Here is a 43,027-nt window from a genome sequence, read left to right on the forward strand (position 1 = left end):
TTATATAAGCGATTTGAAAAAATGGCCTTCATGCCCATGATACACACCCTCTCTTTTTTTGTGACGGTCATTGTTAGTGCTTTAATTATACCATGTGGAATATATGTTTGTCACTTCAAAAATATTCAAAAATATTCAAAACAAGCAATTCATCACCCACCTAGTGCTGACGCACTTGAGGAAGGTGTCTTCTCGCCTTAATGCGATAAATGGAGATCCACACGTGCGATTATGCCTTTATGTATATTTAATAACAATAAAAGCAGACCGCTTTGATCTGCTTTTTTAGTTAGCTCTGAAACTTTATTGGATTGCTCATAATCTATTGTTTTCGTTAGGCTTTTTCACCAATATCTTTACGGTGGAAAAAATCATCCGTGTGATCAAAGTGCGTTAAATAGCGATATACCGACGCGCGTGCTTCTTTTACCGTTGGCTTAACCGACCCAACAAGTAAGACACGTCCACCGTTTGAGACAAAGGTATCGCCGACTTGTTTTGTGCCGGCATGAATCACGTAACAATCCTCATCTTCTGGAAGTTCTGGTAGAGTAACACCTTTATTATATGCGCCCGGATAACCTTTGGCCGCCACAACCGTGCCAATCGCATAGGCATCTTTAAACGTTAACTGTGGATCGTGACCTTCACTTACTGCTTCAATCACATCAATGAGATCATTTTCTAATAGCGGCAAGACCACTTGTGTTTCAGGGTCACCAAAGCGTGCGTTAAATTCAATGACTTTAATCCCAGCCTCTGTTTCAATCAGACCCGCATATAATAAACCCGTATACGCTCGCCCTTCTTTCACCATCGCTTTAGCAACAGGTTTAAGTACGTGTTCAATCGTAAAGTCAACCTGACTGTCTGCTAAGTCAGCGAGTGGGCTATACGCCCCCATACCGCCGGTATTTGGCCCTTCATCATGGTCAAATGCCCGTTTATGGTCACGGGCTGGAATCATTGGATAGACGTTTTCACCTTCAACAAACGCGAACAGTGAAAATTCTTCTCCGTCTAAAAATTCTTCAATCACGACGCGAGCACCAGAATCACCAAAGCTATGATTGAGAAGCATATCCTCTACCGCATCAATTGCTTCTTCTTCTGTCATTGCGACAACGACACCTTTACCAGCCGCTAAGCCATCTGCTTTAATGACAATTGGTGCACCTTTTGCCTTAATATAATTAATTGCTTGTTTGGCATCCGTAAACGTTTCATATTCCGCTGTTGGAACCTGATACTTTTTCATTAAGCCCTTGGTGAAATCTTTACTACCTTCAATGATGGCAGCTTCTTTCGTCGGACCAAAAATCTTTAAGCCTGCTTCTCTATAAGCATTCACAATCCCTTTGGTTAAAGGGACTTCTGGACCAACGATGGTCCAATCAATCTGCTTTTCTTTCGCAAAATCAATTAACTGATCAAAATCTGTTTCATTAATATCTACACACGTTGCTTCAAGACTAATCCCAGCATTTCCTGGCGCGACAAACACCCCAGCGACGCGAGATGATTTATTCAGTGTTTTTACTAACATATGTTCACGACCACCGCTACCAATCACAAGTACATTCATTTCAGCATGTCCCACTTTCTCTTAGTGTTTAAAGTGACGCATCTTCGTCATAACCATAGCTAAACCATGCTTATTACACATATCAATTGAATCTTGGTCACGTTTTGAACCACCTGGTTGAATAATCGCGGTGATGCCACTCAAGGCCGCATTTTCAACGGTATCCGGCATTGGGAAGAATGCATCAGAAGCAAGGGTTGCGCCTTTTGCTTTCTCACCCGCTTGTTCAATCGCGATTTTCGCCGCCCCGACACGGTTCATTTGACCCGCACCGACACCAACCGTTTTATCCGCTGTCGCAAGGACAATCGCGTTTGATTTCACATGTTTTACCACTTTCCAACCGAACAATAGCGCTTTTAGTTCTTCTTCTGTTGGCTTGCGGTCGGTCACAACTTCTAAGTCATCCACTGTTACCTGACCAGCATCACGGTCTTGGACGAGTAAGCCACCTAAGACACTGACGACTTTCTTTTGATCGGTCGTATCTTTCGTGAAGTCCGTTTCCAGTAGACGTAAATTAGGTTTTTCTTTTAAAATCGTTAACGCCTCATCACTAAAGCTTGGTGCGATCACAATTTCTAAGAAAATCGTCTTTAACTGTTCAGCTGTGGCTTTGTTGACTTCACGGTTTAACGCAACAATCCCACCAAAGATAGAAATCGGATCTGCTTCGTAAGCTTTATTAAACGCCGCTTCGATGGTGTCACCAATTCCAACACCACAAGGGTTCATATGTTTTAATGCAACCGCGACTGGCTTTTCATCAAATTCTAACGCAATTTCAAGCGCCGCATTTGCATCTTGAATATTATTATAGGAAAGTTCCTTACCATTTAACTGTGTGCAGTGCGCAATAGAAGCGCCTTGGTAGTTGGCTTTTTCATAAAACGCTGCTTCTTGATGTGGATTCTCACCGTAACGCAGAGATTGTTTTAATTCATAGCTTAGTGATAATGTTTCAGTATCTTTTTCACCCGTCAATGTCACAAAGTACTCCGCAATTAAACTATCATAATGCGCCGTATGGCGGAATACTTTTGCTGCGAGTTGTTTGCGCATCTGTTTGTCACTACCTGCTTGTAATGATGTAAGCACCGCATCATAATCAGCTGGGTCAACAACGACCGTCACATCACGAAAATTTTTCGCCGCCGAACGCAACATGGTCGGGCCACCAATATCAATGTTTTCAATCGCCACTTCTTCTGTGACGTCTGGCTTACTAACCGTTTCTTTAAACGGATATAAATTGACGACAACAACATCAATCAAACCAATCTCACGCTCATGTAATTGGGACATATGGTGCTCATCATCACGACGAGCAAGTAGACCTGCATGGATCACCGGATGAAGTGACTTGACCCGACCATCTAAAATTTCATCTGAACCGGTAATTTCTGAGACTTGTTTTGCTTCAAGACCACCGTCATGTAAAGCTTTAAGTGTTCCCCCTGTTGATACAAGCTCATAGCCGAGTTCAATCAAACCTTCGGCAAATGGGACAAGTCCCGTTTTATCAGATACACTGAGTAATGCTCGTTTTTTCACTTAAAATTCCCCCTTGGTTATTGTTGAAGTAACGATTGAATCGTCGCTGGATAAAGTTGATGCTCAACTACCTGAATCGCGCGTTGTAAATCACCACGCGCGTATGTGTCTGATACTTTTACAGCTTCTTGAGCGATAATACGACCTGTATCCATTCCCTCATCGACATAATGAATCGTCACACCTGTTATTTTAACACCAGCATCAAAGGCTTGACCAATCGCATCTAAGCCTTTAAAACTCGGCAAGAGCGAAGGATGTATATTGATGATTTTCCCTTCATAGGCGTGAAGGAGCGTTGGACCAACAAGGCGCATATAGCCGGCTAAAATAATAAAATCAGCCTCAGCTTCTTGTAAAGCTTCCACAATTTCTATTTCAAACACACGCTTATTTGGATATGACTTAGGGTCAAAAACAAATGTTTTCAACCCTTTTCGTTTCGCTTTATCAATGACCGCACTTGTTGGAACATCACTCACGACAAGCGTAATGGCTGCGTCAAGTGTGCCCGCTTCAATTGCTAGTTGAATCGCGTCAAAGTTTGACCCGGTACCTGAGGCGAATACAGCTAAGTGCTTAGTTTTCTTCAACAAGTCTCACTCCTTCACCTTCGGTGACGGTACCAATATGAAAAGCTTCTGATGTTTGTTCATTTAAAATATCTAATGCTAAAAACTTCTCTTCTTCTGCGACAACAACCGCCATACCAATGCCCATATTAAAGACACCAAGCATATCTTCAAATGAAAAGTCTGCTTGTTTTTGTAGGTAATTAAAAATCGGTAACACGTCCCAGCTACCCTTTAAGATATCCACGCCTAATCCTTCTGGCAACATCCGTGGTAAATTCTCATTAAAACCGCCACCCGTCACGTGGCTGAGACCTTTAATCGTTATATGATTTTTTAATTGTTGAATCAGTTTCACATAAATACGGGTCGGTTCAAGGAGCGCTTCACCTAAGGTCATACCAAGTTCGTCAACATAGTCAGTTAAACCAAGTTTTTGTTCCTCAATAACTTTTCTTACAAGGGAAAAGCCATTAGAATGCACACCACTTGATTTAATCCCAAGGACAACATCGCCTTGTTCGATCGTTTCACCTGTAATCAGGTCAGGCTTATTGCCGATACCAACGGTAAAGCCAGCTAAATCATACTCACCCTCTTGATACATCCCGGGCATTTCAGCAGTCTCACCACCAATAAGAGCGGCGCCACTCATCACGCAACCTTCCGCAATACCTTTGACGATTTGTTCGATTTTTTTAGGTTCATTCTTCCCACAAGCAATATAGTCTAAGAAAAAGAGTGGGTCAGCACCTTGACTAACAACATCGTTAACACACATCGCCACTAAGTCAATGCCAACGGTATCGTGTTTATTTAACTGAAACGCTAACTTCAACTTCGTTCCAACTCCGTCTGTACCAGAAACTAAGACCGGTTCTTCGTAAGACATCGATGATAAATCAAATAGTCCTGCAAAGGCACCCACACCACCGATGACTTCTTGTCGGTTTGTACGCTTAATATGTTTTTTCATTAACTCTACTGCCTCATATCCGGCATGAACATCGACACCGGCCGATTTATAAATATCGCTCATTAAAAATCCTCCTCCATTATTCTTTACATACTGGATTGATTGATTCTGGATAGATTTCTGTTGGGTATTTTCCGGTAAAACATGCATGGCAAATCCCTTGTTCTATCGTATCTTCTATCACGATAGATTTTTCTAATCCTTCGACAGATAAGAAGGCAAGTGAATCGGCACCAATTTCTTCACACATCTCTTCAATTGAGTAATTTGCCGCAATTAATTCGCCTTTTGTCGAAGTATCAATCCCGTAATAGCATGGATTAACAATCGGTGGTGAAGCAATGCGCACGTGGACCTCGGCTGCTCCCGCTTCTTTTAGCAAATTAACAATCCGGCGTGAGGTTGTTCCACGCACAATCGAGTCATCAATCATCACAACACGTTTGCCTTCGACAATCCCACGTACTGGTGAGAGTTTCATCTTCACCCCTTGTTCGCGTAGTTCTTGCGACGGCTGAATAAACGTCCGACCGACATAACGATTTTTAACTAACCCAATTTCATACGGAATGCCGGATTTTTCTGAGTAACCAATCGCGGCACTAATACTTGAATCTGGTACACCGGTGACAATATCAGCTTCAACCGGTGCTTCTTTCGCAAGTTGTTTTCCCATTACTTTCCGAGAAGCATGAACATTTAAACCATTCACATTACTATCCGGGCGTGAGAAGTAGACATATTCCATCGAACAAAGCGTCCGTTTCATTGGTGAACTAAACGTCGTTGAGCGTATTCCTGATTCATCGATTACAAGAAGTTCTCCAGGTTTTACTTCACGTTCATATTCTGCTCCAATGAGATCAAACGCACACGTTTCACTCGCAACAACATAGCTATCACCAAGTCGACCGAGTGATAGCGGCCGAAGGCCGCGCGGGTCTAAAGCAACAAACATTTGATCTTCTGTCAAAATCGTAAACGCATAAGCGCCCTTGATCATACCAAGTGCTTGTTTAATCGCCTCTTCAAGTGGTAAGTGACCACTGCGTTTGATAAGGTGGGCGACGACTTCTGTATCAGACGTTGTTTGCAGGATACTGCCTTGTGCTTCTAAGTTTGACTTTAGCGCAAAGGCATTGACTAAGTTTCCATTATGACAAAGTGCAAGACTCGATGTTTGTGAGCGGAAAACGAGCGGCTGCACATTCTCATAGCCGCCCCCACCTTGTGTCGTATAACGAACGTGTCCAATCGCACTGCGTCCGGGTAAATTTTTAATTTGTCCTTCACTAAAGACCTCATTGATTAAACCGATGCCTTTATGAAGATGAAGAGCCTCTCCATTACTCGTCACAATACCAGCACCTTCTTGGCCACGGTGCTGGAGAGCATGGAGACCATAATAGGTCATTTCAGCTGCTTTATCATGGCCAAAGATACCAAAGACACCACATTCTTCATTTAAGCCTTTGATTTCAGCAAGCATGGGATAGCTCCTTTCCATAAATCTTCTAATAGTTGCACCGATTCTTCAATCACTGTTTCACCACTAACATTAATGACAAGTTTTTTGTCATCTGTCACGGTTCCGACAACTTCGGCCTCCGGAATAAGTGCGGTCACACGGTCAACATTTTCACCCTTTACAGAAATCACGTAGCGTGACTGCGTTTCACTAAAGAGGAGTGATGTTGCGTCACCCTCTAAGTCAACCGTTGCCCCAAGCGTTGCTTGGTTAAATAACGTTTCACTTAAAGCGACAGAGAAACCACCTTCAGAGATATCGTGTGCCGATTGAATAAGACCTTGTTCAATCGCCTCAAGTAAAGCGTCACCACGCTTACGTTCAACTTCTAAATCAACTTCAGGTGACTGAGCGAAATACTTGCCTTCTAACACATTTTGAAGTTCACTACCACCAAATTCTGGTTTTGTTTCACCTATGACTAGAATCACGTCATCCGCTTGTTTCATGTGTTGGGTCGTAATATATTTCGTTGAGCGGATTAATCCAACCATGCCGACGATAGGCGTTGGGAAAATCGCTTGATTATTTGTTTCATTATAAAGCGAGACATTCCCGCTAATTACTGGCGTATCAAGAGCAAGGCAGGCCGCACTCATACCATCAACCGCTTGTTCCATCTGCCAAAAGTTTTCTGGTTTATCTGGGTTACCAAAGTTTAAACCATCCGTGATCGCAAGTGGTTTCGCACCTGTTGCGTAAATATTACGAGCCGCTTCACTGACAGCAATCTTACCACCGACAAACGGATCTAAGTAAAGGTAGCGCGAGTTACAATCCGTTGTCATCGCAATCGCCTTATCATAGTCGCGAATTCTAACAACCGCCGCATCAGACCCAGGACTTACGACCGTGTTCGCTTGAACCATTGAATCATATTGATCATAAACATATTCTTTACTTGCAATTGTTGGTTGTTGTAAGAGTTGTTTCAACATTCCAGTATAATCATCAACAACGGGGGCGTAAGGAGCCATTTGTTGAAATTCTTCGTAATAAGTTGGTACTTTTGATGGCTTATAATAAACTGGCGCATCTTCTGCGAGTGAGTCAACTGGAATATCACAAACGACTTCCCCTTTATGCAGGAGCCGGAATTGTTTATCCTCCGTCACATGACCAACATTCACCGCTTCTAAACTGTATTTTTTAAAGATATCAACAATTTCTTGTTCACGCCCTTTTTCAACGACAAGTAGCATGCGTTCTTGAGATTCTGACAGCATCATTTCGTAAGCCGACATGTTCTGTTCACGCTGTGGAATAAGGTCTAAATTCATTTCCATCCCCATACCTGCTTTACTCGCCATTTCAGATGCGGATGAGGTTAAACCAGCTGCCCCCATATCTTGCATCCCAACCAGGGCGTCACAATGAATCGCTTCAAGGCACGCTTCAATGAGGAGTTTCTCCATGAATGGGTCTCCTACTTGCACGTTTGAGCGTTTGCTTTCTGAGTCTTCAGTCAAGTCTTCTGAGGCGAAGGTTGCCCCGTGAATCCCATCACGCCCAGTTTTTGAACCAACGTATAACACGGTATTACCTAAACCTTTAGCAATCCCTTGTTGAATATCTTTTTTATCAATTAAACCAACTGCCATCGCATTGACGAGTGGGTTCCCTTCATAGGAATCATCAAACTGCACTTCACCGCCAACTGTCGGGACACCAACGCAATTACCGTAACCGCTAATGCCATGGACGACTTCATCAAAGAGGTATTTAACGCGTGGATTATTCAATGAACCAAAACGCAATGAATTTAGAGAGGCAATGGGTCTTGCGCCCATAGAAAAAATGTCGCGGATAATCCCGCCAACACCAGTCGCTGCTCCTTGATAAGGTTCAACCGCTGAAGGATGGTTATGACTTTCGATTTTAAAGGCAATCCCTTGATCATCGCCAATATCAACAATCCCAGCCCCTTCTCCAGGTCCCTGGATGACTTGTGGACCTTCGGTTGGAAATTTTTTTAAAAGTGGTTTAGATGTTTTATAACTACAGTGCTCGGACCACATCACAGAAAAAATACCGGTCTCGGTGAAGTTTGGGCGACGCCCTAAAATCTGTTTAATTGACTGATATTCTTCATCAGTTAAGCCCATTTCACGATAATGATATCCTGTTTCAATTATTTCTGGACTTACTTCACGCGTTTGTTGCATATTGGTCCCTCCAATTTTTAAGCATTGATGTAAACATCTTTAAACCGTCATCACTTCCAAGTAAACGTTCTGCGGCTCTTTCTGGGTGCGGCATCATACCTAATACATTGCCTTGTTTATTAACAATCCCGGCGATATCACGAACTGAACCATTCGGATTATTTTTATACGTAAACACAATCTGCTTATGCTCAACTAATTCAGCTAATGTCTGATCATCACAGTAGTAGTTACCTTCTCCGTGAGCGACGGGAACAGAGATAACCTCATTTTTTTCATAGTCAGTTGTAAACAGTGTCTCATTATTGTTGACAACTAATTCTTCAAAGTGACAGATGAATTTAAGGTTCTGGTTACGAATCAATGCGCCTGGTAATAGACCTGATTCGAGTAAAATTTGAAACCCATTACACACCCCTAAAATCGGCGTACCTTTTTTTGCCTCACGGCGCAGTGAGGTGACGATGTCTGATGTTGAAGCAATCGCCCCACAGCGTAAGTAGTCACCATAAGAGAAACCACCGGGAATTAGAATCGCATCATAGCCTTCTAGGGCAGCATCTTGATACCAAACAAGTTCGGCCTCAGCACCGAGGGCATCCTTGGCCGCATGATACATATCACGGTCACAATTAGATCCTGGAAAAACAATCACCGCAAACTTCACTGGGCTACCCCCTCCTCAATCTCATAAGTAAAGTTTTCAATGACTGGGTTGGCAAGAAGCTTCTCACACATGACATTCACCTGTGCTTCGACGTCTTCATGATCGATAAACATTTCAATCAGTTTTCCTACTCGAACATCATGTACCCCGTCATAACCAAGTGTACTAAGTGAGTTTTCAATGGCTTTTCCTTGTGGGTCAAGAACCCCTTCTTTTAACGTTACGTGAATACTTACTTTTGTCATGATAATTCCTCCAACCGTGATAGTATGATTTGGTACACATCGAGTAAATTTCCTGTCCCTTGTCTAAAGACATCTTTATCTAAATGTTGCTTTGTGTAGCTATCTTCTAATCGACACGTATCAGGTGAGATTTCATCACTTAGAATTATCTCACCCGCGCTGTTTCTGCCAAATTCAATTTTAAAATCAATTAGGTCTAAATTTATTTGATGAAAGAAACGTTTCAGTGCGTTATTAATCTTTAGAGTTAGCTCATAAATCTGGTTAAGTTCTTCTTTAGATACATCGGTCAATAAAAAGACATGTTGGTCATTAATGAGCGGATCATTCAAGGCATCATTTTTATAAAACCATTCTACTAAAGCCGGTTCGAAGACCGCGTCTTCTTTAATTCCTAATCGATTGTTTAAGCTATACGACGAGCGATTTCTCACAACCACTTCAATCGGTATGATCGATGTTTTATAGACACGTTGGTCGGTATCGTTTAACGTTTCAATAAAATGATGAGGAATTGCTTCGGTCGTTAAGTAACGAAAGACGTGGGCAGTAATGAGATTATTGAACCGTCCTTTCCCCGTGAACTGAGCTTTTTTCTTACCATTAAAGGCAGTTGCATCATCTTTATAACTAAGAATAAGTTCGTCTTCTTTATCTGTTTGATATACTTTCTTAGCCTTACCTTCATAAAGTAGTTCAAGCATGTCATCATCCCTTTTCTATTAAAATTAGGCTAAGCCAATACGCTCAAAAATACCGTCAACGTTCTTTAAATGATACGTATAATCAAAACAATCATCAATTTCTGCTTGGGTGAGAAGCGAGGTAATCGCGTCAACGTCTTCAATCAATGATTTAAACGAAATCCCGTTCTCCCATGCTTTCATCGCATTTGGCTGGACAATATCGTAAGCCTCTTCACGACTCATCCCTTTATCAATCAACGATAAGAGGACGCGTTGTGAGAAAATGACGCCGTAAGTGCGGTCAATATTACGTTTCATGTTGTCTTCAAATACGGTTAAGTTTTTCACAATATTGCTGAAGCGATTTAACATATAATTAAGCGTAATCGTCGCGTCAGGAATAATGACCCGCTCTGCGGATGAATGCGAGATATCACGTTCATGCCAAAGACTCACATTTTCATAAGCTGTCACCATATAGCCACGCATGAGACGGCTCATCCCCGTCATATTTTCCGACCCGATTGGGTTACGTTTATGGGGCATCGCTGATGATCCTTTTTGACCTTTATTAAAGAACTCTTCCACTTCTCGTGTTTCGGTCTTTTGTAGCCCGCGAATTTCTGTTGCGAACTTTTCAATCGAGGTCGCAATTAAAGATAACGTCCCGATATACTGCGCATGGCGATCGCGCTGCAATGTTTGTGTTGAGACAGGAGCAGGGGTGAGACCAAGTTTTTCACAGACATAGTGTTCAACTTTTGGATCAATGTTGGCATAGGTACCAACAGCACCTGAAAGCTTACCTGTTTCAATGACTGCACACGCATCATCAAAGCGTTTTAAGTTACGTTTCATTTCTTCATACCATAAGGCCATTTTTAAACCAAACGTCGTTGGTTCAGCATGTACACCGTGTGTGCGTCCCATCATCACGGTATGCTTATGTTCAATCGCCTTATTTTTTAAAATCTCGATAAAGTTGACTAGATCCTCGCGAATAATTTCATTCGCCTGTTTCATTAAATATGACAGGGCTGTATCTACCACATCAGTTGAGGTTAAACCGTAGTGAACCCACTTTTTCTCTTCGCCGACCGTTTCTGACACCGCACGTGTGAAGGCAACAACGTCATGACGTGTTTCTTGTTCAATTTCAAGAATACGGTCAATATCAAAGCTTGCTTTCTCGCGTAATTTTTTCACATCTTCTGTAGGAATGATACCGAGCTCACTCCATGCTTCACAAGCTAATAGTTCCACTTCCAACCATGCTTGATAACGGTTTTCATCTGTCCAAATCCGACCCATCTCTTCGCGTGTATAACGTTCTATCATTCATTTTTCCTCCTGGCATGTCGCTTATTTTTATCTACTGTTTTTTTCTCTACCAAGATCTATTCGTCTCTCTATTTCTTATTCTCTATAGTAAAAGCTTGTCCCCGTGACGTTCAATTGAGCGTCAATTATCTCTCATTCTCTATTATTATCTGTGCAGCACCTTTATTTTTTGATTAAGGGCTTCTCTTGATTCAGCCACGATTGTTAAGTGACCGACTTTCCGCTTTGGTTTGATGTCACTTTTTCCGTACATATGAATATGCACATCCGTTAAGCGTTCTGGATGATTAAAGTATTGCTTTAAATTATCACCGAGTAAATTAATCATCTGACTGGCCCCATGGAAATAGATAGGTAAAAGTGGCAAACCAACAATCGCCCGAATATGTTGTTCAAATTGACTGACGTTACAGGCTTCAATCGTATAGTGACCAGAGTTATGCGGGCGAGGGGCAAGTTCGTTCACATAAATCTCTTCACCCTTAACGAAAAGTTCTAGGGTGAAAGTTCCGACAACGCCAATCGTTTCGGCGATCTCTCTAGCTGCTTGTTTAGCCTTATCGATCACTGTATCAGATACACTTGCTGGTACGGTTGTGGTATGCAAAATATGATCGCGGTGCACATTTTCACCTACTGGGAAGTAGCACATCTCTTTGTCCATTCCTCTAGTAAACACAACTGAAATCTCACAATCAAAGTTGACAAACGCTTCATAAATTAGTCGCTCGCCCCGCTCAAGCAGATCTCGCACGCCAGGTAAGTCAGCTGATGTTTTTAGTTTGACTTGGCCCTTACCGTCATAACCGCCGCGGCATGTTTTCACAACCGCAGGTAAGCCGATTGTTTGAATCGCTTCATCTAATTCAGCTTCAGACGTAATAATTTTAAACGGACTGACCGGTTGATGACTATCAAGCATCGCTTGTTTTTCTTTTTCACGGTCTTGAGTGATCTCTAGTGATTTCGCACCTTGAGGTAGGACGCCTTCAGCTTCTAGATAGCGTGCGGCTGCTAAATCAACATTTTCAAATTCGTAAGTCACAACGTCCGTCTTCTCGCGTAATTGTTTTATTGCTTCTAAGTCATCATATTTAGCCACAATCTGTTCATCTGCAAGTTGAGCGGCCGGACAATCAGGTGTTGGGTCAAGTACAATCAAATGATACCCCATATGCCTTAAAACTGTAGCCATCATGCGACCGAGTTGTCCCCCGCCGATGATACCGATTGTTTTCCCGTACAGTAAACTATTGGCCGGCAAGTTCATCCCTCATTTCTTTTACCTTCTCTTTCATTTCAAGACGATATGTTGCTAATGTTTCAGCGAGTGTGTCATCTGTTGTCGAAAGAATCTGTGCTGCTAACAGACCAGCATTTTTACTTCCTGCTTTACCTATGGCAACTGTCGCAACAGGAACACCGCCCGGCATCTGGACAATTGAAAGCAGTGAATCAAGACCGTTTAATGCTTTTGATTCAACCGGTACACCTATGACTGGTAAGGTTGTGGAGGCCGCGATCATACCTGGTAAATGAGCGGCGCCACCCGCACCTGCAATAATGACCTTTAAGCCTCTTTCACGCGCTTCTTTTGCATAAGTCGCCATATCTTCAGGCGTGCGATGAGCAGAAATGACATCTTTTTCATAAGAAATCTGACATGTCTCTAACACGTCACAAGCATGTTTCATTGTGTCCCAATCAGAAATACTTCCCATAATTACACCAACTTGTGCCATTTTATCCCTCGTTTCTAATAATTATTCATTAAAAAAGCACATACTCACCTTCACGTCATGGATTAGATGAGAGAAGATGAACATGCGCTTAATCATCGCCGATTAACACAAACAATCACAAACAACGTTTAACTATTGTTAAACATGATTTGTTTTGATTCACCTGCTCTCATAGTCCATTATTTACGGTAATGGGTAGAAACTTTTGAGCCTTATTCTCAAATTATATGAGGCGAGTTTATATCATTTTTATAGTTTTTTCTGCATCATTATCATAACAATTACAAGGGGGTTAGTCAATAAAAATCGAACAATAAATTACATTAACAATTTATTGTTCGTCTTTAATCAAGATTGCATCAAATGTAATATCACTTGAGACAACTTTATTCACTTTTGAGCCATTTTCTAACACTTCTTCAAATACCGGTTTTTCCACTCGACGTACTGGCATATAGCCTGCCTGTTTGATGCGGTCTAAGCAATCATCAAGCGATTCATTCGTCTGTTTTATGAAGCGTTCTTTCTTTCGTTTCTTCTGAGACGTGGATGCCTTCTGATTCGTTGATGACGTGCATGATCGTTTCTTCTTGTTCGACACTGCGTTTAATCTTTCCTTTCTTCACTTTCTTCACCCAGAACCCGCCATTGATTTGTTTCGGTTCGTAAGAAATAATGAAAGCTTTTGGATCAATTTCTTTGATTGTATGATACAAATGACTTTCATATTTACGTGGAGTGAGAATTTGCATTGAGAGACGGTCACCTTCCATACCGTAAGCATACCAACTGGTAACACCATAGCCGTTTTCTCTTAACCGTTCGGTAAAGTTAAGTTCCGGGTCACTTGAAATGACATTAACCGTTGTGTAACCAAGTGCCAAGCGTTCTTCGATTTTTGAACCAATAATGACACCAATACCGTAACCAATCCCATAGGCAATTAAGTTTTCAATTCGGTCTAAGTTATCCAGTACTAACCCTAAACCAACGGTATAAAGCATAATCTCTAATGTTCCGATGGCAGCGGCAATATATTTTTGACCCTTTAACGTTAAGATCACTCGAATCGTGGACAAAGAAACGTACACGATATTAACTGATAAAATAATCAGTATAATTCCAATTGCACTATCTAACATAGTTTAAAACCTCCCAATACATATTGTATAATAGACACGCTGTTTTTTCCAATGAACGCCTTTAATTATTTTTCATACACTAATGGTGGAGATGATGGGGATGAAGGCTTCGTTAGTTGAACTACCATTCTTACAAAGTTAGAGGAAGGTGGCTTTTCGCTCTAAGATGATAAATTTCTTTAAGAGAAATCATCGCTTATATCCGTACCGAAAAAGACTCAGAGTATGTAGTAAAAAAGCACCGGCTATAGTCTTTATAGCCGGTGCTTTAGTGTGTCTGTTTATACAACTTCATAAATAGATTTAATGTTAATTTAACTTAAGAAGGCTAGGAATAACACAAAGATAACTGATAAGACCCACATTAGACCTGGAATTTCTTTGCCACGACCGCGTGCTAACATCGTAATTGGATAAAATGTAAATCCAACCGCAATACCTGTCGCAATACTATAAGCTAGTGGCATCATAATAATCGTTAAGAAAGCTGGCACAGCTACTTCGATGTGATCCCATTCAATTTCTTTTAAGCTTGAAACCATCATCACACCAACAATAATTAAAGCAGGTGCCGTTACCGCACTTGTCACCACACCTAACAGTGGAGAGAAAAATAGCGCTAAACCGAAGAAGAGAGCCGTAAAGACAGCCGTAAGACCTGAGCGTCCACCCGCGCCAACACCGGCCGCTGATTCAACGTATGATGTCGTTGTCGATGTTCCTAAAACGGCGCCAGTTACGGTTGCGACAGAGTCTGAAAGTAGCGCTTTACTCGCGTTTGGTAATTCATTCCCTTTCATTAAACCAGCTTTTTCTGCAACGGCTACAAGCGTTCCAGCAGTATCAAAGAAGTCAACAAACAAGAAGGTTAAAATAACACCGAGCATTTGCAAAGTGAAAATATCACCAAAGTTGGTGAATGCTTGACCAAATGTTGGCGCAATCGACGGTACAGAACCAAATACTGCACTTGGTAAGTCAATCAATCCAAAGACAATACCAGTAACTGCCGTAATGACCATACCGTAGAACACACCACCGCCAACTTTAAGTGAAATTAAGACGACAGTCACAACAAGACCAAAGATGGCAAGTGCGGTGTTACCGTTTGAAAAATCACCTAACGCTACAAGTGTTGCAGGATCGTCCACAATAATACCGGCATTTTGGAACCCTAAAAAGGCGATAAATAAACCAATACCACTACCCACGGCGAGTTTTAAATTTTTTGGAATCGCATTGATGATTGCCTCTCGCACACCTGTCAAAGTCAATACGATAAAGATTAAACCAGATACTAATACACCACTTAACGCTGTTTGCCAAGGAATACCGTAATCACCTACAACAGTAAAAGCAAAAAACGCATTTAGTCCCATACCAGGCGCGAGTGCGATAGGGTATTTCGCGTAAAGACCCATCACGAGTGTACCGATGACGGCTGCAAGTGCTGTTGCTACATAAATTGCATCTTTATCCATCCCTGATGCTGATAACACGTCTGGGTTAACGAATAAAATATATGCCATCGCAAGGAAGGTGGTTAAACCTGCCATAAACTCTGTTTTGACATTTGTACCTAACGCTTTTAAATTAAAATACTTTTCTAACATAATCCTCTTCCCTTCTTTGTTTCGTCGGCATAAAAAAACACACCAAAGATCATTAATCTTGAGTGTGTAGTGTTTAGTCAGAAGTTTTTCATAAACATATAAATAAATAATAGCATCAAACGATGATTATTCACTTCTGCGTAGACAGACCATTTACGGTGGTCAGTAGAGACTCATGAGCCATATCCTCAAGATTATACGACGAAATATTTAGTTTTATTTTGATTACATCGTTTATCATACATGGTTCGGTTTTAATCGTCAATAGCAAAAAACGAATATTATTAAAAAATATCAATCTATTATTCGGATACAACATTTATTTAACAGAATATTTCAATAAAAAAAGGTGAATGTTAGTGTTTTCCAATTCATTCAGCAAATATACTCTAGTTGTGATAGCTTGACAGACGTTCCACAATTAAACAAACAACCGCAAGTCCCTAGTATCAGGAATTACGGTTGTTTTTAATTATTATTTACAGTGTTTTAATTATCTTTTAAAGCCAAGACAGGCAAGCATACACATCTAAAAACATTTTATCTCTTATTCATTTGATTTTAACGCTTCAATCATATCCACATGTTTGAGTTTCCGGTGCATCATCAACATCACCATCGTTGAGAAGACCATGGTAAGAATCGCCGCATACAGATAACTCGTCCATGATAAACTCGGATTAAACATCATATTATCCATCGAAGCAGTATCTAATACAAAGATGTGTAACAGACGGCCGAATAAGCCCCCGGCAACAATCCCCATCAGTGTCAAAATAATATTCTCTCGGTAAATATACATCGTCACTTCATTATCATAAAACCCGAGTACTTTAATTGTTGATAATTCCCTGATTCGTTCTGACACATTAATATTGGTTAAATTGTATAGCACAATAAAGGCTAAGCCAGCTGCTGAGACAATTAAGACAACCACGACAATATTGAGACTTTCCATCGAATCTTCAAATAAATTAAGCATCGACTGATTATAACTAGTTGTAATGACATAGTCCGAGTCACTTAAAGCATCGCTCAGTTCAGCTTCAAAGTCTTCACTGTAGGGATACTTCAACAGTTCGGCATTATATTCTAGCACGGTTGATTGCATGGATTCGTAGATATCTGGACTTAGATAGAGGTAATGGCCCGCATAGTTTTCGACTACCCCTCCAACCGTAACGGTAAGCGCATCATCATCCGCTGTTGTAAGAGTTAGGTCATCTCCTTTTTCCACTTCAAATAAGGTCGCTAATTTTTCAGTAATGATCGCCCCGTCTTTTTCTAAATCAAACGTTTCAGCACTTGTTCTATTTTTAAGTTGAACGAACTGATCGAGTTCTGCTGGGTTTTCAGGGACAAACATCGTCACATCCTGTGGTGTGACCCCAGACTTATTAGCATCAAGTGTTTCTTGATAAACCATTAACGATGCTTCAATCGTCTCATTATCCGCGATAATGTCTCGATACACTTCTTTTTCAGTTGATGACGCCGCACTATCAAGTGCCACAACCGCTTCATAATTCATCACTCGACCAAATTGCAAGTCGACAATCCCTTCAACTGCTCCTTTTAGGCCAAATCCAGTAATAATAAGAGCGGCACAACCACTGATTCCAATCACAGTCATTAACATCCGCTGTTTATAACGGAACAGATTTCTAGCGGTCACTTTCTGCATAAAGTTCATTCGACGCCATAACGGTGTGATCCGTTCGACTAGAATACGTTTTCCAACCTTTGGTGCTTTGGGTCGCATCAGAATAGCAGGTGTTGTTTTTAGGTCTTTACGCAACACATACCAAGCAGTCACTAAACTAGAGAATAACGCGACAGCAAGCGAAATCAAAGTAAATGACCAATAAAAATCTAACGCAAGTGGTGGTAAGTTATACAGAATTTGATAGGCATTAAAAATCACTTTTGGTAATAACGTGTATCCTAAGGCTAACCCGAGAATTGCCCCAAATAAAGTTGCAGATAAAGCATAAAGATAGTATTTCTTTTGAATATCACGGTCGGTGTATCCCAGTGCTTTCAATGTTCCCATTTCTATCCGTTGCTCTTCAATCATCCGTGTCACTGTCGTAAGTGTGACAAGTGCAGCGATTAAGAAAAAGACAACCGGGAAAATCGTTGCCAAGTCACTCATCCGTTCAGCATTATCCTCAAACTCCACGAGTTGACCGTTATCATGACGAACGGTTAAGTAATATGTTGGCGCCTCCAGTGTATCAAGCTCTTCAAGGGCGTCATCAAGTTCTTGTTCTGCTTCTTCGATGTCACGTTCAGCGTCTTGTCTTTCTTCATTAAACGTTTGAAGTCCTTCCTCATAGTCCGCTTGTCCTTGAGCGAGGTCTACTCTTGCTTCTTCTAATTCACTTAGACCTTGGTCATACTCAGCCCATCCCTCATCAAGCTGACGCCGACCATCGGCAAGTTCTTGTTCCGTTTCCGTGCGCTGATTATTTAAGTCGGTGCGCGCATCTTCAAGGGCTTCTTTTCCTGCCTCAATCTCTTGAAGACTGCCTTCTAATTCTTGTTGCTGCGTTTCTAGCTCAGCGCGTTGCGTATTAATCTCATTGATATTCGTTCGAAGCTCAGAAATACCGGATGTTAAGCTAGCATCGGTTGAGGCGATAACCGTCTTAATCTCTTCTTGTGTCACCGTACCGTTAAAGTAACCTTGTAATAACGAGGATAGTGACGTTTCATTAAATGTCACTTCAGCTGTCTCATCAATCCAGTCTTGTTTCATCCCATCTGTCAACTGATCCGTTGGTGTTTGAAATAATGCCGTGAGCTGTTGATTTAATTGACGAATCTGATCTCTTTGGTCAAGTAATGCCGTCTCTTGGGTAACTAGATCGACAAAAGGTTCGTTTAATTGATTTAGTCCCGCTTCTATTTCACTTAGACCGTCTTGTACTTGTTGTTCACTTTCTTCGAGCGTTTCTTCTTGATCTCGAAGTTGTTTTTTTGCCTTTATCATTTCTTGTTCGAAAGTGTCAACACCCTCGCGGTAGTTTTGTTCCTCACGGTCAAGTTCTAAAAAGGCTTCTTCAAGATCAGCTTCAGCTAATTCAAGTTCTTCTTTACCAGTTTCAAGTTCTGTTTTGGCTTCTGTTAATTCTTGTTCAGCATCCGAAAGTTCTTGTTTGGCCTCTTCTATTTCAGTTCGACCTTCTTCAACCTCTTCTTCAGCATCAGCCTTTATCTGATCAAGACGCCCCGTACCGACGTCTTCTAAGGCTGGTTCATAGGTATCTTTATAATCTTTCATTTGATCTATATAAGTATCACTGTACATCGACTGATTCGCTGATGCTTTAAATGTGACAAACAGATCCGTATACACATCAAGCGTAAAGACATCCGCTTGAACAACACCAAAAGCATCGAGTTGACCACGACCAATCGTCGTCTGACCTCTTGAATCATTAGTAATAAAACGTGGTGATGTGACAAAACCTACGACGGTATAAGTTGATTCTGAGACGGTATCAGAAAGATTCGAATCCTTATTACCACTATAAATCATGACTTCATCACCAAGCTCATATTGACTTGTTATCACATCGCTATAGTCAAGTGCTATTTCATTTGGCCGTTCAGGTAAACGGCCTTCATCTACTCTGAATTGATTGAGTTGATTTTCTTCATCATAACCAATTAACTTGATGACTAACCTATCTTCCCCAAAGAGTACATCACTGCTGTAATGACCTTCAAGCGCCTCTATTTCTTCTTTATCGTCTAATAATGCATATTCTTCTTCGTCTAATCCATAATTAGATTGAATGTGTAAATCGTACAAGTTTTGTTGATCAAAATAATCATCGGCCGTCTTCAACATATTTGGTCCAGTTGCTTGCAGACCAGCGAAGAAACCAACACCAAGTAATATTAAAAATAAAATCGAGAAAAAGCGTGCTTTTGAAGAAGTTATCTCACGCCAAATCATTTTATATAGGGCTGTTTTTTTCTGCATGAGAGCTCCTTTCTACCACTCAATTTCATCTACTGAACGTGGGCGTGGATTTTCGACAATTTCTTTTACTTTCGCATCATGGATATAAATAACTCTGTCTGCCATCGGCGCTATTTGACCGTTGTGCGTAATGACAATGACGGTTGTATTAAAGTCACGCGCTGTCTTTTGCAGAAGGCGTAGAATCTGTTTCCCTGTCTCAATATCTAAAGCACCTGTTGGTTCATCACATAATAACAATTTTGGATTTTTCGCGAGGGCTCTTGCAATCGCCACCCGTTGCTGTTCACCACCGGAGAGTTGAGCTGGGAAATTATCACGTCGATCGGTTAAACCAACACTTTCCATTACCTCATCAACATCGAGCGCGTCCGGTGAAATTTGACTAGCCAGTTCAATATTCTCTCGTGCTGTTAAATTTGGCACTAGATTGTAAAATTGAAACACAAATCCGACATCGTCACGACGATAAGTTGTGAGTTGTTTCTTTGAATATTGACTAATATCATTATTCTCGACATATATGTGGCCCTCATCTGGTGAGTCCATGCCACCTAAAATATTTAATACTGTTGATTTCCCTGCTCCACTCGGCCCTAAAATGACCGCAAATTGTCCTTGTTCTACATCAAAGCTAATACCATTATTTGCGACAATGGTATTTTCTCCCATTGTATAACGCTTAAATTCATCTACTACACGTACATAACTCACGTATGTCGCCCCCCTAATTATCGTTTCTTAGCATCTTTACCTATCGAGATACTGTCAATTTTTTATATTTTTGATTTTACTTCACTTCTATAGACCACATAAATCAAACTATAACTTACACAACATATATCAAGACTTTTCATGGTGTAGAAGCTTATTGCACTGTTGCTATATTTAAATTATAATAGACATAGTGTCTATTATCAATCTACAATGTCGGATTGTTTGTCTGAAACCCGACAATTTATACAATACTGTCGGGTATTGTTAAGTTTTTTGACCAGGCTATTGTATTCTACTCTATAATTATTTACGAGGTGATTCTATGACGAAAAGGAACGATCGTCGTGTGAAAATAACGAAAATGTTATTGCAGGACGCATTAGTTGAACTACTACAACATAAGCATATTTCTAAAATTTCAGTAACAAATTTATGCGATACGGCTAATGTGCACCGTAGTACATTTTATACCCACTATGCTGATCAATACGATTTATTGAAACAAATCCAAGTAGACGTTGTAGCAAACATTCGTCACTATATGGAACAACAAAGCATCGATACCACTTCACCTGTTAGTAAGCAGATGTTAATCCCCATCCTAGAATACGGTAAAAAGAACGCTGATTTAATTTCGGTATTATTGAGCGACCATTGTGACGATACATTAGAAATTGAAATCATGCGCTTTGTGAATGTTATCTCACTCACACATTTAAATCAGTATGATGATGAGATGAAGGCGTATATTACTTTATTTGGTGTGAGTGGCAGTATGGCCATTTTAAAAGAATGGTTAAAAAATGATACGAAACAATCAACAGAGGCTTTAGCTGAACTTATTTTTCAACTAACAGAAAACGGCGCATATTACCGCAATCACTAATATGGGACTTGTTATATGCCCTTTCTCGATTCCAATGTTTATTTTTCCCTTTTACGGGAATACTAAACTAGCTACATAAATGACGCGTATGCTTAAACAGTCAACACGATTGATCTTATTCTTACTTTTACACGCACTGTTTTAGCATCGCGCTTTTTTTGTGGACTATACTTTTTGGAGGAGATAAACATGAAAGGGAAGGTAATGGACACCTTGCAAACGCTTGGACGTACATTTATGTTGCCAATCGCACTATTACCAGCAGCGGGTATTATGCTGGGGATTGGGGCATCTTTTACAGGTGATGCGTTCGTTAGTTTGTATGGACTAGAAAACATTTTAGGTGAGGGTACAGTCTTAAATGGCTTTCTGTCAATTTTAAGTGACTCTGGTGGGGTTATTTTTGGTAACTTACCACTCTTCTTTGCAATTGCTGTTGGGCTCGGTGTGGCAAAACAAGCAAAAGAGGTTGCTGCACTTTCAGCTGCGGTTGGTTATTTTATGATGTATGCCTCAATGACAAGTACCATCGATAACTTCCGTGATATTGATACTTTAAATGAAACAGCGGGATTAGTCGGTTCTGTCGTTGGTTTTGATAACACACTCAATATGGGTGTATTTGGTGGTATTATCATTGGTCTGATTGTTGCTTACTTACACAATCGTTTCTATAAGATTGAATTACCAGATGCTTTGTCATTCTTCTCAGGTACACGTTTCGTGCCAATCATTTCAGCCTTCACCGCTGTCTTTGTTGGTATTGTTATGGCATTCTTATGGCCATTTGCCGGTGCTGGTATTGCTTGGTTGGGTGAGGCTGTTGCCGACTTAGGTTATGTTGGGACATTCTTGTACGGCTTCATTTATCGTGCATTGATCCCGCTTGGCTTGCACCACGTATTTTATTTACCGTTCTGGCAAACAGCCCTTGGTGGTGTCGCAGAAGTTGCAGGTCAGACTGTTGAAGGGGCACAAAATATTCTCTTCGCTCAGCTTGCAGCTGGTGAACCGATTGACCCTGAGGCTGCGAAATTCTTTAGTGGTATGTTCCCATTCATGATCTTTGGTTTCCCTGCCGCTGCCTTTGCAATGTATCAAGCCGCGCGGGAAGATCGTAAAAAAGATGTTAAAGGTTTAATGGTATCCGCTTCATTAACATCAATATTCACTGGTATTACTGAACCAATTGAGTTCTCATTCTTATTTGCCTCACCATTTTTATACTTTGGTGTACACGTCGTACTAGGGGCGTTCTCATTCGTGCTGATGCATATGCTTGAAGTCGGGGTCGGTTTAACGTTCTCCGGTGGTTTACTCGACTTTATCTTCTACGGTATTTTACCGGGGCAATCGATGACAAACTGGATTCCTGTCGTCATTGTCGGTATCATTTATGGGTTTGTGTATTATTTCGTCTTCCGCTTCTTCATCAACAAATTCGATTTGAAAACACCAGGTCGTGAAGAAGGCGATACAGAATCTAAACTGTATACAAAGCAAGATTATAAAGATAAAAAAGCCGGCGAAAACACTGGTAACGCAACAGATGAAATGTCTAAAGATATCATAGAAGGTTTAGGTGGCGAAGGCAACTTAAACGACGTCAGCAACTGTGCCACACGTCTACGTGTGAATGTTAAAGACGGTGAAAAAGTTGATCAACCGTTACTTAAATCAACAGGTGCTGCCGGTGTTATGGTAAAAGGCAATAACGTCCAAGTCATTTATGGACCTAAAGTGGCGAATATTAAATCAAACATTGATGAATATCGTCAAGCACAGAAAAAAGAGTAATTGAAAGAACATGACAAGCCCCGTTGATACGTAATATATCAACGGGGCTTGTTTCGTTTCACTAAATCAACTTGATAACAATCAGTATATAAGTATGACCAAGAAATATGTGAAAAAAGTCCAAATGGCACTTTTAACTAACTTTTCCCGCCATGATTTAATACAATCACCTTGTGTAAACGACTCAGGCACACTTTCAACCAGTTCCTTTCTTGTCATGAAAAAATCCCAGGCGATATGCCCAATAAGGAAAGTTGCATTAGTCTGAAATGCGATTATTCTTGCCGAAGAATCTAGAAAAGGCGTATTAAACAAGTAGTGACATGCAAATATACCCCACAGTCCAATATAGCCAATTAGCTGATAAACGGCTGTTTTCTGGGAAGGCAAAAAGGATTGTTCGACTTTGTCCAGCTGTAATCTTTTCATTAATACAAGGTCTTCACCTATGCGCATGATATATATTGAGTTCATAATCTGTACCGTAACAGACACCGCAAAGAGTAACATCTCTCTCATATTTACACGTCCTTCTGTTCCAAATTAGCCTTTGCTACTTGAACAAGTAATTACTCTATTCGATGTTTAAGCAAGAGGGTTGGTATCAATAACAATATTGCCACAAACCATAAACCAACATACAACACCGGCGTATCTTTTCTTAGAAATACTTCAACTGCATAAATCAAGATCACTGCTAAACCAAACGTTAAAACAGTTGGCATCTGTTTAAACGAGATAACGTGAACCATCTGCCATTGATTCCTAATAGCTAAGTATATTATAAAAATAGCCAGGTTTATTGGAACGAATACTAAGAAATCTAATTTCCTATATATAACAGCACTAATAATCAAAAGTAAAAATAATAAGATGACATGGGTGGTTTGTTTACTTACATATCGAATAATATAAAGGTGGTTAATAGCTTGGATTGATTCATTGTTATAAGAAGTGGCGATTTGATCTATCGCTGATTGAATCGTTCCTCTATTATACCAAGAGACGCTCTTATAGTCTTTCATCATCATGTACCGATTCATTCGATACTCAACTATTAATGATAGTATAAACATCAAGATAATCCACCATTGCAGTCTTAACTGGTTTAATGCCATCCAAGCAAAATGAACAAAAAAAGCCATCACTTTAATGAAACTATCTAGAGATGAAAGAAGATTAGGACAAAAAATATACTATTTGATATCAGTAACCTCTTAGCTTTTTGGTGCACCTTATCAACTCCAGCTCACTCATTTCCTTTCGAATTCACACATAGTTTAACCATTGGAAAATAACGCCTCCACCATTTTCACGCATGATTAATGTGCCTGTTATCTTGGACTTAACCGTGTTTTACCACCGTTTCACTGTCATCCTCGATAAATTCAAATAAATCACCTGGCTGACACTTTAAGATGTGACACAACTTGTTCAGCGTTTCAAAGCGTACGCCCTTCATTTTACCTGTCTTTAAGTTAGATAGATTGACATTTGTCATCTCAGCCTGTTTAGCTAAATCGTTCAAAGACATTTTTCTATCTGCCATCACTCGATCGAGTCTAATAATAATCGCCATATTTATCTCCATTCACAATATAATTTATGCAATTTGATCCAGATCCTTTTGAAGAACACAACCATAATTAAATACTTCAGCAATCAAACCGATCACAACACTTATAAAAATAATATAAAAGTTCAACGATGTAGTATTAAAAACAGCAAAATTAAATATCACGAGCGAAAAAGCGAAGTCAATTGTTGCTGGTAAGACCGCAAATAACATGCTCACAAGCGCTACCATTCGCAATCGCTTTGCATTTTTATGATAAAAAGGTGATTGTTTTGCTTTTAAGTCTTTAAATATTCTTGTAACTGTAAAGAGAATAATCACCATTAAAAGGATTCTTACTATGTTTATTGTATAATCCAAAATAATAAGTTTTCTAATTTCCATACTTCCCTCTTCATTTAGGCGTCCATAATAATTATAATCGATGGGATACTGTTGTTCACCATTTATAAAAAGATAATTTTGCATGCCTGTATTTACGTTTACCTGCTGGATAGTAAACGCTGAATCTTTCATTGTACTGTACTGAAAAATATCAGTTGCATAGAATCCCATGACAAAAATAAGAATAATCCCACTAACTAAAAGAAATATCGTATCACCTTTTATTTTCTTTTGCAAAACAGTTAGATCTTGTTTCATTTAACTCTCACCGCTTCCTTTTATATTTTACATTACCTCCATATAATACCATACTTTTATTCGTTTTACACTAATTATTTAAAGTAACAATTTAAATAATTAGTGAGGTCTGTTGTAAACTAACATAAATAATTGTTTGAAAGTTCTTGACAGCGACAATAATTCCATTAGATATAAAAAATTGCCCCCTGTGAATGACAGAGAGCAATTTTTATTAAATGTTTTATGAGCATTTTATCGCTTTGGAGCGAGAAGACACCTTCTTCAAACATTCGTGAGAATGTTTGAGGAAGGTAGTTCAATTACTAATATATATTCCCATTCTTAGCTATAAGATCTTTATACCAATAAAAAGAATCTTTCTTATATCTTTTTTTACTACCGTTTCCAAAATTATCTTGATCAACGTATATGAAACCATAGCGTTTTGACATTTCTGAAGTGCCAGAACTGATCATATCAATAGGTCCCCACATAGTGTAACCTATGAGATTTACACCATCTTTAATAGCCAGTTGCATTTGCTCTATATGACGATTTAGAAAATCAATTCGATAAGGGTCATGAATACTATTATCATCCTCTAAGACATCTAAAAATCCACTGCTATTTTCAAGGACAAATAAAGGTACATTATATCGGTCATAGATATGATTCAATGTATATCTAAAACCAACAGGATCAATTTGCCATCCCCACTCGTTATGTTCTAAATGTGGATTCTTATAAACGCTCTCCACGTTACCAGGCGTCAATTCCAAAAGATTTGGTTTTGAACTTGCTATCATACTATTATAGTATGATAACCCAATGAAATCTGCCGTATTTTCTTTAATAACATTAAGATCCTCTTCAGAAATAGATAGTTCAATATTGTTATTTTTGAAAAAGGTCTTAGCATAATAAGGATACGACCCTTTATTTAATACATCTAAGAAAAACAAATTTTTCATTTGATTATCTTTTTGAGTAAATAAAACATCTTCGGGTACACAGGTATAAGGATAAGTAGTGAAAAATGCCACCATTGATCCCACTTGGTTATTCGAATCAATTTGATGTGCTAACTTTGTCACTTTAGCTGCTGCTACAAATTGATGATGTAAACCTTGATATACCATTTCTTTATAATTTTCTTGCCCTTCATTTAAAATACCTAAAGTCTTAACACTTTTTCGAGCACTCATATTTATTTCGTTAAATGTGATCCAATATTTCACTTTTCCTTTGTAACGTTTAAATAGGACTTCACAATATTTAACATAAAGATTAATGAGTTTATAATTATACCAACCACCGTAATTATCTATTAACGTGACTGGCATATCAAAATGACTAATAGTAATTAAAGGTTCTATATTATTATTTAGACACTCATCAATTACATTATCATAAAATTTTAATGCTTCTTCATTCGGTACATCATTATCCCCATCTGGGAATACTCGCGCCCAGGAAATTGAATAACGAAAAACTTTAAATCCCATTTCAGCAAAAAGAGCAATATCTTCTTTATAGGTATTATAAAAGTTAATTCCTCGACGTTTTGGATACTTAACAGTATCATTATCTTTTTTTGCATTTTCAATTGTTTCTCTAGTTATCTCAATATGTTTTTTATCTTTTCGATCGCGTTCAGGCAAAAACTCCATACAATCAGGAACAGTTAATGTTTTACCACCTTGATTATAAGCTCCTTCGGCTTGACAAGCTGCAAGAGCGCCTCCCCACAAGAAATCTTTTGGGAATATATTCTCTGGTTTATCTTTCATCATATTAGCTTTTCCTCCTCTGTTTTTAAGTGAATTTCTTATAAAAATGTTGTCATGATTTTATTAGAATTATTTACTAGTTCAGTAGGTGTTAGAACAATATCTAAATAGTCATCTGAATTAGTTACAATAACAGGAGTTATTACAGAATACCCCTTTTCCTTAATTGCTTCAATATCAAATTCTAACATCAAATCACCTTGTTTAATTGTATCACCTTTTTCTACATGGGATGTAAAGTGAAGGCCATTTAAATTAGTCGTATCTATTCCAACATGAATGAGAAGCTCTACACCACTTTTACTTTTTATACCAATCGCATGTTTTGAATTTAATACAGTAACAACTTCCCCCTCGAATGGAGCAAAGACTTTACCCTCTGAAGGGATAATGGCTACTCCTTTACCCATCAAATTCTGTGAAAACACTTTATCTTCGACTTTTGATAGATCTTGAACCTTACCTTCTATTGGACTAAATATTTCTGTACTATTATCAATATATTGTTTAGAACCATCTTTATTTTTTGTTTTTGTATTAGATTCTTCATCGTTTTCTTCATCAATACCTGCAACTATAGTAAGAACACATGCAATTGCGAAAGCTGCTATAACCCCAATAATAATATAGATAAACTTATCTGCTGTATTATTTGTAAGACTTAGCAATCCAGGGACACCTGGAGAAACAGTTTTTGCATTCACAAGCATAAAGAAGCCAGCTACAATAGCCGCAGAAATACTCCCTGCAAAAAACGGTTTTTTGAATTTTAAATTGACACCATAAATAGCTGGTTCAGTAATTCCAAATGTTGCAGTAAAAGAGCTGGTAGCAGCTAAAGATTTTGTGGTTTTATTCTTAGCGATAAAGAAGACCCCTAAAGCAGCACCGGCTTGAGCAAAGTTTGCGGCAAGAGCGCTGGTCATAAGCAGTGTAAAACCTTGTTCTCCAATTTGTTGAACTTGAATTGGTATCAACGAATAATGAGCGCCAAACATAACTAAAATTGGTCTAAAGAATCCTAAAACTGCACCTGAAATCACACCACCAACATCAAAGAAATTATTAACGCCAGAAGAAATTAAATTACCTAAGTAAGTACCGATAGGTGCAAGAGCTATTAATTCAAAAGGTACCATGATAACTAAAACAAGAACAGGTGTTAATACTATTTTTAAAAATGAAGGAACTACTTTGTCTACAACTTTATAAACATGACTTAAAACCCAAACCGCTAAAATAATAGGTATAACTGAACTTGAATAGTTAACTATAGGTAGCGGCAAACCAAGAAAGTCCATTGTGACACTTTCGGTACTGTTAAAAGCTGGTGCTAAATTTAATATATCTGGGTGCATAAGCCCAGCAGCTAAAGCCATAGCAAGTGGTTCTTTTGTTTTAAAAACTCTCGCAGCTCCAATAGCCAAGAAGAAAGGTAGAAAATAAATAACGCTATTACCAACCATACTAAGTATGGTAATTAAGCCTGATTCAGGATCAATTAGTCCTGTTGCAATAAGCAATGTTACAAGTCCGTTAATTAAACCAGCTCCAGCGACTGCTGGCATTATAGGTGTGAATATGCCTACTATAATTTGTATAGCCTTATTAAACCAGTTATCGTCATTTTTTTTATTATTTTCTTCAGTGTCTTCTGTTCTAATATTTGTCATTTTGATAATTTCTCCATAAACAGCAGCTACTCTATCACCAACAATCACTTGCGTTTGACCACCATTATTTTGTGCTTTGAGAACACCATCCAGCTTATTTAACTCAGCTAAATTAACTTTGCTTTCATCCTTAACAACAAACCGTAGTCTTGTAAAACAATGTGTTAATCTCAATACGTTTTTTTCACCACCGACAAGTTCAATGGTCTTAGTAGCAATTTTTTTGTTATCCATGTTTTTCTCTCCTCGTTTTCATACTATATTTAAAAAAAAAAAAAAAAAAATGACCAAAAGAGTGAAATAATCACTTTTTTTGGTCATGCCTGATCTAATCAGTAACAATCCTATTCTGTTTTACGTAATCTATTAATGTGTAATATTAAATATAATTTTTCATCATCTGAACATTTCCACGAATAATTATCCAATAAATATGTTTCAATTTTTTCAATACATTTATAGGATTCGTAATGTTCATTCTTAAGAATTTCAAGAATATCACTATGTTTACTTTGTGGAATATCAGCATCAATTTGTCGGATGACAAAGTAACGTATATGTGTTGCGAAACGATTAAAATTTGTTCTATTTTCATCAAACTCAAGGTTAAAAGAATACTTTACTATAGAAATAATATCACGAATAATTTTGGTAACCATTTTAGTTGTATGAATATCACCTATGTCAATTTGAGCATTTATAAAATGGAAGGCAATTAATATTACTTCACTTGAAGGTAAACTAATACCTGTTTGATCTTTTATAATCTTTAATGCAAGTTCTCCAACCTTAGTTTCTTCAGGATAGATATTTCTTATTTCCCATTCTATTGGGCTTCTAATAGGAATATCATCTTCAAATCTCTTTATAGAAGAATTAATGTGATCTGTAAGGTTCAGTATCAAACTCTGATTTAAATCCTTATTTAAAATCTTCTTTCCTTCTTCGATAATCTTCTCAGTAAGCACAATATGCTCCATTGGTATGCCTGATAAAATTTCAAAAAGTTTATTGTTCTTTTTGTCACTAGGAGCTTTGAATATTTTTTCGATACGAGATTTATCCTCTAGTTCGTAAGGGATTTCATTAAACCCCACGCCTTTACCGAGAATAATAAATTCTTCTTTTTCTCTGTTAATTGCTAACGCTACATTATTGTTAATCTTTTTTATAACACGCACTAATAATCCCCCCTATATATGTGTAAAACAGAAAGAGTATTATATAGTCATGCCTGCTTCGCAGTAACAATCTATAATTATTTTAATTATTATTTTGTCTTTTTTCTCAAACAATATTTTCATTTGCTTTATTAATATATATTATAAATCCTGAATTGTAAAGTCAAATTCATAAACTTTTTAACACGCTTACAAAAACAGTCTTCTTCTTCGAGCGCGTAAAGGGCTTTGCCCAACGGTAAGGAGAGAATGAATGTCGGTTGGGCGATAAGTCCAAAGAATTTTTTATCCTTTTTCAGAATGCGCTATAATCAGTCTTATAAAATATATAGATTGGTATAATAATGAATTTTGACAGCAACAATCATTCAATGTTCCAAATGTATTCCCTTGCATTAGTTGTGAAGTATCAAAGAGACGTAATATTTGTATCTTTACATGAAAAATATAATCTGACACTACCATGACTGAACTGTGGCATATCGTCTTCTCCTTATGCTCAAACAGGTTACCACCATGATTTGAGATAATTTATGCAATATTAGCACTTAATTGATAATATCTACCTTTGATCTCCATTAGTTCTGCATGATTACCCTGTTCAACAATTCTGCCATGTTCAAGAACGACGATTAAATCACTGTTTTTAACAGTGGATAATCGGTGGGCAATAACAAAACTTGTTCTATCCTTCATCAACTCATCCATACCACGTTGAACTAGTATTTCTGTACGTGTATCAATGCTAGAGGTGGCTTCATCAAGAATCAAGGCAGGTGGGTCTGCCACGGCTGCTCTTGCTATGGCCAGTAACTGTCGCTGTCCTTGCGAAAGATTAGCCCCGTCTCCCGTCAACTCTGTCTCATAACCTTTTGGAAGTCTAGATATAAAACTGTCAGCATTAGCTAGCTTTGCTGCCTTTATACAAGCCTCATCTGTCGCATCCAGACGTCCAAAACGGATATTATCCATAATAGACCCTGTAAACAAGTGAGTGTCTTGAAGTACCAGCCCTAGGCTTCGTCTAAGATCGGCTTTTTTAATTTTATTAATATTAATTCCATCATACCTAATCTTACCTTCTTGAATATCATAAAATCTGTTGATAAGATTGGTAATCGTTGTTTTTCCTGCTCCAGTACTGCCTACAAAAGCTATTTTTTGGCCTGGTTTGGCATGAACTGTAATATTTTGAAGTACCATCTTGTCATCATTGTATCCAAAGTTCATATCAGCAATTTCAATCTCTCCTTTAACTTCCTGATAGGTTGTGGCATCCTCTGCCTTATGATAATGTTTCCATGCCCACATCTGAGTTTTCTTGTCAGTCTCTATAATATTACCGGAAGAATCTTTCTCTATATTGACAAGGGTTACATAACCATCATCAATCTCTGGAGTAGCATCCATTAATTCAAATATTCGGTCAACACCGGCAGAGGCTATAACAATAGAATTAACTTGGCTGCTCACACGGCTGATTGGTTCATTAAAGCTCTTATTCAAGGTCAGGAATGCTACTAAGGCACCTAAGGTAAGACCTAGGTAACCGTTAATAACAAGAATTCCACCAATAATAGCACAGAGAATGTAAGAGGTATTACCCACTTGCATGCTTATAGGCATAAGAATATTTGTATATTTGTTCGCCTGATAAGCACTATCTCTAAGCTGATCGTTTAGCATTCTGAAATTGTCTAGGTTTTCCTCTTCGTGATTGAAGACTTTAATAACTTTCTGGCCGCTAACCATCTCTTCAATGTAGCCATTAACCGCACCAATATCTCTCTGTTGCTGGCCAAAATATTTTCTGGCTGCTTTAATAATCTTTGATGAAAATAGAAGCATTAGAAAAACCATAGCAAGAGACATGATTGTCAGAGGGATATCTAAAATGATCATACTTATAAAAACACTGACAATAGTCACCAAACTGCTAAGAAGTTGGGGTAAACTCTGGCTTAAAAACTGTCTCAATGTATCAACATCATTAGTGTATACAGACATAATATCGCCATGGGAATGAGTATCAAAATATTGAATAGGCAGTGATTCCATATGGTTAAAAAGCTTAATACGAAGCTTCTTCATCGTTCCTTGAGAAACGGTGACCATAATTCTGTTATAGGCAAAACTGCAGACAAGACCCACCAGATAAATTAACGCTATTTTTACCAATGCACCTACTAGAGGTGTGAAATCTGGGTTAGATACTTGAGTCAAGGGCGTAATATAATCATCAATAAGGGTTTCAATAAAAGTCATTCCAATAACTGTCGCTACAGCTGAACCAATAACCCCCAATAGTACAGCCAACATATGTAGCTTATAATCTTCCATAAGTAATTTAAACAATCGTTTCATCTTTAAGCTCCTTTCTCATCAAAATCAGCAAAGCCCTTCTCCTGATTCTTATAGATTGTTGTATAAATTTCATTGCTGTCAAGCAACTCTTCATGAGTTCCGTAGCCATTAACCCGGCCATCATCAAGCACAATGATACTGTCAGCATAAGCAATGCTTGCAATCCGCTGGGTGATAATTAATTTGGTCGTCGCTGAAATGCTGTCGCTGAGTGATTTTCTTATTTTCATATCTGTTGCTGTATCCACAGCACTTGTTGAATCATCCAATATGAGAATCTTAGGTTCTTTCAGTAATGCTCTTGCAATACACAATCTCTGTTTCTGCCCTCCTGAGACATTACTCCCACCTTGCTCAATATAAGTATTATAGCTATCTGGGAAAGACTCAATAAAATCATGAGCACATGCCATTTTGGCCGCTTCGACACAGGCTTCATAGCTTGCCTCTTTGTTTCCCCATCGTAGATTTTCTATGATCGTCCCTGAAAATAGTTCGTTATTTTGAAGTACCACGGCCACTTCATTACGTAATGTCTCCAGGTCATAATCTCTTACATCCTTGCCACCAACCTTTACGGATCCTTCATTAACATCATACAAACGGCTAACTAGATTAATAAGACTAGATTTAGAGCTCCCGGTTGCACCGATAATACCGATTGTCTGACCTGATTGTATCGTAAGATTAATGTCACTCAAGACATACTTCTCACTACCCTTCTTATAGCTGAAATTCACATGTTCAAACCGGATACTACCATCTGCCACTTTCATAAGTGGTTGATTAGGATTGACAATATCCGCTTTTTCATCAATAACTTCTGCAATACGTCTTGCACTGGCTGTCGACATAATAATCGTGATAAAAACCATGGTTAATATCATAAGGCTCATCAGAATGTTCATCAGGTAAGTAAATAAGCTAGTCAGTTGACCAGTTGTTAAGGACCCACCAACAACCATGTTTGCACCTAGCCATGAAAGGCCAAGCATTGAGCCATAAATTGCAAACATCATAATCGGATTATTAAAAGCCAGAAGACTTTCAGCCTTTACAAACTTCCTAAATAGGTTTTCAACAGTTTTGCCAAATTTACCTTTCTCATAAGGCTCTCTTGCAAAACCCTTCACCACTCGAATACCTGTGATATTTTCCTGAACACTTGCGTTAAGGTCGTCATAACCCGCAAAGACTTCCACATATATCGGCATAGCTAACTTGATAATCAAAGCAAGGGCAAGACCCAGAAAAATACTGACTATTAAGAACACCAAGCCGATTTTCGGTGCAATTATAAATGACATTACGAGAGCACTTACAAGCATCAATGGAAATCTGATAAACAATCTGATAATCATTTGATATGAATTTTGCATATTCGTTACATCGGTTGTCATACGGGTCACTAAGCCTGATGTTGAAAAATTATCTATGTTAGAAAAAGAAAAGGTCTGGACATTCTCAAACATTGCCTCACGTAGATTATGGGCATAGCCTGTTGAAGCTTCTGCGGCAAACTTGGCTGCCAGCGCCCCACTAACAAGCCCTATCATAACCGTGACAAGCATAATGCCTCCATATAGATAAATTTGTGATAAATCTCCGTTATTGATACCACGGTCAATAATCAAAGCCATTATAAAAGGTATAGCTACATCCGTTGCCACTTCAAATACAGCAAAAATGATAGTGAGGTAACTAGGTAATTTATATTCCTTAAGTTGACTTATTAATGTTTTAATCAATTGGACTTCCTTCTTTCTCATTCTCTAAATATGTGACAATTCGAGTCATTATTCTGACATACTCACTTGCATCCTTTTCACCAAGTGCTTCAAGGATCTCACTAACATTCGTGATAGCTGTATTTTTACCTTCTTTAGAAATGCCTTTTCCTTTTTCTGTGATTTCAACGATAATCTTTCTTCTATCTCTCGGGTCCATACTTCTAGCAATCACTCCTTTTTTCTCTAAGCTATTGAGAATACTTGCCGTTCTTGCTGTTGTAACACCTAAAAACTCTGCGATCTGAGTCGGTGTAGTCTGCTCTTGTGTATGATCGAGATAGATAAGAACACCTTTCTCTCCTTGGACATGTTTTGTACTGCCCACCTCACTGTGAAGCCTGGTCATCATTAATTGTATGCCTAATAATTCATCTGCCAATTTTCTATAGTTCATTATTGCACCTCATTTTATTATTATTATTATTAATTACTAATACTATTAGTAATTATAGCTAATAGTATTAGTAAAGTCAATTAAAACTTTCTTCCGCCTATAAAAAAACAGCATATCACGGATGTGATATACTATTTTTCATTAAGGACTATCCCCTTATATCCTTCTTCTTTTTCTTTTATTTAGTTGAACGTTCTCCACCTAATGTTCTCACAAACATTAAGTAGGAGGTTCAAAAAGACACCATAAAAATTAAAAGCTAACAATAAAGATACCCTGATTCAAATTGAATAAAATCAGGGTATCTTTCTGCGTTTAATATTATATTTATCCTATTTTTATAACATAGATTTCAAAGACTCTGTATCACTCAATTTCACTATATAGGTATATACAATAGCCCTATTCCCACTCAATCGTCGCAGGCGGCTTAGACGTAATGTCATACACGACGCGGTTAATGTGATCGACTTCATTGACAATACGAGTTGAAATCTTCTCTAATACATCCCACGGAATTCGGGCCCAATCTGACGTCATTCCATCAATTGAGGTTACCGCACGGATCCCAATTGTATAATCATACGTACGTTGGTCGCCCATGACACCGACACTACGGATATCGGGTAGGACAGTGAAGTATTGCCAAATATCACGTTCAAGACCAGCAAGTTTAATTTCATCACGTAAAATTGCATCCGATTCACGGACAATTTCTAATTTTTCCTCTGTAATTTCACCAAGCACACGAATACCAAGCCCTGGTCCTGGGAAAGGTTGACGCCAAACGACCCCTTCCGGTACACCAAGTTCAAGCCCTAATGCGCGCACTTCATCTTTAAACAGTGTACTCAACGGTTCGATGAGCTCAAACTGCATATCTTCAGGTAATCCACCGACGTTGTGGTGTGATTTAATCGTTTGCGCAGTTTCTGTACCTGATTCAACGATATCCGTATACAATGTCCCTTGTGCTAAGTAATCCATATCTTTTAGGCGTTCTGCTTCATCATCAAAGACATAAATAAACTCATTACCGATGATTTTACGCTTTTGTTCTGGATCGCTGATGCCTTTTAATTTCGATAAGAACCGTTCTTTTGCATCAATGCGGATAATGTTCATATGGAATCCATCACGGAATGTCTCCATTACCATGTCGCCTTCATCTTTACGCAAGAGACCATGATCCACAAAAATACAGGTGAGTTGATCACCAATTGCTTTATGAATCAGTGCGGCTACTACGGATGAATCCACACCACCGCTAAGCGCACATAATACCTTCTTATCACCGACTGTTTCTCTAATCTTTTCGATTTCTTGTTCAACAAAGTTTGCCATCGACCAGTCACCTTGACAACCACTAATATTAAAGACAAAGTTTCTTAATAAATCATTGCCATAGATAGAATTTCTTACTTCCGGGTGAAACTGAACACCATAGATTTCTTTTGACTCGTGGCGCATTGCCGTGATTGGTGTTGATGGGTTTTCTGCTTCAACAATAAAGTCTGCTGGTGCAGCGACAACTTTATCACTGTGACTCATCCAAACTGTCTGCGTATCTGGTGTCCCAAGGAAAAGTTTTGCTCCTTCACTCACGGTAATATCCGCTTTACCATATTCACGTTGTGTTGAACGTTCGACTTGACCACCAAAATGCTTCGTAATCAACTGCATGCCGTAACAGATGCCCATCACCGGAATACCTAAATCAAAAATCTCTGGGTTTAACTGAAAACTATTGTCATCATAAACACTGTGTGGGCCACCTGAAAGAATGATCCCTTTTGGATTCATCGCTTTTATTTCTTCTGTCGTCAAGCGGTGTGAATGCAGTTCACTATACACACCAAACTCGCGAATACGACGAGTAATCAATTGGTTATACTGGCTACCATAGTCTAATACTAGAATCATCTCATTGTTTAATTCCAAATCATCACGCTCCTTATATTGTTTGTCTATAAAAAAATAACCTCTGTCAATAAAGACAGAGGCAGAATAGTGGATACACTTGTTCTGCCTCTATAGTCAGGAGTTTTAAGGACTCCCGGTAGAAACTCTCGAACCATATTATCGAGGATATACAGAGGTTAACGACATTAATAATGTTTCTATTCTATCAGTGCTCTTATAACCGGTCAAGATAGAATTGACTTTATGACAAATAGATAGAATTTTTCGATAGCTTGAATCGTTAATGGATCTGTCGCTTCCCCGTAAAGATAGCGTTCATACGCATGGAATAAGTCACTAAATCGGTTTGTTTCATAAATTTGATCAAGTCGGTGACTGTACCCGGTTAACGTTTCACCACTTAAACGCTTATGGCTGTTTAACCGCAGTAACCAAAACAACCGACTCATTGCAAGCCTAACATCTTTTTCAGTTGTAATTGGCAAGTAACGCTTAGTCATAATAAATAAGAGTACTTGCCGCCAAAATACTACGAGTAACACCAAAGCTAAACTACTTATTATACCAAAGACAATAAACAATATCTGCCCATTAACACCTGATGTTTGGCTATTTTTTTTGCCTTCTTCTACTACAGATTCTTCTAGTTCTTCCGGTTCTTCTATTTCTTGATCTAAATCTGGTGTGTCTGTTTCTTCTTCTTCTTCGAGTGCTTGGTCACTATCTAGTGGTTGGTCAGCTTCTGGTGTATCTGATTCATCAATCACAACATCGCGCGGGGAGCTAAATCCAAGCGTCGGCTCAAATGGTAGCCAACCGACACCATCAAAGTACACCTCCACCCAACTGTGAGCATTGTTTTGTCTCACTTCATAATAACCTTCGCTATTTTCAGTACCTGTATTAAACCCCTTCGCCCAACGAGCAGGTATTCCAACCGACCTTAACATTACGACCATAGACGTTGAAAAATTATCACAATAACCGGCTTGGCTTACAAATAAAAATTGATCAACGTAGTCTTCACCGGCTTCTGGTTGTTTTACTTCTGTTGTTTGATAGCGAAAGTCTCCTTGCTTAAAGTAACGTTCCATCCGTTGAGCAATTCGGTAAGGATTCGTTTCTTCTCCTTTAATCTCGTCAGCTAATTGACGAACGCGATCTGGAAGACGATTAGGCAATTGCGTATATACCGGAGCGACGTCCTCATAAGACATCTCTAACGCATCAAGAGTAGCTTGTTCATAGACGGGTGGTTCGTAGTAAAGATTCACCCGCTGATTATCAGTTATATCAATAGAGTCAAATAACCCGATGCGCTGATCGTATAAATATTCCCGGCCATCGTACGTCAATCCTGATAAATGATAAGGATAAGCGATACGATTAAAATCTGTTTCTTCGTTGTAGTACAGTTCTGCCATCTGCTTACCTAAGGCGCTTTCGGTATTACGGTAGGGACGATAATCAGGTTCCTCCACTCTTTCCCATCCAGTACCGGTATAGACTTCTTTGGCATCGACACGCCAATAATTAGGCGCATCTATCGATGCGGTAAACACAAGCGCATCATTATCAGAAAGACTGCCACCTAACACCGAATCATCTTCACCGTAACCAATTCGGCGATTGGTCTCGCCACTAGTAAAAAAACTGGTCAAAAACGGCACCGGATCTTGCCATTTTGGTTCTTTAACTGGCACATCATCAACCACAGTAATAAATAGTGCAAATATCAAGGTCAGCGGAAATAGCAGCCGGAGCAAAAAGTGTCCACCTGTCAAAGTCAGACGCTTTTCTGTTAGTTTCTTTCGATGACTGTTCAATATAAGTATACTCACGACAAGCACAATCATCACGATAATCATTGGCTGTAGTTCATACGGAGTAAACGTGTCCATCACGGTTAAATATATGAGCGTGAGCACACTAAAAATAAACACTCGTTGCCGCTTGATTAACCAGTAATCTATAAGGTAACTCACAGTCATAATCAACAATAAGATTAACAACATTTCAAACAGCGGCGTGACCGCGTCAAACTCTCTTGTGATGATACTCTCTAAATTTAATTGAAGGACGTCATAGAGGTTACTAAACCACGCTCTCGTTAATATTGACTCCACTAAGTAGATGTAGTCCAAAACAAACAGAACAGCAATCACTTCAAATAACAGTGACAAGATCAGAGGTAAGCGTAATATGTTTAATAAAAAAATCACCGCACTGAATAAAACGAGCACCTCTCCAGAAGCGAGCACTTCTAACGAAATCAGTGGTTGTAACCAGAGGAGATAAAGAATAAAGCTCGCAGCATAAATCATCATACTAAAAAAACTATCCCAATGGCGATGAGCGTTAGGACTCATGCAACTCACCTCCAAGTACCATGCTTGGTGTTAAATGGGTGGTTGTCACACTTACTTTCGGCCGGTCTGTCGTTGACGTTAAAATAAGGAGACCGTTTTGTTTTTTTAATTGATACATGAAAGCTTCTGGTAAAGCATCTGCCTTACGACTAGAAATCACGATTGGCGTGATACCTTTATTAAACATGACGGCCGTTAAATCATAATGAGAAACATCTAAACGAGCTAGCTTTTGTTGTTTTTGTTTGTGGGATAGTGATGGGTCAAGCGATTGCTCATGAAAGGGGGACAGGTTAACGTAATAAGCACGTTTATGCGTGTCAAATAAACGCATCAAACTATACAAGACGGTGACAGCCCACTCATTTTCATGCGTCACATTATGAGTATCTAAGAAAAACATCATCTTTTCTTCTGGTTTTGGATCGAATTGTTTAGTAAAAAGCGTTGCTTGTTTCGAGCTTTTCTTCCAATCGATTTGACTCATTTTATCCCCACTAACATATTCTCTTACACCAGCCATATCTTCACGTAATTTATGATAAGGGTGCAGTTTTTTCGTTACAGCTTGAAAAGTCCAAGTCAGGTTCTTTTTGTCAGTAGGAATTAAAATAGGGTAGCTATATATCGCTTGATTCACTTTAATCTGCGTTGCTTTTTTGGTAAATAAAAAAATATCTTCTATCGTAACATCAACACCCTCTAGGACGTGTTTCCCTCGTGGGAGATGGTTCAATGTATAGGTCAACACCGTTTCACGTTTAAAACTTACTAACACCGTTCTTGCCGTATTCAATGTTCGGCTTGGCCAGACGGGATCAAGAAAAGCGTTGATATTCGTGAAGGTTGAGCGCATGGTATCTGGCAATGAAAGTCCCACCGTCACAAACATAAACGGCATCGGTAATGGTCGTTTTAACTTCACCGTCACAACCGTCCCTTCACCAGCTTCAATTTCAGTATCATCAACTGTTAGTGTCGCCTTTATCTGATGGATGGGATACAACATCATCACAAAAAGATATCCCAATAAACCACAAACCGCATAGAATAAAGTGTAGCTCACGACACCACCTTGAAACATCGCATAGCTATAAAATAGAAAACCCATCAACAACAGTTGGATTGTTTTAAACAAATAGCATCGACGCCTCATACGCGGTCATCCTCAACAGGTATGTCCACTTGGCTTAAAATGGTCGTAATAATTTGTTCCACGGCTATTTGTTGGTACATCGCTTCATCAGTAAGTAACATCCGGTGACAAAAGACTGCAGGTACAAGTGTCATCACATCATCCGGAATAACATAGTCACGCCCCATTAAGTAAGCATAGGCTTTCGTCGCTTTTAATAAATTAATGCCCCCCCTTGGGCTAACCCCAAGCGCAACCTGATTGGCGTGACGTGTCGCTCTTACTAATTCTAAAATATAACGTTTGATAAGGCCAGACACATGAACGGTTTCGACTTCCTTTCGAATATTTAAAATATCCACTTGTGAAAGAATTGTACTCAGCTTATCAATCGGTTCGGTTGTTTCATTCATCGATAACAATAACAACTCTTCATCAAACGTTGGGTAACCCATATTGACCTTCATTAAAAATCGGTCGAGTTGCGCTTCTGGCAGGGGATAAGTCCCCTCATATTCAATGGGGTTTTGTGTGGCCATGACAAAGAACGGTTCATCAATCGGCATCGTCTTCCCATCAATTGTCACACTATGTTCCTCCATTGCCTCAAGTAAAGCAGCTTGTGTTTTTGGACTCGTCCGATTAATTTCATCAGCAAGGACGATATGACTCATAATTGGTCCTTTCATGTAACTAAACTCACCTGTTTTCGGTTGATAAATCGAGACCCCTAATACATCACTTGGAAGTAAGTCCGGTGTAAATTGAATTCTTGAGAAATCACAACCCAGCGTTTTTGCGAGGGCTCTCACAAGCATCGTTTTACCTACGCCTGGCACATCTTCAATAAGTAAGTGGCCTCCACTTAAAAGACTCGTGAGACTCATCATAATCATGTCGCGTTTTCCGACAATGACCGTTTCTATTTGATCAATACATTTGTTTAGTTGTTCATGGTATGTCGTCATTAAGATTCCTCCATCAATAGTTAATAATATCACTTAAACTGTCGCATTTAAATCAAGAATGACCACGACTTGTCTTCTCTCATACTACAGAAAGACAGCAGTTATTGGAAGTTTTTCGACTGAATTATTATAAAAAACTTCCTACTTATATAAAAATGCTCTCCTTATCCTTCAGTATCCGGCTATAACAAATGAAACGTACACATAATTAATGAGACGTCAAACAGGCGACGGATTTAACCGTCGCCTGTTTTAGATTTATGTTCATATGAGTGAGCTACAAGGTTTACCCCCTTATTCGCTAGCCAATAATCATTTTTGCTTCGGGATACTTGTACATATCTTTTGTTGGTTTCCCACGAATAATAAAGAGGAATGAAAAGATTCCAATTCGACCAACAAACATCATAATCATAATCACAACTTTACCGATGACCGATAAATCACTTGTAATTCCAAGACTAAGACCGGTTGTACCAAAGGCCGAAAACACTTCAAAAGCAATCGCAGTATTCGAAAATGGTTCAGTGATTGACATGACAAAAATCGCCATCATACATAACATAAAGGCTGTCGTGATAACGATAAAACTTCTTAAGACATCTTGTCTTGAAATTTCTCGTTTAAACACTTTAATATTTGTGTGCCCTTTCGCATAATGGAAAATAGACAGCAACATAATCGCAAAAGTGGTCGTTCTCACACCTCCACCTACACTACTAGGTGAGGCACCGATAAACATAAGAAACGATAAAACCATCCACGTTGGTGATTGAAAGTCGCTTACGTCCATCGTGCTTAACCCACCATTACGAGTTGTGATTGACTGAAATAAGCTGTAAAAGAACGCCTCTAGTCCTGAGACACCTTGAAAGAAATGGGTCCGTTCGATCAGATAAATCATTACGGCACCAAAAATCACCAGCAAGAAAAAAGTCGTTGTTGTGAGCTTTGTAAATGTTGAGAAGCGAAACACCTTCCGTCGTTCTTTTCCTCTTAAGGCCCATTGTTGTAATTCAATTAAAACAGGAAAGCCAATCGCCCCAAGAATAAGGAGCAACATATTAATGATTTGAACGTAATAATCACCCGCAAATGGGATGAGTGAATTACCAGTAATATCAAAACCTGCATTTGTTGTCGCACTGACGGCCGCAAAGAAACCTTGCATCCACGCTTCTTGCCACGCATCAAAATATGCTAAGTAACGTAAACTAAGTAAGATTGTTCCGATCACTTCAATAATAATCACTGTTCTTAAAATCGTTAACATTAACTGAACTAACCCAGATAACGTCGAACGGTTTTGGTCGACTGAAATCAGTTGACGTTCTCTAATACCGATTTTTTTACCGAGCAAGATATAAATCGTCGTACCAAGTGTCATGATCCCAATGCCACCAAATTGTAAGATAAACGCAAAAGCAAAGTAACCGATGGTATTATATGTCTCACTTACTGAAACAACAGACAAACCCGTGACGCTGATCGCACTAATTGACGTAAATAGTGTATCAAGTAAGCTAACATTTACGCCCGGCATTAAAAATGGAGGAAACAGTAAGATAGCTGTAGAAATAAGAATCGCTGATACATAGTATAGAACAATTAATTGGACGCTTGATAATTGTTTAAAAGATTTAAATGGTATTTTAAAAAGGGCCATCGTTTGACCTCCTCTAGCTTTTTTTACAAATCAATTATAGTCTAACACATTAACATTAGAAGCGTTAGCTAAAATAGAAAAAAGTCACCGCTATTATCTTTTGCCTAAACCATAACATTTCCATTGATTTCTTTACGGTTTCATGACATAATTTTTGGTAAAAGGAGGTTTTTACTTATGATCAATGAAGATAATATTCACTTATTTCAAGCAGCACTTAATCATACGAATGTCGGTCTCGTTATTACAGACCCATCTTTAGATAGTCAGTAAGCGCCAATAGAACGAGTATATACCTTACGTGCCATCCTCCATTTACAATAAAGTTAACTTTATTGAAATGGAGGATAATTTTATGACCAAT

The 43,027-nt window shown here is 38.8% G+C and carries 35 protein-coding genes and 3 riboswitches; of the genes, 3 read left to right on the forward strand and 32 right to left on the reverse strand.

The window, feature by feature from the left end:
* On the forward strand, positions 1-201 hold a 201-nt coding region (locus tag BM098_RS13745; protein ID WP_234987464.1), incomplete at its 5' end, for a hypothetical protein.
* Between the two features lie 133 nt (positions 202-334).
* Here BM098_RS13745 and purD read toward each other — a convergent pair.
* The 17 genes from purD to BM098_RS08920 all read right to left on the reverse strand — a co-directional run bounded on the left by purD (position 335) and on the right by BM098_RS08920 (position 20,524).
* Positions 335-1,585, reverse strand: a complete 1,251-nt coding sequence (purD, locus tag BM098_RS08840; RefSeq protein ID WP_089832511.1) for a phosphoribosylamine--glycine ligase — start codon at positions 1,583-1,585, stop codon at positions 335-337.
* A gap of 21 nt (positions 1,586-1,606) precedes the next feature.
* Positions 1,607-3,139: a bifunctional phosphoribosylaminoimidazolecarboxamide formyltransferase/IMP cyclohydrolase gene (gene purH, locus BM098_RS08845; protein ID WP_089832513.1), complete on the reverse strand. Its 1,533-nt coding sequence runs from the start codon at positions 3,137-3,139 to the stop codon at positions 1,607-1,609.
* Between the two features lie 17 nt (positions 3,140-3,156).
* The gene (purN, locus tag BM098_RS08850; RefSeq protein WP_089832515.1) at positions 3,157-3,732 is read right to left on the reverse strand and encodes a phosphoribosylglycinamide formyltransferase; all 576 of its coding nucleotides are present in this window, start codon (positions 3,730-3,732) and stop codon (positions 3,157-3,159) included.
* Positions 3,719-4,750, reverse strand: a complete 1,032-nt coding sequence (purM, locus tag BM098_RS08855) for a phosphoribosylformylglycinamidine cyclo-ligase (RefSeq protein ID WP_089832516.1) — start codon at positions 4,748-4,750, stop codon at positions 3,719-3,721. Before purM ends, purN begins: the two co-directional genes overlap by 14 nt.
* A gap of 16 nt (positions 4,751-4,766) precedes the next feature.
* Positions 4,767-6,176 carry an amidophosphoribosyltransferase gene (gene purF, locus BM098_RS08860; protein ID WP_089832518.1) on the reverse strand — a complete coding sequence of 470 codons (1,410 nt, stop codon included), beginning with the start codon at positions 6,174-6,176 and terminating at the stop codon, positions 4,767-4,769.
* Positions 6,152-8,380 (reverse strand): phosphoribosylformylglycinamidine synthase subunit PurL, encoded by a 2,229-nt coding sequence (purL, locus tag BM098_RS08865; RefSeq protein ID WP_089832520.1) that lies wholly within the window; start codon positions 8,378-8,380, stop codon positions 6,152-6,154. Before purL ends, purF begins: the two co-directional genes overlap by 25 nt.
* On the reverse strand, positions 8,364-9,047 hold the full coding sequence (gene purQ / locus BM098_RS08870; RefSeq protein WP_089832522.1) for a phosphoribosylformylglycinamidine synthase subunit PurQ: 684 nt from the start codon (positions 9,045-9,047) through the stop codon (positions 8,364-8,366). Before purQ ends, purL begins: the two co-directional genes overlap by 17 nt.
* The gene (gene purS, locus BM098_RS08875) at positions 9,044-9,292 is read right to left on the reverse strand and encodes a phosphoribosylformylglycinamidine synthase subunit PurS (protein ID WP_089832524.1); all 249 of its coding nucleotides are present in this window, start codon (positions 9,290-9,292) and stop codon (positions 9,044-9,046) included. Before purS ends, purQ begins: the two co-directional genes overlap by 4 nt.
* A complete protein-coding gene (gene purC / locus BM098_RS08880; protein ID WP_089832526.1) occupies positions 9,289-9,996 on the reverse strand; it encodes a phosphoribosylaminoimidazolesuccinocarboxamide synthase in 708 nt (235 codons plus the stop codon). The genes purS and purC overlap by 4 nt, the downstream gene beginning before the upstream one ends.
* A 24-nt stretch (positions 9,997-10,020) precedes the next feature.
* Positions 10,021-11,316 carry an adenylosuccinate lyase gene (purB, locus tag BM098_RS08885; RefSeq protein WP_089832528.1) on the reverse strand — a complete coding sequence of 432 codons (1,296 nt, stop codon included), beginning with the start codon at positions 11,314-11,316 and terminating at the stop codon, positions 10,021-10,023.
* A 148-nt stretch (positions 11,317-11,464) separates the two neighbouring features.
* Positions 11,465-12,583: a 5-(carboxyamino)imidazole ribonucleotide synthase gene (gene purK, locus BM098_RS08890; protein WP_234987465.1), complete on the reverse strand. Its 1,119-nt coding sequence runs from the start codon at positions 12,581-12,583 to the stop codon at positions 11,465-11,467.
* Positions 12,570-13,061 carry a 5-(carboxyamino)imidazole ribonucleotide mutase gene (gene purE, locus BM098_RS08895; RefSeq protein WP_089832532.1) on the reverse strand — a complete coding sequence of 164 codons (492 nt, stop codon included), beginning with the start codon at positions 13,059-13,061 and terminating at the stop codon, positions 12,570-12,572. The genes purK and purE overlap by 14 nt, the downstream gene beginning before the upstream one ends.
* A gap of 152 nt (positions 13,062-13,213) precedes the next feature.
* Positions 13,214-13,312: riboswitch (purine riboswitch) on the reverse strand.
* An 80-nt stretch (positions 13,313-13,392) separates the two neighbouring features.
* Positions 13,393-13,662: an NETI motif-containing protein gene (locus BM098_RS13990; RefSeq protein WP_373863178.1), complete on the reverse strand. Its 270-nt coding sequence runs from the start codon at positions 13,660-13,662 to the stop codon at positions 13,393-13,395.
* The gene (locus BM098_RS08905; protein ID WP_089832534.1) at positions 13,559-14,203 is read right to left on the reverse strand and encodes a DUF2179 domain-containing protein; all 645 of its coding nucleotides are present in this window, start codon (positions 14,201-14,203) and stop codon (positions 13,559-13,561) included. The genes BM098_RS13990 and BM098_RS08905 overlap by 104 nt, the downstream gene beginning before the upstream one ends.
* Positions 14,204-14,517: 314 nt before the next feature.
* Positions 14,518-15,816: an NCS2 family permease gene (locus BM098_RS08910; protein WP_089832536.1), complete on the reverse strand. Its 1,299-nt coding sequence runs from the start codon at positions 15,814-15,816 to the stop codon at positions 14,518-14,520.
* Between the two features lie 121 nt (positions 15,817-15,937).
* Positions 15,938-16,038, reverse strand: a riboswitch (purine riboswitch).
* 325 nt (positions 16,039-16,363) lie between these two features.
* Positions 16,364-19,810, reverse strand: a complete 3,447-nt coding sequence (locus BM098_RS08915; protein WP_089832538.1) for an ABC transporter permease — start codon at positions 19,808-19,810, stop codon at positions 16,364-16,366.
* A gap of 12 nt (positions 19,811-19,822) precedes the next feature.
* Complete coding sequence (locus BM098_RS08920; protein ID WP_089832540.1) at positions 19,823-20,524, reverse strand: ABC transporter ATP-binding protein; 702 nt, start codon at positions 20,522-20,524, stop codon at positions 19,823-19,825.
* A gap of 325 nt (positions 20,525-20,849) precedes the next feature.
* Here BM098_RS08920 and BM098_RS08925 point away from each other — a divergent pair, with 325 nt between their 5' ends.
* Both BM098_RS08925 and BM098_RS08930 read left to right on the forward strand, forming a co-directional pair.
* Entirely contained in the window at positions 20,850-21,413 is a 564-nt protein-coding gene (locus BM098_RS08925) for a TetR/AcrR family transcriptional regulator (RefSeq protein ID WP_089832542.1), read from the forward strand.
* Between the two features lie 189 nt (positions 21,414-21,602).
* Positions 21,603-23,210 carry a PTS transporter subunit EIIC gene (locus tag BM098_RS08930; protein ID WP_089832544.1) on the forward strand — a complete coding sequence of 536 codons (1,608 nt, stop codon included), beginning with the start codon at positions 21,603-21,605 and terminating at the stop codon, positions 23,208-23,210.
* 81 nt (positions 23,211-23,291) lie between these two features.
* Here the strand turns inward: BM098_RS08930 and BM098_RS08935 are convergent, their stop codons facing one another.
* The 15 genes from BM098_RS08935 to BM098_RS09005 form a co-directional block, all read right to left on the reverse strand.
* Positions 23,292-23,729, reverse strand: coding sequence for a hypothetical protein (locus BM098_RS08935; RefSeq protein ID WP_089832546.1), 438 nt, complete (start codon positions 23,727-23,729; stop codon positions 23,292-23,294).
* 50 nt (positions 23,730-23,779) lie between these two features.
* The gene (locus BM098_RS08940) at positions 23,780-24,286 is read right to left on the reverse strand and encodes a hypothetical protein (protein WP_089832548.1); all 507 of its coding nucleotides are present in this window, start codon (positions 24,284-24,286) and stop codon (positions 23,780-23,782) included.
* A 269-nt stretch (positions 24,287-24,555) separates the two neighbouring features.
* On the reverse strand, positions 24,556-24,789 hold the full coding sequence (locus BM098_RS08945) for a helix-turn-helix domain-containing protein (RefSeq protein WP_089832550.1): 234 nt from the start codon (positions 24,787-24,789) through the stop codon (positions 24,556-24,558).
* 24 nt (positions 24,790-24,813) lie between these two features.
* On the reverse strand, positions 24,814-25,428 hold the full coding sequence (locus BM098_RS13750) for a DUF2975 domain-containing protein (RefSeq protein ID WP_089832552.1): 615 nt from the start codon (positions 25,426-25,428) through the stop codon (positions 24,814-24,816).
* A gap of 305 nt (positions 25,429-25,733) precedes the next feature.
* A complete protein-coding gene (locus tag BM098_RS08955) occupies positions 25,734-27,203 on the reverse strand; it encodes a glycoside hydrolase family 1 protein (protein ID WP_089832554.1) in 1,470 nt (489 codons plus the stop codon).
* Between the two features lie 35 nt (positions 27,204-27,238).
* Positions 27,239-29,107: a beta-glucoside-specific PTS transporter subunit IIABC gene (locus tag BM098_RS08960; protein ID WP_089832556.1), complete on the reverse strand. Its 1,869-nt coding sequence runs from the start codon at positions 29,105-29,107 to the stop codon at positions 27,239-27,241.
* Between the two features lie 110 nt (positions 29,108-29,217).
* Positions 29,218-30,054, reverse strand: coding sequence for a PRD domain-containing protein (locus BM098_RS08965; RefSeq protein WP_089832558.1), 837 nt, complete (start codon positions 30,052-30,054; stop codon positions 29,218-29,220).
* Positions 30,055-30,585: 531 nt separating this feature from the next.
* Positions 30,586-32,418, reverse strand: a complete 1,833-nt coding sequence (locus BM098_RS08970; RefSeq protein ID WP_089832560.1) for an ABC transporter ATP-binding protein — start codon at positions 32,416-32,418, stop codon at positions 30,586-30,588.
* Between the two features lie 2 nt (positions 32,419-32,420).
* Positions 32,421-34,166 (reverse strand): ABC transporter ATP-binding protein, encoded by a 1,746-nt coding sequence (locus BM098_RS08975; protein ID WP_089832562.1) that lies wholly within the window; start codon positions 34,164-34,166, stop codon positions 32,421-32,423.
* Positions 34,159-34,602, reverse strand: coding sequence for a MarR family winged helix-turn-helix transcriptional regulator (locus BM098_RS08980; protein ID WP_089832564.1), 444 nt, complete (start codon positions 34,600-34,602; stop codon positions 34,159-34,161). Before BM098_RS08980 ends, BM098_RS08975 begins: the two co-directional genes overlap by 8 nt.
* Before the next feature lie 402 nt (positions 34,603-35,004).
* Positions 35,005-36,525, reverse strand: coding sequence for a glutamine-hydrolyzing GMP synthase (gene guaA / locus BM098_RS08985; RefSeq protein WP_089832576.1), 1,521 nt, complete (start codon positions 36,523-36,525; stop codon positions 35,005-35,007).
* Positions 36,526-36,616: 91 nt separating this feature from the next.
* A riboswitch (purine riboswitch) is annotated at positions 36,617-36,718 on the reverse strand.
* Positions 36,719-36,749: 31 nt separating this feature from the next.
* Entirely contained in the window at positions 36,750-38,894 is a 2,145-nt protein-coding gene (locus BM098_RS08990) for a transglutaminase-like domain-containing protein (RefSeq protein WP_089832566.1), read from the reverse strand.
* Positions 38,884-40,050 (reverse strand): DUF58 domain-containing protein, encoded by a 1,167-nt coding sequence (locus BM098_RS08995; RefSeq protein ID WP_089832568.1) that lies wholly within the window; start codon positions 40,048-40,050, stop codon positions 38,884-38,886. Before BM098_RS08995 ends, BM098_RS08990 begins: the two co-directional genes overlap by 11 nt.
* Positions 40,047-40,997: an AAA family ATPase gene (locus tag BM098_RS09000; RefSeq protein ID WP_089832570.1), complete on the reverse strand. Its 951-nt coding sequence runs from the start codon at positions 40,995-40,997 to the stop codon at positions 40,047-40,049. The genes BM098_RS08995 and BM098_RS09000 overlap by 4 nt, the downstream gene beginning before the upstream one ends.
* A gap of 301 nt (positions 40,998-41,298) precedes the next feature.
* A complete protein-coding gene (locus BM098_RS09005; protein ID WP_089832572.1) occupies positions 41,299-42,663 on the reverse strand; it encodes a TrkH family potassium uptake protein in 1,365 nt (454 codons plus the stop codon).
* Positions 42,664-43,027 lie beyond the last annotated feature (364 nt).

Source organism: Halolactibacillus halophilus (assembly GCF_900115605.1).
Taxonomy (GTDB): Bacteria; Bacillota; Bacilli; order Bacillales; family Amphibacillaceae; genus Halolactibacillus; species Halolactibacillus halophilus.

Coding starts and splice junctions, on each gene's coding strand:
- BM098_RS08910 (WP_089832536.1), bottom strand. CDS start 15,816: ATGTTAGAAAAGTATTTTAATTTAAAAGCGTTAGGTACAAATGTCAAA.
- BM098_RS08915 (WP_089832538.1), bottom strand. CDS start 19,810: ATGCAGAAAAAAACAGCCCTATATAAAATGATTTGGCGTGAGATAACT.
- purB (WP_089832528.1), bottom strand. CDS start 11,316: ATGATAGAACGTTATACACGCGAAGAGATGGGTCGGATTTGGACAGAT.
- guaA (WP_089832576.1), bottom strand. CDS start 36,525: ATGATTCTAGTATTAGACTATGGTAGCCAGTATAACCAATTGATTACT.
- BM098_RS09000 (WP_089832570.1), bottom strand. CDS start 40,997: ATGACGACATACCATGAACAACTAAACAAATGTATTGATCAAATAGAA.
- purM (WP_089832516.1), bottom strand. CDS start 4,750: ATGAGCGATATTTATAAATCGGCCGGTGTCGATGTTCATGCCGGATAT.
- purF (WP_089832518.1), bottom strand. CDS start 6,176: ATGCTTGCTGAAATCAAAGGCTTAAATGAAGAATGTGGTGTCTTTGGT.
- purD (WP_089832511.1), bottom strand. CDS start 1,585: ATGAATGTACTTGTGATTGGTAGCGGTGGTCGTGAACATATGTTAGTA.
- BM098_RS08940 (WP_089832548.1), bottom strand. CDS start 24,286: ATGTTTATACTATCATTAATAGTTGAGTATCGAATGAATCGGTACATG.
- BM098_RS08995 (WP_089832568.1), bottom strand. CDS start 40,050: ATGAGGCGTCGATGCTATTTGTTTAAAACAATCCAACTGTTGTTGATG.
- BM098_RS09005 (WP_089832572.1), bottom strand. CDS start 42,663: ATGGCCCTTTTTAAAATACCATTTAAATCTTTTAAACAATTATCAAGC.
- purC (WP_089832526.1), bottom strand. CDS start 9,996: ATGCTTGAACTACTTTATGAAGGTAAGGCTAAGAAAGTATATCAAACA.
- BM098_RS08990 (WP_089832566.1), bottom strand. CDS start 38,894: ATGAGTCCTAACGCTCATCGCCATTGGGATAGTTTTTTTAGTATGATG.
- BM098_RS08930 (WP_089832544.1), top strand. CDS start 21,603: ATGAAAGGGAAGGTAATGGACACCTTGCAAACGCTTGGACGTACATTT.
- purS (WP_089832524.1), bottom strand. CDS start 9,292: ATGACAAAAGTAAGTATTCACGTAACGTTAAAAGAAGGGGTTCTTGAC.
- BM098_RS08925 (WP_089832542.1), top strand. CDS start 20,850: ATGACGAAAAGGAACGATCGTCGTGTGAAAATAACGAAAATGTTATTG.
- BM098_RS08960 (WP_089832556.1), bottom strand. CDS start 29,107: ATGGATAACAAAAAAATTGCTACTAAGACCATTGAACTTGTCGGTGGT.
- BM098_RS08980 (WP_089832564.1), bottom strand. CDS start 34,602: ATGAACTATAGAAAATTGGCAGATGAATTATTAGGCATACAATTAATG.
- BM098_RS08955 (WP_089832554.1), bottom strand. CDS start 27,203: ATGATGAAAGATAAACCAGAGAATATATTCCCAAAAGATTTCTTGTGG.
- purL (WP_089832520.1), bottom strand. CDS start 8,380: ATGCAACAAACGCGTGAAGTAAGTCCAGAAATAATTGAAACAGGATAT.
- BM098_RS08945 (WP_089832550.1), bottom strand. CDS start 24,789: ATGGCGATTATTATTAGACTCGATCGAGTGATGGCAGATAGAAAAATG.
- BM098_RS08905 (WP_089832534.1), bottom strand. CDS start 14,203: ATGTTAGATAGTGCAATTGGAATTATACTGATTATTTTATCAGTTAAT.
- BM098_RS08970 (WP_089832560.1), bottom strand. CDS start 32,418: ATGAAACGATTGTTTAAATTACTTATGGAAGATTATAAGCTACATATG.
- BM098_RS08935 (WP_089832546.1), bottom strand. CDS start 23,729: ATGAGAGAGATGTTACTCTTTGCGGTGTCTGTTACGGTACAGATTATG.
- purE (WP_089832532.1), bottom strand. CDS start 13,061: ATGGCACAAGTTGGTGTAATTATGGGAAGTATTTCTGATTGGGACACA.
- BM098_RS13750 (WP_089832552.1), bottom strand. CDS start 25,428: ATGAAACAAGATCTAACTGTTTTGCAAAAGAAAATAAAAGGTGATACG.